The sequence below is a fragment of the Acidovorax sp. FJL06 genome (assembly GCF_003852545.1).
Lineage (GTDB): Bacteria > Pseudomonadota > Gammaproteobacteria > Burkholderiales > Burkholderiaceae_C > Acidovorax.
On sequence record NZ_QAJR01000018.1, the window covers coordinates 1 to 57671 of the forward strand.

The window sequence follows — 57671 nt, forward strand, 5'->3', positions numbered from 1 at the left end:
TTGCATCGGCACCAACACCCAGGGCCACAGCAGCGCGAGTTGCACGGGCTTGAGGAACAGGAAGACTCCCTCGTGGTCGATGGAGAACGAGAAAGGGCCGGTGTTGGCCGAAGGGTTGGAGAGCACGTACCAATCGAGCTTGGCAATGCCCAAATCGAGCTTGACCATGATTCGGGGCCTCTGTGTGGGGTGTGGATGGGGTGTTCTGGGCTGGGGCTGCGGCGGGGCGTTGTGGCCCTGCGTCCAGCTCGCCACGGGTGATGAAAACCGTGCGGGGGTCCTGCCAGGTCAGTAGAAAACCGGCAGCGCGCCAAACGGCCACATAGCCGTCGAAGCACTGAAGCTGGCGGAAGCGCTTGCACCGGCCATCGGGTAGCGTGGCCCTGGCGATCCACCCGCCGCCGTCTGCCTGGTCCACCGCCCTGGCGGACCTGGTTCCCTCCCCCCCCGCATGCACTGGCGTGCAAGCGGGTGCCCCGGTCGGCGCCTTGTGGCGCCACGTCTGGGGAGGGCAGGGGGGCACAGAAGCCCCCTGTTGATCAATGAGGTGGCGCATTGCCGCCGCGCCTCAACCGACCAACGCGTGCAGCACCTCCACCGGCTCAGCGCGGCCCTTGCGGCGCGCCTGAGCCTCTTTGTCGTCGTGCACCGTGGCTCGCTGCACATCGGCCATTGCGGCCTGCAGCAGCTCGCCATGAGTTTTTGCGTCAGCGGCGAGTTTGATCGGGTCGCCATCGGGCACCGCAACGGGGGCACGGCCCAGCAGCTTTGCGAACAGCAGGCCGTTTTCGGCGAGCAGCTTTTGAATGGCGATCTGTTGCGCTTGGGCGGTTGCGTCGATGGAGGTACTGAAAAGAACACCGCGCGAGAGCTTCCGTTCAAGTGCCGCTGTCAGGCTGGTCTCGTTGTCCTCGATGCACTCAAAGATGGCATCGATTTGCTTGTCGCTCAGGCTGGGATCGATGCGGATGTGATGGAGCTTGGATGCGATGGGGCGCGCTGGTTTTCCTTGGTTTTCCGAGGGAGAACCATCAGTTTCGCCAGCGGCGCTGGCCGTTTTACCAACCACGCCTGCGGGGAAAACATCGCCCCGCGCCTTGGCCTTTGCGCCGGGTGCATCGTCATCGTGAAAGTCATAGCCCTCGCCCTCGTAGAACTCGCGCAGGTCATTGAGGAACTGGGCATCGGGCACATAGTTGCCCGATTCGAAGCGCTTGATCTTGTGGGCGGGGAGATTGGACTTCTCGGCGGCCTGTGCTTGGCTTAGGCCGAGAAAGTTACGGGCGGCGCGTGCCTCGTTGGGGGAGAGCGCAAGTGCAGAAAAATCGATGATCATCAGAACTCCTTATGAAAACAGAACAGGCGTAAGTGCCTGATCTGTTTTCAATCATAGGGTGGTTACCAAAACAGGTCAAGCGTTCTGATTTGTTTTCTTTTTACATTTGTCTATGAAGGGCGTGTGGTCGATTCTTCTAAGCTATTTTCCATGCGCTGCCGTGTCGTCGTGACAAGTTTGACGAGTTCTTCCTCTGAAACCTTTATTGCACCGTCTGCAGCAGTCACGCTGTCCAACGCAATCAATGCTTCTTTGGCCGCGCTCATGAGCATCGCTGATGCCCCGGGATTCCGTGCGCGCATGAGCCCTGCCACGATCCGGAGAAGACTCATTACCTCTTCTTCATCCATGAGAGACGCCATCAGTGGCATGCACATGGTGTAGAAAAGACCTGCCAGCTCAGGCCGTGCGCGTACCTTCCGATAGAAGGATGTGAACTCTGAAGGGTTTGCTTCGAATTCGTCGCTGCCAAATAACAGCCGGTTGGGCGATATCTGCAACGCGGCGCAGAGCAGCCGTATTTCACGTGCACCCGGCTTAGTCCGAGCACGCTCGTAGCCGTGAAGTACGGTTTTCGAAATGCCAGTTTGCTTGCTCAAATCCGCAATGGACAGGCCAGCATCCACTCGTGCGCTCTGCAGTTGAAAGGAGATCGAGTCGCTGTCATTCGCCGGGTCGCGTTTGACGCTGTCGTTCTTTTCGGTGGAGGGGTCGGGCGTGTTCACTCTTGCATCTACAAATAGCTGGGGGCTTGAGGATACACGCGGCTTGCCGTGGCACAATCCCGCTCCCCTTTGTAGAGGGCTTTTTCTTGTTGGCCGTTGATCCGCAAGGTTTTTTTGAGAGATTGAAAATCCTTGTGTCGGTGGTTCGATTCCGCCCCAGGCCACCAAACAAAAAGCCCTTGATTTGAAAGAATCAAGGGCTTTTTCAATTTCGCGCGTCGCAACCATGGCGCGGTGGTGGGGGGCCGGTGTCGTCCTCTACCGGGCCGGTGTCGCCTTCGCCGCAGGTGCATCCGGGCGGCTTGCCCTGCTGCACTCCGCGCATTCCTTTCCTGTCTCTCCCGCTTGCTTTCCATGTCCCTTCTGCACGACACCACCCTCGGTATCGACTTTGGTACTTCCAATTCCGCCATGGCCGTGCGCCAGGGGGCGGGCCCTGCGCGGATGATTGCGCTGGAAGGGGTTGCGCACACGCTGCCGACGGCGCTGTTCTTCAACGGTGAAGACCATCGCACGCACTTTGGGCGCGATGCCGTGGGGCAGTACCTGGCGGGGACCGAGGGGCGCCTGATGCGCTCGCTCAAGAGCCTGCTGGGCAGCGCGCTGCTGCAGGACAAGACGGCCGTGCACAACCAGCTGGTGAGCTACCAGGACATCATCAGCCTGTTCCTGCGCATGCTGGCGCAGAAGGCCCGCGAAGAGCTGGGCGGCCTGCCTGCGCGCGTGGTGATGGGGCGGCCCGTGCATTTTGTGGATGGCGATGCTGATCGTGACCAGCAGGCGGAAGACGCGCTGCGGCAGGCCGCGCTGGGGGCGGGGTTTGAGAACGTATCCTTCCAGTTCGAGCCCATTGCGGCCGCGCTGGACTATGAGCAGCGCATCGCGCACGAGTCGCTGGTGCTGGTGGTGGACATTGGCGGGGGCACCTCGGACTTCACCGTGGTGCGTCTGGGGCCCGAGCGCATGGCCCGCGCGGACCGCAGTGCGGACGTGCTGGCCACCACGGGCGTGCACATCGGTGGCACGGACTTCGACCGCCGCCTGAGCCTGGACCTGCTCATGCCCTTGCTGGGTTTTCGCCACGCCGGTCCCACGGGGCGTGAGGTGCCGAGCCGCGTGTTCTTCGACCTCTCGACCTGGCACCTGATCCAGTGGCTGTATGCGCCCCGGGCCTTGCGCGACGCGCAGAACCTGCGCACTGACTATGCCGATGCGCGCCTGCACGGGCGGCTGATGCGCGTGCTCAATGAGCGCCTGGGGCATCGTCTGGCCAACACGGTGGAGCAGGCCAAGATTGCGGCCTCGCAGTCGGACGCCGATGCGCCCATGCCGCTGGACTGGATCGAGCCGGCGCTGGCTGCGGCGGTGACATCGCAGGGGCTGGCGCAGTTCCTTGCACAGCCGCTGGCACAGGTGGTGGCCTGCGCGCAGGACTGCGTGCGCAGCGCAGGGCTGGCGGGGCAGGGCCTGGAGGCGATCTACCTCACCGGGGGCTCATCGGCACTGCGGCCGCTGCGGCAGGCGCTGCAGGCCGCGTTTCCGGACACGCCGCAGGTCGAGGGGGACTTGTTCGGTGGCGTGGCGGCGGGCCTGGCCGTATCGGGTTGATTGTTTGCTATGAAGTATGTAGCTGTTTGCGCTTGACCGGTGGGCGTTGGCGGCCGTTTTCTTCAATTCATGATGGTGAGCGGGTCAGTCAGTCAGTCAGTCAGTCAGCCGCCGCGCCACCACTGTCGCCGTTGCCATCGCCATCGCGCTTCCACGCCAGGGCGGTGTCATACAGCACATTGCGCGACGCGCCGGTGATGTCGGCCGCCAGGCGCACGGCGCTTTTCAGGGGCAGTTCGGCCAGCAGCAGGCGCAGCACCCGCAGGCTATCGCCGTCGTTGCCCACCACGGGCACGGGGTGCAGCAGCACCACGAATTCGCCGCGCGAGCGCTGGGGCGAACCGCCGAGCCAGGCGGTCAGGGCCTGGGCGGGCTGGGTGGTGATTTCTTCAAACTGCTTGGTCAGCTCGCGTGCCAGGGTCACGGGCCGCGTGCCCAGCACGGCCAGGGCCTGAGCCAGTTCGCCGATGCGGTGGGGGGCTTCCAGCAGCACCACGCAGCGCGGCTCGCTGGCCAGCTGCTGCTGGATCACCGTGGCGCGCTCTGCGTTCTTCACGGGCAGAAAACCGGCAAATACAAAACCACCATGCTCGGCGCTGTGGACCACGGCACCGGCCGCACTGAGGGCCGTGGTGATGCTGCTGGCACCGGGCAGGGGCATGGCGCGCAGGCCTGCGGCGTGCACGGCCGCCACCAGGCGGGCGCCGGGGTCGCTCACACCGGGGGTGCCGGCATCGCTCACATACACCACGCGCTGGCCTTGCTGCAGCCGCTGCACCACGGCCTGCGCGGCCTCGGCCTCGTTGTGCTGGTGCACGGCCAAAAGCTGGGCTGCGCCCTTGTCGATGCCATAGGCGCGCAGCAGGGCCTGGGTGTGGCGCGTGTCCTCACAGGCCACGGTGTCGGCCAGCTGCAGCACGTGCAGTGCGCGCAGCGTGATGTCGGCCAGGTTGCCGATGGGCGTGGCCACGATGTACAGGGCGCCCTCTGGATAATGCTGCGCAGCCGCTGCATCGTGTGCGGCGCCCAGGGCTGAAGCGAAAGAGGCGCTCAATGAAATTCCTTGAAAAGAGAAAGCCGGAAGGCGCACCGGGAGTGGCGGCCAAGACCACCACCACCACCACCGCGACAGCGGCAACGACGCGCGAACGTGGCAATGCTGCCGAGGACCGGGCCCTGGCCCATCTGCAGGCGGCGGGCCTGCAACTGGTGGTGCGCAATTATCGGACGCCTGGGCGCGGCGGTGGCGAGATTGACCTGGTGATGCGCGAGCGGGACGGCACGCTGGTGTTTGTGGAAGTGCGCAGCCGAGCCGGCAGTGCATTCGGAGGCGCGGGGGCGAGCATCAGTGCCACCAAGCAGCAGCGCATCATTTTTGCGGCCCGGCACTACCTGCTGCGCCTGCCGTCCCCGCCGCCCTGCCGCTTCGATGTGGTGCTGGTCGAGGCCTCGCTGCAATGGCTCAAGGCGGCCTTCGATGCGCAGTAGCCGCCGCGTTCCGTGTGGGCCATTTGGGCGGCAGCGTAAAGCCAGTGACTACGGTTTGCTACAAAAGCTGTAACACGCGGCGGGTATCATCGGGCCCTCATGCTTGAGCAACGCATCCAACAGCATTTCATCGACAGCGCCGACCTGAAGTACCAGGCCGCGCAAGCCCTCAGCCACCCCATCGCTGCCGCCGTGCAGGCCGTGCTGGCCTGCGTGACCAGCGGCGGCAAGGTGCTGGCCTGCGGCAACGGCCCCTCAGCCGCCGAGGCCCAGCAGTTTGCCGCCTTCTGTGTGGCCGGTTTTGAGCGCGAGCGGCCCGAGCTGGCCGCACTCGCACTGACCGCCGACAGCACCTTGTTGACGGCCGCCGCAGCGGCCAGCCAGGATGCGACCCAGCAGTTTGCCCGCCAGGTGCGGGCGCTGGGCCAGGCGGGCGATGTGCTGCTGGCCTTGTCGGTCACCGGCAATGACGCCAACCTGCTGGCCGCTACCGAGGCCGCCCACGAACGCGACATGACCGTGGTGGTGCTGACCGGCCGCACCGGCGGCAAGCTGGCCGCCCTGCTGCGCGAGACCGATGTGCTGATCAGCGTGCCCCACGACCGCGCGGCGCGCGTGCGTGAAGTCCATGCCCTGGCGCTGCACTGCCTGTGCGACGGCGTGGACGCCCAGTTACTTGGTGAACAGGAGATTCCGTGATGAACAACCCAACCCTGAACCGTACCCACCGTGCCGTGTGCACGGTGCTGGCCGCTGCGGCGCTGGCCGCTGGCCTGTCGGCCTGCGCCCCGCTGATCGTGGGAGGCGCTGTGGTGGGCGGCGTGATGGCCGTGGACCGCCGCACCACCGGCACCCAGATCGAAGACGAGGGCATCGAGCTGCGTGCGGTCAACCGCATCCGCGAAACCCTGGGCGACCGCGCCCATGTCAACGTGACCAGCTACAACCGCCAGGCGCTGCTGACCGGTGAAGTGCCCAATGCGCAAGACCGCCAGGCCGCCGAGCAGATCGTTTCGCAGGTCGAGAACGTGCGCTCGGTCGTCAACGACCTGGCCGTGATGCCCAGCAGCACGCTGGGCCAGCGTTCTACCGACACCTTCATCACCGGCAAGGTGCGCGCCAGCCTGGTGGACGCCCAGGACATCTCGGCCAACTCCTTCAAGGTGGTGACCGAGCGCAACACCGTCTACCTGATGGGCCGCGTGTCGCAGCGCGAAGCCAACCGCGCCACCGACGTGGCCCGGGGTGTGAGCGATGTGCGCAAGGTGGTGCGTGTGTTCGAGATCGTCTCGGAAGAAGAGCTGCGCCGCATCGCGCCCCAGCCCGCGCCGGTGACGACGGACACCCCGCCCGCTGGAGGCTGAGGGCGACAGCCTCTGACCTCTGATGCCAGGGGCCAAGTCCCGAGCCGCGTTGCGTGGCCCGGGACTTTTTTCTTGGGGCTCTGCGCGACGCGCCTCAGGGGGGCTTCCTACTTCAGCCGTTTGATCAGGCTCGACGTGTCCCAGCGGTTGCCGCCCATGTGCTGCACATCGGCATAGAACTGGTCCACCAGCGCCGTCACCGGCACGCGCGAGCCGTTGCGCTTGGCTTCGTCGAGCACCAGGCCCAGGTCCTTGCGCATCCAGTCCACGGCAAAACCAAAGTCGAATTGGCCGTCCACCATGGTCTTGCCCCGGTTGTCCATCTGCCAGCTTTGCGCGGCGCCCTTGCCGATCACCTCCAACACCTGCTTCATGTCCAGCCCGGCGTTCTGACCAAAGGCCACGGCCTCGGACAGGCCCTGCACCAGGCCCGCGATGCAGATCTGGTTGACCATCTTGGCCAACTGGCCCGAGCCGCTCTCGCCCAGCAGCGTGAAGGCGCGCGAAAATGCCATGGCCACGGGCTGGGCGGTGCCGAAGGCGGCGGCATCACCGCCACACATCACCGTGAGCAGGCCGTTCTGCGCGCCGGCCTGGCCGCCGGACACGGGGGCATCCACAAACTGCAGGCCCAGCGCCTTGGCGGCGGCATACAGCTCGCGCGCTACCTCGGCCGACGCCGTGGTGTGGTCCACAAAAATGGCGTCGGGCTGCATGCCCGCAAAAGCGCCATCGGCCCCCAGCGTGACGGAGCGCAGGTCGTTGTCGTTGCCCACGCAGCAGAACACGATGTCGGCACCGGCCACCGCCTCGCGTGGCGTGGCCGCATGCTTTGGCGCCTTGGCGCTTGCGTATTCTGCGCACCACGCTACTGATTTTGTAGCTGTGCGGTTGTACACGGTGACCTCATGCCCCGCCAGCGCGAGGTGGCCGGCCATGGGGTAGCCCATCACCCCGAGGCCCAGGAAGGCGACCTTGCGGGAAGGGGTGGCGTCGTAGTTGCGGGGGTTGGTGCTTGGCATGGCGGTAGGGGGTTAACGGGTTCGTGGAAATGAAAACCCGCCCAAGAGGGCGGGCGAAAAGGGGGGAACAGGGGCGACGGGGCTTGAAAACAGGGACGGGCCCCGGTCAAACAATCGCAAAGTGCTCGGTGCCCTGGGCCAGGTCGGGCGACTTGGCGCGCTGGCTGTTGAGCTTGATCTGCAGGCGCAGGTCGTTGAGCGAGTCGGCGTTGCGCAGCGCATCTTCGTAGCTGATCACATTGGCCTCGTACAGGTCGAACAGCGCCTGGTCGAAGGTCTGCATGCCCAGGTTGCGGCTCTTCTTCATGATCTCCTTGATCTCGGAGACCTCGCCCTTGAAGATCAGGTCGGAGATCAGCGGCGTGTTGAGCATGATCTCCACCGCCGCCGCGCGGCCCTTGCCGTCCTGCTTGGGGATGAGGCGCTGCGACACCATGGCGCGCAGGTTGAGCGACAGGTCCATCAGCAGCTGGGCGCGGCGCTCTTCTGGGAAGAAGTTGATGATCCGGTCCAGCGCCTGGTTGGCGCTGTTGGCGTGCAGCGTGGCCAGGCACAGGTGGCCGGTTTCGGCAAACGCCACGGCGTGTTCCATGGTTTCGCGGTCGCGGATTTCACCCATCAGGATCACGTCGGGCGCCTGGCGCAGCGTGTTCTTCAAGGCCGCTTCCCAGCTGTCGGTGTCCAGGCCCACTTCGCGCTGCGTGACCACGCAGTTCTTGTGCGGGTGCACGAATTCCACCGGGTCTTCCACCGTGATGATGTGGCCGAAGGAGTTCTCGTTGCGCCAGTCCACCATGGCGGCCAGCGTGGTCGACTTGCCCGAGCCCGTGGCACCCACCAGGATGCACAGGCCGCGCTTGGTCATCGTCACTTCCTTGAGCACCTGGGGCACGCCCAGGCCATCGATGGTGGGCAGCGTGAGCGGAATGGTCCGCAGCACCATACCGACCTTGCCCTGCTGGATGAAGGCGTTGACGCGAAAGCGCCCGATGCCGGCGGGCGAGATGGCGAAGTTGCACTCCTTCGTGCGTTCAAAGTCGGCCACCTGCTTGTCGCTCATGATGGCGCGTGCGAGCGTGAGCGTGTGGGTGGGAGTGAGCGGCTGGGGCGACACCTTGGTCACCTTGCCATCGACCTTGATGGCCGGCGGAAACTCTGCCGTGATGAACAAATCGCTGCCATTGCGACTCACCATCAGCTTGAGCAGGTCATTGATGAATTTACTGGCCTGATCGCGTTCCATCAGAATTTCTCCCGGGGGTGGTCGTCGTCTGTCGGACGGTCATGGGTCTTGGTCTTGTACTGCTGCATCACTTCTGGTTGTCGCTCAGGCGTGCGCTCACCACGCGCAGGCGCAGGGACAGCTTGCGCGCCAGCAGTGCAATCAGGCTGGCGGCGAGCTGCGGGTCTTTGGTCATCATGTCGTCCATGCCCTCAGCCGAGAGCACGGCGATCTCGCAGTCAGTGAGCGTGGTGCAGGCCGAAAAGCGGATGCCGCTGTCCAGCAGCGACATCTCGCCCAGGATGTCCCCGGGCCGGGTCTCGGCCAGGCGCAACTGCTCGCCCCAGGGCTGCACGCGGTCCACGGCAATGGTACCCGTGAGCAGCACCACCATGAAGTTGCCGTACTCGTCCTGGCGGATCACGTCGCGGTTGGACGGGATGGCGGCAAATTCAAAAAAGCGCTCCATGCGCTCCACGGCGTCCTTGTCCAGGTGCGCCATGTACTTGTCCTTGGCCCACAGGCCCTGCAGCAGCTTGCCGCCCCGGCTGGTGGGCAGGCGCTTGGCACCCACCTCGACGGCGCGGGCCTCCCAGGGCACCAACATGGATTCGTCCACGCCCTGGCCCGCGAACGCGGTGGAGAACAGCACGGAATCCGTGTGGTCTTCCCCCGCCTTGCCACTGCGGGTTTTCATTTTCAGAAGGCTCAGAATGCCTTTCATATTGCGCTCCAGGTTGCGGCGCCCACGGGGGCCGCCAGGTCATGGGGTGTGCCGTGTCAGCCCGGGAAGTTCTCGGGGATCTTGGCCTTGGCGCGGGCCTCGGCCGGGCTGATGATGTTGCGCCGCACGAGGTCGGTGAGGTTTTGGTCCAGCGTCTGCATGCCCACACTGTTGCTGGTCTGGATGGTGGAGTACATCTGCGCCACCTTGGCCTCGCGGATCAGGTTGCGGATGGCGCTGGTGCCCAGCATGATCTCGTGCGCAGCCACGCGGCCCGAGCCGTCCTTGGTCTTGCACAGCGTCTGCGAAATCACGGCCTGCAGCGATTCGGAGAGCATGGCGCGGACCATTTCCTTTTCTTCGGCGGGGAACACGTCGATGATCCGGTCGATGGTCTTGGCGGCGCTGGAGGTGTGCAGCGTGCCGAACACCAAGTGGCCCGTTTCAGCGGCCGTCATGGCCAGGCGGATGGTCTCCAGGTCGCGCATTTCGCCCACCAGGATCGCGTCCGGGTCTTCGCGCAGTGCGGATTTGAGCGCGGCCGCGAACGACAGCGTCATCGGGCCGACTTCGCGCTGATTGATCAGGCACTTCTTGGATTCATGCACGAACTCGATCGGGTCCTCCACCGTGAGGATGTGGCCGTATTCCGATTCGTTGAGGTAGTTGACCATGGCGGCCAGCGTGGTGGACTTGCCCGAGCCCGTGGGGCCCGTCACCAGCACCAGGCCACGTGGCTTCAGGGCCAGGTCGCCGAAGATCTTGGGCGCGTTGAGCTGTTCCAGCGTGAGGATCTTGCTCGGAATCGTGCGGAACACGGCAGCCGCGCCCCGGTTCTGGTTGAAAGCGTTGACGCGGAAACGCGCCAGGCCTTCGATCTCGAACGAGAAGTCGACCTCCAGGAACTCTTCGTAGGTCTTGCGCTGCGAGTCGCTCATGATGTCGTACACCATGGCGTGCACCGTCTTGTGGTCGAGGGCATCGACGTTGATGCGCCGCACGTCGCCATGGACCCGGATCATGGGCGGCAGACCGGCGGAAAGGTGCAGGTCGGAGGCCTTGTTCTTGACGCTGAACGCGAGCAATTGGGTAATGTCCACGGAGTCCCTCTATCGTTTGGTACGCTTGCCAAACATTATGACCACGATTGCTAACAACCTCCAACAGGTTCTGGGCAGGATGGCGCAGGCGTGCCAGGCCGCTGGACGCGCCCCCGCCAGCGTCGGCCTGCTGGCCGTTTCCAAGACTTTTGGTGCCGATGCCGTGCTGGAGGCCGTGGCCGCCGGCCAGCGCGCCTTTGGTGAAAACTACATCCAGGAAGGCGTGGACAAGATCGCAGCAGTGCGGACTGCCTTGCCCGATGTGGCGCTGCAGTGGCACTGCATCGGTCCCATCCAGAGCAACAAGACCCGCCCCGTGGCCGAGCACTTCGACTGGGTGCACACGGTGGACCGCCTCAAGATCGCCGAACGCCTGTCGGCCCAGCGCCCCGAGCACCTGCCGCCGCTGCACATATGTATCCAGGTCAACATCGACGGCGGCCCCACCAAGTCGGGCGTGGCGCCCGCCGATGCGCTGGCGCTGGCGCGGGCTGTCGCAAAACTGCCACGGCTGGTGGCGCGGGGGCTCATGGCCATCCCCGACCATGCTCCTGAATTTGAAGCGCAGCTGGCAATCCACATAAGCGCCAGAGGGCTTTTTGACCAAATTGCTGCGTTGAAGGAGCCAGGCCTGGCGCAGTTCGACACCTTGTCCTTGGGCATGACGGCCGACCTGGAAGCCGCCATCCAGGCGGGCAGCACGCTGGTGCGTGTGGGCACCGGCATCTTTGGCGGTCGGACCTACCCCACCGCCTGACAGCCTGCGGCGTTTCAGCCCGGCAGTGTGAAGCGTGCCACGCAGTCGAGCGTGGTTTTCACATCGGCTTCGTTGACATCCAGGTGCGCCACCCAGCGCAGCCGGGTGGCGCCGCCATAGAGGCTGCTGGTCACGCGCACGCCGTTCTGCGCCAGCCAGGCCGTGAAGGCCGGGGCCACATCCGCATGCAGATCGGTGAACAGGATGTTGGTCTGCCAGGGCAACACCGTGATGCGGCCCTGCAGCACGGGGTGGCTGCGGTTGGCTTCGCCCAGGCCCTGCGCCAGGCGGTCCAGGTTCGCATGGTCATCGGCCAGGCGGCGCACATGGTGGTCCAGCGCATGGTGGCCCGCAGCGGCCAGCACCCCAGCCTGGCGCATGCCGCCGCCCAGGATCTTGCGGGTGCGGCGGGCCTGCCGGATGAAGTCGCGCGAGCCCAGCACCAGCGAGCCCACAGGTGCGCCCAGGCCCTTGCTCAGGCACAGCGATGCGGAGTCGAAATGGCGGCAGAGCGCACGCGCCTCGTCGTACACATCGGTGCCGTGGCGCGCGGCATTGGCCGTGGCGGCGTTGAACATGCGCGCGCCGTCCAGGTGCATCGCCAGTCCCCGGCTGCGCGCCAGCTGGGCCACCTCGGTGATGTAGGCGGGCGGCAGCACCTGGCCGCCGGTCGTGTTCTCCAGCACCACGAGCCGGGTGCGCGCAAAGTGCGGGTCATCCGGCTTGATGGCGGCGGCAATGTCGGCCACGCGCAGCGTGCCGTCAGGCTGGGTCTCGATGGGTTGCGGCTGGATGGAGCCCAGCACCGCCATGCCCCCCGCCTCCCAGCGGTAGGTGTGCCAGCTCTGGCCCACGATGGCCTCGTCGCCGCGCTGGCAGTGGCCCCACAGCGCAATCAGGTTGGTCTGCGTGCCCGAGGGGGCGAACAACGCCGCCTCAAAACCGAGCAACTCGGCCGCATGCTCCTGCAGCGCGTTCACCGAAGGGTCGTCGGCAAACACATCATCGCCCAGCGGGGCCTTGAACATGGCCTCGCGCATGGCGGGCGTGGGCTGGGTGACGGTGTCGCTGCGAAAGTCAGGCATGGGCGCGGTCCTTGTGGGTCGGGTCAATGAAGGCAATGACCGGCGATGTTAGCGATGGCTGGTGACGGCCGCCGCTGCAGGGGATAGGCGCACCCGGTGGCTTTGTCGTTAGGGCCTCGTCATCTTGCAGTCGGTGCCTTGCGCCAGCTCGTTGCCGGTGTAGGCCGCATCGGTGCGAAAGCCATAGTTCGTGCCTTCCCAGCCCACCTTCACGGCCTTGCCGTCCACCGGCGCGATGGTGTTGACCACCTGGGGCAGCAGCAGCTGGTGGTCTTCGCCGCGCATGCGCACGGGGCCCACCACCGAGTCGAGCGTGAGGTCTTCCAGCGCACGGGCCACCTTCACCGGGTCGGTGGACTGGGCCTTGTTGATGGCCGCCGCCAGAAAGCGCGGCGTCATCTCGATGCGCGGCGCAAGGAAGTCCTTGCCCGTCTTGGCCTGGTAGGTCTTGGCCAGTGCATCCACCTTGGGGGTGTCGGCTTGGCCGGGGTGCCATTCGGCCACCCAGGTCAGCTGGCCCTGCTTGGCCTGCGACACGGCCAGCACCGTGCCCGGGATGGAGCCCGCGCTGTGGTTGAAGTAGCGCAGGTTGTAGCCCGCGTCGCCCGCAGCCTTGAGCAGCAGCGTCATGTCCTGTCCCCAGTTGCCGCTGATGACCGAATCGGCCTCGCTGCTCTTGACCTTGGCGAGATAGGGCGCGAAGTCCTTCACGCGGCCGATGGGGTGCAGCGCCTCGCCCACAAACTGGATGTCGGGCCGCGCCAGGCCCACCATCTCGCGGCCATAGTGCGCCCACTGCTTGCCGTGGGCGTAGTCCTGGTTCAGCAGGTACACCTTCTTGATGTCCGGCTGCTTCTTGATGTAGTTGGCAATCGCCTTCATCTTCATGGCCGTGTTGGCCTCGAACTGGAAGTGCCAGAAGTTGCAGGCCTTGCCCGTGAGCTCAGGGTCGATGGAGGAGTGGTTGAGCACCAGGATCTCTTTGCCCGGGTTGCGCTGGTTGTGGCGTGCCGCCGCCTGCACCAGTGCGGTGACCACCGACGAGCCCGAGCCGCCCGTCACGATGGCCTTGGCCCCCTGGTCGATGGCGGCCTGCAGCGCGCTCTGGCTCTCCTGCGCCGAGAGTTTGCTGTCGAACTGCAGCAGCTGCAGCTTGGTGCCCTTGAGCACGCCGCCCTTGGCGTTGATGTCCTCGATGGCGTACTGCGTGTGCGTGAGCATCAGCTCACCCACGTTGGCAAACGGGCCCGAGAGCGGGTCGATGTAGGCGACCTTGAAGGTCTTCTGCGCGCTGGCGGTCGTGCCGATCAGCAGGGCCGCCGCTGCGGCCAGCGGGGTAAGGAATGCGGTCTTTTTCATGGTGCTCTTGTCTCCTGTGGTGATGGGGCTTGTCCTGTGTTCCGCCGCGCGCCGTTGCGTGTCGTGCAGCGCGCTATGCCGCGCTCCGCTTGCGGGTGCGCCGCAGCCCGAGCACGCGCCAGGCCAGTTGTGCCAGCTCCCGCGCCACCGCGTCCTGCGACAGGCGGCCATCCGGGCGGTACCAGTTGTAGAGAAAGCCGGGCAGGCTGCAGGCGGCCAGCGCGGTGATCTTGGTGTCGTTGAATTCGAACATGCCGTCGTTGCGGCCCTGTTCGAGCAGTGCGCACAGCCGGTCGTAGAAGTGGTTGGCCAAGTCCTTTTGCGCTGCCAGGTATTCAGGCCGGTACACCTGCGGTTCGCGGTACGGGAAGAAGGCCGATGGATGGTGCTCCAGCGTGGCGCGGATCAGCCGCTCGATGCCCTCGGTCACCTTTACATGCGCGGACCGGTCGTCGTCTGCCGCAAAGTCCATCGCGGTAAAGCACGCCACGGCAGGCGCCCAGGACAGGGTCTCGAAGATCTCCTGCTTGTTGCGGAAGTAGTAGTACACAAAGGGCTTGGTCACGCCCAGCTGCTGCACGATCTGCTCGATGGTGGTGTTGGCGTAGCCCTGCGCATCGAACAGCGCCTCGGCTGCACGCAGGATGCGTTCGCGCTTCTCGTCCGACCCGGCCGTGGCGGCCTTCTGGCGGCCGCTGGCCTGCACGGGGGGCTGCTGGTTCATCGGTGTCCTTTGCGCGACGTTGAAGTTATACCCATGGGTAGCATTGTTCTACCGAGCGGTATATATTGGCAAGACGCTGGCGGGTGCGGCCACCCAGAGAAAACCCTGAGTGGCCGCCAAGAACCAGCGATTCCAGACACCTCGGAGACAACGCCATGCCTTCTGCCGCACCGCAGCTGCCGCTGCACGAACACCTGCGCCGCCATGCGCGCGAAACGCCCGACCGCATCGCCTACCTCTGGTACGGCCAGCCCATCACCTGGGCGCAGCTTGATGCGGCCAGTGATGCGTTTGCCGCGCGCCTGCAGGCGCTGGGTGTGGCCAAGGGCGAGCCCGTGGCGCTGTTCATGAACAACTGCCCGCAGTACGTGATGGCGCACTACGGCATCCAGAAGATCGGCGCCATCGTCTGCCCGTGTGGCCCGCTGAACAAGGAGCACGAGCTGGAATACCAGCTCACCGACCTGCAGGCGCGCGTGCTCGTCGCGGCCGACGTGCTGCTGCCGGTGGTGGACAAGGTGCGCGCGAAGACGACGCTGCAGACTGTGTTCGTGGTGCGCTACGCCGAGCTGCTGCCCGAGGGCGCACCCAGCATCGACGTGCCCGCCGAGCTGCTGGCCATGCGCGCCGCCATGGCCCCCGTGCCTGCGGGCTGCGAAGACTTCCTGGCCGCCACCCGCACCGGCGCGCGGCCAGCACCTGTGGCGCTGTCGCTGGATGACGTCTCGCTCATGACCTACACCTCGGGCACCACCGGCCTGCCGAAGGGCGCGATGCTGAGCTACGGCAACGCCAGCTTCAAGACCGCCGCCTCCGCCGACTGCAATGGCATGAGCCAGGGCGAGATACTGCTGGCGGTGGCGCCGCTGTACCATATCGCCGGCATGGTGATGGGCGTGAACCTGCCGGTCTACACCGGCGCCACCGCCGTGCTGCTCTACCGCTTCGACCCGCTGGGCGTGGCCCAGGCGCTCGCGCGCCACCGCGTCACCTGGTGGTACAGCATCGCGCCCATGAACGGCGCGCTCATGCAGGTGCCCGGCGCGCGCGACATGGACTGGAGCGCGCTGCGCCGCAACCCGGTCACCAGCTTTGGCATCACCTTCACCGAAGCGCTGGCCCAGCAGTGGCAGCAGTTTGCGCCGAACTGCATTGCGCACGAGGCGGCCTACGGCCTCTCTGAAACCCACACCGTGGACACCGCCATGCCGGTGGACGCCATCTGCTGGGGCACCCAGGGCAAGCCCGTGCCGGGCAACACCTTGCGCATCGTCGACCCCGACACCGGCGCGCCGCTGGCCGCCGGCGAGGTGGGCGAGATCACCATCCACGGCCCCGGCAACTTCCAGGGCTACTGGAACAAGCCCGAGGCCACGGCCAAGACCCTGCGTGACGGCTGGGTCTACACCGGCGACATGGGCAAGATCGATGCGGACGGCTACCTCACCTTCATCGGCCGTTTCAAGGAAATGATCAAGGTCTCGGGCTACAGCGTGTTCCCCGAAGAGGTCGAGACCCTGCTCATCAAACACCCCGCCGTGGCCCAGGCCGCCGTGATCGGCGTGCCTGATGCCGAGAAGGGCGAGGTGGTGCGTGCCTTCATCGTCGTCAAACCGGGCCAGGTGGTGGACGCCGCCGCACTCGTGGCCTGGTGCCGCGACAACATGGCGCCCTACAAGGCCCCGCGCGAGGTGCGCTTTATCGACGCATTGCCCGCCACGGGCGCAGGCAAGGTGCTGCGCCGCCTGCTAAGGGATATTGCCTGATTGGATAAAAAAATTGCCTGATGAGCAACCTACCTAAGGCGCCTTCTCTTCTCCGCCCGAACGGTTGGGGTGGCATCTGAAGGATGTCGTCAATCAGGAGAAAACGGCTGCTGGCGCTTGATGAATAAGCGCTGGCAGCTATACAAAATATAGCGACTGCCCCATGCCTTCTTCTGTTCTGTTCACCAAAGTGCTGGTTGCCAACCGGGGTGAAATTGCACTGCGCACCGTGCGCGCCCTGCACGACCTGGGCATTGCCAGTGTGGCCGTGTATGCCGACGACGACGCCGCCAGCCCCCATGTGCACGCAGCCAGTGCGGCCGTGGCGCTGGGCGCCACCGGCCCTGCGGCGTATCTGGACGGCGCGCGCCTCATTGCCATTGCCCAGGCGCAGGGCTGCGATGCCGTACACCCAGGCTATGGATTCCTGAGCGAGCGGGCAGACTTTGCCCGCGCCTGTGCCGAGGCCGGGCTGCGCTTCATCGGCCCCACGCCCGCGCAGCTCGCGCTGTTCGGCGACAAGGCGCAGGCCCGTGCGCTGGCGCAGCAGCAGGGCGTGCCGCTGATGCCCGGCACGCAGGCGGCGGTGTCTTTGGAGGAGGCGCAGGCTTTCTTTGCACAGCATGCCCATGCGGGCATCGTGATCAAGGCCATCGGCGGCGGCGGTGGGCGCGGCATGCGCGCGGTGGCGGCGGCCGATGATCTGCCTGCTGCCTACGCGCGCTGCCGCAGCGAGGCGCTGGCCGCCTTTGGCGTGGACGGCGTGTACGTGGAGCGCCTGATGGGCAATGCGCGCCACATCGAGGTGCAGGTGCTGGGCGACGGGCGCGAGGTGATCGCGCTGGGCGAGCGCGAGTGCACGCTGCAGCGGCGCTTTCAGAAGGTGGTGGAGATTGCGCCCAGCCCTTCGTTGCCCGCGCCGCTGCGCGAGCGCATCACCACCGCCGCACTGTCCATGGCGCGCGCCGTGGCCTACGAAGGCCTGGGCACCTTCGAGTTCCTGGTGGACCTGGCCTCCACCGACCTGCCCTTCGTGTTCATCGAGTGCAACCCGCGCCTGCAGGTGGAGCACACCATCACTGAAGAAGTCACGGGCGTGGACCTGGTGCAGGCGCAGATTGCGCTGGCCGCGGGCCGCACGCTGCAGGACATCGGCCTGGACCCGGCCGCACCGCCGGCGGTGCAGGGTTTTGCGGTGCAGTGGCGCATCAACGCCGAAACGCTGGATGCGCAGGGCGGCGCCGTGCCGGGCAGCGGCACGCTCACCCGCTTTGACCTGCCCGCTGGTCCCGGCGTGCGCGTGGACACTCACGGCGTGGCCGGCGCCGCGCCCTCGCCGCACTACGACACGCTGCTGGCCAAGCTCATCGTGCACTCGCGCAGCCCGCGTTTCGCCGACGCGCTGCGCCGCTCGCAGCGCGCGCTGGCCGAGTGCCGCATCGACGGGGTGGCCACCAACCTTGCGCTGCTGCAGGCGCTGGCCGCCCGGCCCGAGATGCAAGCCCAGCAGGTGCACACGCGCTGGCTCGAATCGGTGTTGCCGGCACTGCTGGATGCTTCAAAAACAATAGCTGCCAGCGCTTTTCCAGTAAGCGCTGAAGGCCAAAAAGACCCAAATAACCAGCAGCAGGCCGCCCCCGAGGGCGCCGTGCTCGCGCCCATGCCCGCGCGGCTGGTGCAGCTCAGCGTGGCCGAGGGCGACGTGGTCGCCGCCGGTGCCGAGCTGGCCGTGCTCGAAGCCATGAAGATGGAGCATGTGCTGCTGGCCCCGCATGCGGGCCGGGTGGGCGCGCTGCTGGCCGTGGCCGGGGACTACCTCGCGCAAGGGCAGCCGATCCTGGTGCTGCAGGCCGCCGAAGGCGCGGCCGAGGCCGAGGTGCCGGGTAGCGCCGCACAGGACCCCGGCCACATCCGTGCGGACTTGCAGCGTGCGCTCGACCGCCACGCGTTCACGCTCGACGCCGCGCGGCCCGACGCCGTGGCCAAGCGCCACGCGCAAGGCGGACGCACTGCACGCGAGAACATCGCCGATCTGTGCGACGGCGACAGCTTCATCGAATACGGCGCGCTCGCCATCGCCGCGCAGACGCGCCGCCGCAGCCTAGACTACCTGATTGCCAACACACCCGCTGACGGCATGGTCACGGGCATTGGCGGCATCAACGGCGCGCTCTTCGGGCCTGAGCAATCCCGCGCGGTGGTCATGTCGTATGACGCCACCGTGCTCGCGGGCACCCAGGGCGCGCGCAACCATGCCAAGACCGACCGCATGCTGGGCATCGCCCTGGCGCAGAAGCTGCCCGTGGTGCTGTTCGCCGAAGGCGGCGGTGGCCGCCCGGGTGATACCGACATGCCCGTGGTGGCGGGGCTGCATGTGCACACCTTCGCCAGCTACGCCGCGCTGTCGGGCCAGGTGCCGGTGATCGGCATCGCGGCGGGGCGCTGCTTTGCGGGCAATGCGGCGCTGCTGGGTTGCAGCGACGTGATCATCGCCACACGCGGCAGCAACATCGGCATGGGCGGCCCGGCCATGATCGAAGGCGGCGGTCTGGGCGTCTTCAAGCCCGAGCAAATCGGCCCGAGCCGCGTGCAGCATGCCAACGGTGTGATCGACGTACTGGTCGATGACGAGGCCGGGGCGGTGCAGGCCGCGCGTCACTACCTGTCGTTCTTCCAGGGCCGTACATCGCAGTGGTCCGCGCCCGACCCGCGCCTGCTGCGCGCCGTGGTGCCCGAGAACCGCCTGCGCGTGTACGACACCCGCACGGCGATGGCCGGCCTGGTGGACGAGGGCAGCCTGCTGCAGCTGCGCACCGGCTTCGGCGCCGGCATCCACACCGCATTGGCGCGCATCGAAGGCCGCCCCGTGGGCCTGCTGGCCAACAACCCGCAACACCTGGGCGGCGCCATCGATGCCGATGCGGCCGACAAGGGCGCGCGTTTCATGCAGCTGTGCAACGCACACGGCCTGCCCATCGTGAGCCTGGTGGACACGCCCGGCTTCATGGTCGGCCCCGAGGTGGAGGCCACGGCCCAGGTGCGCCACGTGAGCCGCCTGTTCGTCACCGCCGCCAGCCTGCGCGTGCCGACTTTCAGCGTGGTGCTGCGCAAGGGTTACGGCCTGGGCGCCATGGGCATGACGGCCGGGGGCTTTCATGCGCCCGTGTTCACCGTGGCGTGGCCCACGGGCGAGTTCGGTGCCATGGGGCTCGAAGGCGCCGTGCGCCTGGGCTTTCGCAAGGAGCTGGAGGCCCTGCCCGAGGGCGCAGAGCGCGACGCGCTGTTTGCCAAGCTGCTGGCCAAGTCCTACGCCAACGGCGAGGCGCTGCACATGGCGGCCACGTTGGAGATCGACGCGGTGATCGACCCGGCGGACACGCGGGCGTGGCTGGCGCGCGGGCTGGCGTCGGCGCAGGTGGCGCCGCCGGGGCACCGGTTCGTCGATACGTGGTGATAAGCTGGCCCACCGATTTGTTCAACGGAGAGATTGCCCATGCCCGGCCTTTTGCCCGATATCGACCCTGATGGCCTGCTCGAATTTTCGGTGGTCTACACCGACCGCGCGCTCAACCACATGTCCAAGCGCTTCACCGGCGTGGTGCAGGACATTCTGGGCACGCTGAAAGAGGTCTACCACGCCCACACCGCCGTGCTGGTGCCCGGCAGTGGCACCTTCGGCATGGAGGCCGTGGCGCGCCAGTTCGCCAACAAGGAAAAGGTGCTCATCGTGCGAAACGGCTGGTTCAGCTACCGCTGGACGCAGATCTTCGACGCCGACAAGGGCCTGGGCGGCGGCTCGGTCGTGTGCAAGGCGCGCCCGCAGGGCAGCGGCCCGCAGGCGCCCTGGGCGCCATGCCCGGCCGACGAAGTCGCGGCCACCATCCGCGCTGAAAAGCCCAAGGTGGTGTTCGCCCCCCATGTGGAGACAGCCAGCGGCATCATCCTGTCCGACGACTACATCCGCACCGTGACGGCGGCGGCCCACGAGGTGGGCGCGCTGTTTGTGCTGGACTGCGTGGCGTCTGGCGCCATGTGGGTGGACATGCAGGCCACGGGCGTGGACGTGCTGATCTCTGCCCCGCAAAAGGGCTGGAGCGGCTCGCCCTGCTGCGCCATGGTGATGTTGAGCGAACGTGCGCGCCAGGCCATTGATGGCACTACGAGCAGCAGCTTCTCGTGCGACTTGAAGAAGTGGATGCAGATCGCCGAAGGTTACGAAAAAGGCCAGCACGCGTACCACACCACCATGCCCACCGATGCGCTGGTGCGCCTGTCCGAGGTGATGGCCGAGACGCGCGCCTATGGCTTTGCCAAGGTGCGCGATGAGCAGATCGAGTTGGGCGCCAAGGTGCGCGCGCTGCTCGAATCGCGCGGCTTCCCCAGCGTGGCGGCCGAGGGCTTCAAGGCCCCCGGTGTGGTCGTGAGCTACACCACCGACCCTGGCATCCAGAACGGCAAGAAGTTCATGGAAGTGGGCTTGCAGACCGCTGCGGGCGTGCCGCTGCAGTGCGACGAGGGGCCGGACTTCAAAACCTTCCGGATTGGCCTGTTCGGCCTGGAAAAGTGGCACAACGTGGACCGCACCGTGGGCCATTTGTCGAAGGCTCTGGACCAGATTGCGGCGGCTGCCTGACGGCTTGCCGTCGAAGTCGGCGGGCCAGGCCGAATGAACGCCGAAGCTGATAGCCCAATCCTCGCCTTGCGGCGTGCCAAGCGGCAGGCGCTGGGGTTGTTGTTGCTGGTGACGGCCGTGTTCATCGCCACCAGCGTGGTCGAACGCGGCCTGTGGCTCCACGGCGTGAAGGCCATGGCCGAGGCCGCCATGGTGGGCGCGCTGGCCGACTGGTTCGCGGTGGTGGCGCTGTTCCGCCGCCCGCTGGGCCTGCCCATTCCGCACACCGCCGTCATCGCGCGCAACCAGGCGTGCATCGGCCGCAACCTGGCGGTCTTCGTGCGCGACAAGTTCCTGGATGTGCCCTCGCTGGTGGCGCTGATCCGCCGGCACGACCCCGCCGAGCGGCTGGCGCAGTGGCTCACGGCGCCCGGCAACGCCGCGCTGCTGGGGCACCAGGCGACGCGTCTGGCGTCTGCCGCGCTGGAGACGGTGCAGGACGCGCAGGTGGAGCGCTTTATTCAGAAGGCGGCGCGCGCATTGATCGGGCAGGTGGACCTCTCGCGCGCGCTGGCGGCGGTGCTGGACACACTGACCCACAACGGCCGCCACCAGGCGCTGCTGGACGACGTGCTGGCCAAGCTCATCGAGCTGCTGCAGAACGAGCCAACCCGCGCCTGGGTGGCGCAGACCATCGTGGCCTGGCTCAAGAAGGACCACCCGCGCACCGAGAAGTTATTGCCCAGCGACTGGCTGGGCGACAAGGGATCGGCCCTGCTGGCCCGCGCGCTCGAGAGCGTGATGGCCGACGTGGCCGCCAACCCGCAGCACGCCTTGCGCGCGCAGTTCGATGCGGCGGTGCAGCGTTTTATCGAGCGCCTGCGCAGCGACCCCGACTGGGCGCGCAAGGGCGAGGAGATTCGCACCTGGCTGCAGACCGATGCCACGGTGGGTGGCTATGTGCAGGCGCTGTGGCAGGACCTGCGCGGGGCGTTGCAGCGCGATCTGGCCGACGCGGATTCTGTCGTGGCGCGGCAGGTGCGCAACCTGGGTCAGTGGCTGGGCCAGTCGCTCGCGGGCGATGCCGCGCTGCGGCAGTCGCTGAACGACCGGCTGGAGCATTGGGTGCAGGGCCTGGCGCCCGACGTGTCGCAGTTCGTGGCGCAGCACATCGAGGACACGGTGCGGCGGTGGGATACCGAAGCAATGACACAGCTGATCGAGCTGAACATCGGCAAGGATTTGCAGTACATCCGAATCAATGGCACGTTGGTGGGTGGGCTGATAGGGCTGGTGCTGTTTGCGGTGTCGCACGTGGGGGAGATTGGGCGGGCGGTGGTGGGTGGCTGAGTCTGACGAAGTCTGAGTACCACCTCCACCCGTTCGGGCTGAGTTTGTCGAAGCCTTGGCGTGCTGGTTTGGAAAGCATGCTCGTGTTGAGGGCGGAGGCCGGGAGTCGCCCGGCATGCGAGTAACTTTCTTTTGGGTCGCCAAAAGAAAGTCACCAAAGAAAAGGCGACCCCCAGTCTGCGACCCCTGCGCTTCGCTACGGGGCAAACCTGCGGCGGGGCGGTTGCGGGGTGCGCCGTGGAACTCGCTTTGCTGCTGCGCAGCGCCGCTCGGACAACCACGGCGAGTCAGTTCACGAAGCACGCGCGCTCCGACGCGCGTGCCACCCCACAACCGCCCCGCCGCAGGCGCAGCCAGCAGGGGTGGGGAGCCGAACAGCCACTCGGGCCATCGCGTTGCTCGGCCGCGCCCGAGCGGCGTCGGTTAGCGTGCCGCTTGATCAGCCGCCATGTTGGCCGCGTGTTCTTCCTGCAGGTGCTGCGCAATCTGCGCCCACGCCTGCTTGGCCTCGGCGTCCTGCGCCCAGGCGTAGCAACTGGCAATGTGCATGGCCGTCACCGCATGGTGCGGGTCGAGCGCAAAGGCCACCTCGCACTGCTGCGCCGCCTGTCGCCACATGGCCGTCGCATCCTCTGATCCTTCTTTCTGCAGCGCATGGGCTTCTGCCACCCACGCCTGCCCCAGGCGAAACGCAGCAGCATGTTGAGTGGGGTCGGCTTCGTGCGCTCGTTGAAACAACACCCCCGCCTGCCGCCACAACGCGCGTGCTGCTGCAAAGTCTTGCGTGGCTACGGCCTGTGCTTGTGCGGCGAGAGCGTTGGCGGATTGGAGGAGGACGGAGGGAGCGTCGCTGAGCATGGTGCGAAATGGAAGACGATGGAGCTTCGGATTGTCGGAGGTCCTACTGCAGCTACCGGCCAGAGGCCAGCCAGTGACAGTTAGAGAAGGCGGGCGCTCAACGTTGGATTTGACTGGCACGCAACGCCAAGTCGCTAGAACCTATAGACCGAAGAACATCCTACGTTCTTCACTCTTGTGCAGGTCGTGTTTGGCGATGTGATACAGCTTAGGTCCGACAGCGTTAGACCACAGTCGGAAAGGCAGGCCATCGATGCAAATTTCCGCCATTACAGCGGAGAAGTCTTTCTCGTAACAGTCCCGTAGGATCTTCAAGTTAGTTGACGGAAAGCTGTCTTTGAACTCTTTGTTGAAGTCGGGGTAGAAGTATCTGATCAGGGCGGCCTCGTAGAGCGAGATACGTTCTTCCTCCGTCGTATTAAAGAGTTTGTCCAGCCCTTGTCGAATTCTCGTTCCGCTTTCATCCTTGTTCTTCGCTCGAGGATTGATCACGGTTACTAGCTGATTGTTTGGTTCAATCGCCAACAGAAGCAAGGTGATTTGATAGCCGTCTGGCGCTGTCTTCAAGGCAATTTTCTGAAGCGTCTCGTGCTTGAGGAGGCGATCTATGGCATTTCTGGATCCGCCTTGTCCGTAGGCCTGCCCAACATACTTAACCTCGAACTTGACTGCGCCTGTGGCGGCTAGCCTAGTCTGCATGTCCATTTCGTTTGGCCAGAACCTCTTTCCGGAGCTGTCGCCGACGTAGAAGAGATCGCCTTCAGTCCCGAGCGAGGCGCCTTCGGGCAGTACGTACTCGACCACATGATTTTCCGAGAGAACCTTGAACGACAGCAGAAGATTTCGATCCTTCTGTTCGGCCCCGACAAAGTCAATCCTTGGGGTGTAGCCGATCATGTATATGTGGCAGGTGTCAAGGACACTCGCATACTGTGCTAGCGCCTCTTTGTCGTAGAGACCCGCAGCGGGGATTGTGCAAAAACTGAGTGCATACATGCTAAGTGCATGCTCAATGTCAAAGGCGGCGTTCCCAAAAACATCATCTCTCGTCAGTTTTTCAGATTTCTTCACGCTGATTTTCCTTAGATATTTTGGCCACTGACCTCTTCTGAATTTGCCGAGGGCTACATTACTCAAAACCTCGGCAAATCCGGATGCTTGATTTGCCCCCCGCGCACCAGCATCTTTCCGTACTCCGCACACCGGTTCAGCGTAGGAATCACCTTACCCGGGTTCAACAGCCCCGCCGGGTCGAACGCATGCTTGAGCCCGAACATCTGCGCGTTTTCCTCGGCCGAGAACTGCACGCACATGCTGTTGAGCTTTTCCACGCCCACGCCATGTTCGCCCGTCACCGTGCCGCCCATCGCCACGCTGGTCTCCAGGATGTCTGCACCAAACAGCTCGCAGCGGTGCAGCTGGTCGGCATCGTTCGCATCGAACAGGATCAGCGGATGCAGGTTGCCGTCGCCCGCATGGAACACGTTGGCGCAGCGCAGCTGGTATTTCTTTTCCATCTCCTGGATGGCCAGCAGGATGTCGGCCAGGCGCTTGCGCGGGATGGTCGAGTCCATGCACATGTAGTCGGGGCTGATGCGGCCGCTGGCGGGGAAGGCGTTCTTGCGGCCGCTCCAGAAGCGCAGGCGTTCGGCCTCGTCCTGGCTGACCGAGATGGCGGTGGCGCCCGCAGCGCGCAGCACCTCGCTCATGCGGCCGATTTCTTCTTCCACTTCTTCGGGCGTGCCGTCGCTCTCGCACAGCAGGATGGCTTCGGCGGTGAGGTCGTAGCCCGCGTGCACAAAATCCTCGACGGCGGCGGTCATGGGCTTGTCCATCATCTCCAGGCCGGCAGGGATGATGCCTGCGGCGATCACGGCGGCCACGGCGTCGCCCGCTTTGCGCACGTCGTCGAAGCTGGCCATGATGCAGCGCGCGAGCTGGGGCTTGGGGATGAGCTTGACCGTCACTTCGGTGGTCACGGCCAGCATGCCTTCGCTGCCGATCACGGCGGCCAGCAGGTCGTAGCCAGGGGCGTCGAGTGCCTCGCTGCCGAATTCCACCGGCTCGCCTTCCACCGTGAAGCCCTTCACCTTGAGCACGTTGTGCACCGTGAGGCCATATTTGAGGCAGTGCACGCCGCCCGAGTTCTCGGCCACGTTGCCGCCGATGGTGCAGGCGATCTGGCTGCTGGGGTCGGGGGCGTAGTACAGGCCGTAGGGCGCAGCCGCCTCGCTGATGGCCAGGTTGCGCACGCCACACTGCACCACGGCCGTGCGGCTTTCGGGGTTGATGCTCAGGATGCGGTTGAACTTGGCCAGCGACATCGTCACGCCCATCGCATGGGGCATGGCGCCGCCCGACAGGCCTGTCCCCGCGCCGCGCGCCACCACGGGCACCTGCAGCCGGTGGCAGACCTGCAGCACGGCCTGCACCTCGTCATAGGTTTCGGGCAGGCACACCACCAATGGGCGCTGGCGGTAGGCGGTGAGGCCGTCGCATTCGTAGGGCGTGGTGTCTTCGGTGTGCCAGAGCAGCGCGTGCGCCGGCACGGCCTGGCCCAGGGCCTGGACAACTTCGGCCTGGCGCGCGGCGCGCTCGGCCGGGGTGGGGGGCGCAATGGGAGAAGAAGCGGTGTTCATGGCCGCCACTGTAGGGGATGGGTGCGGGCAGGGTGTGAGGTTTTCTGCAGGCGTTTGTGAAAAACACTTGTTTGCTCACAGGCGGGTAGCTGCCGGCGCAAACGGATAGGGCGCCAGAGGCCAATTGGGCTTGCCTTGGAGCCCAAGTTGACGCATTTTTTGTGTGCCGTGGGCCATCAAAAATGACGTGGCCCAGGCCAGCAGACGCCGAAGCGGCTCAGGAGGACGAACCTGAACTACGCCATGGTTTTGCGCAGCCACTCGGCAAACGCGGCGCATTCCCACCGGTCCATCGTGCCGGTGCGCCAGCACAGGTAGTGCGCGTGGGGGCTGGCGGTGTCGGTGGCAAACAGGCGCACCAGGGTGCCGTTTTCCAGCCAGGGCGCGCCGAGCTTGAGCCGCACCAGGGCCACGCCCATGCCGGCAGCGGCGGCATCGCACATCAGGCCGATGTCGTTGAACTGCGAGCCCTCGCTGGGTTCGGCCCAGGAAAGGCCCGTGGCGGCGAACCAGGTACGCCAGGGCTCCAGGGGGCTGCGCAGCAGTTGCACGCCCTCCAGGTCTTCGGGGCGGTCAAACGGGCCGTGCTCGCGCACGAACGCGGGCGAGGCCAGGGGCGTGACCACGTCGCGCGCCAGCTCCACATGCTCCACATCGGCATAGTGGCCGGGGCCAAAGCGCACCATCAGGTCGGCGTCTTCGGCCACCACGTCCAGCAGCGGGATGGAGACCTGCAGCGCGAGGTCGATCTCGGGGTAGGCCTCGGTGAACTGGCGCAGGCGCGGGATGAGGATGGTGCGTGCGAACGTGGGGGTGACGGCCAGCTTGAGTCGCCGGCGACCGGGCGCTGCCGCCTGGCCCGGAAAGCGCTGCAGCGCGGTGAGCCCCTCGCGCACCTGGGCCAGGTAGGCGCTGCCTTCGGTGGTCAGTGAAAAGTCGGCCCGGCCGAACAGCCGCGCGCCCAGGATCTGTTCGAGCTGCTTGACGCGGTGGCTCACGGCGCTGGGCGTGACGCACAGTTCGTCGGCCGTCTGCGTCACGCTGCGCAGGCGGGCCAGCGCCTCGAAGGTCAGCAGGCACTGGATGGGCGGGATGCGCCGCGCCGCGCTGCCGAGGAAGGACGACGGGGCTGCCGTGGCCATGGGGCAGGCAGGGCGGGCTAGCGGAAGATCACGGTCTTGTGGCCGTTCAGAATCACGCGGTGCTCGCTGTGCCACTTCACGGCGCGGGCCAGCACTTGGCTTTCGGTGTCGCGGCCCCGGGCGGTGAGGTCTTCCACGGTGTCGGTGTGGTCGGCGCGGGCCACGTCCTGCTCGATGATGGGGCCTTCGTCCAGGTCGGCCGTCACGTAGTGGGCGGTGGCGCCGATGAGCTTCACGCCCCGGTCATGCGCCTGGTAATAGGGCTTGGCACCCTTGAAGCTGGGCAGGAAGCTGTGGTGGATGTTGATGGCCCGTCCGGCCAACTTTTGACATAGATCAAGTGAAAGTATCTGCATGTAACGGGCCAGCACCACCAGTTCGGCCCCTTCGGCCTCGATAATCTCCAACTGTTTTGCCTCGGCCTGGGCTTTGGTCGTCCCGGTGAGCGGGATGTGGTGGAACGGCACGTTGTAGCTGGCCGCGAGTTGGTAGAAGTCGCGGTGGTTGCTGATGATGGCGCGGATGTCGATGGGCAGCAGGCCACTTTTCCAGCGGAACAGCAGGTCGTTGAGGCAATGGCCCTCTTTGCTGACCATGAGCACGGTTTTCATGGGCGCGGCGGTGGCGTGCAGCGTCCAGCGCATCTGGTGGGGCTCGGCAAAGGCGGTCAGGCGGGCCTTGAGGGTGGCGTGGTCGTGCTGGTCGCAGGCAAACTGCACCCGCATGAAGAACAGGCCCGTGGCGTGGTCGTTGTACTGCGCGGCTTCTTCGATGTTGCCGCCGTGCTCCAGCAGAAAACCGGAGACAGCGTGCACCAGCCCCAGGCGGTCGGGGCAGGACAGGGTAAGGATGTAGGCGTTGGTCGTCATAGCTGCAACATTGTCGCAGCAAGGGCCGCACGCCGTGGAACCGTGTGACACGAGGAGTTCAATGGGCGAAGAGGGGCATGCCCCACCACTGGTCCCCTGGCGGGGCATGCTGCTGTACCTGGTGCTGGGTGTGGCCTGGGTGTTCGCGGGCGACATGTTGCTGGCCCACTGGGTTACCGACCCGGATCTGCTGACCCGCTTTCAGACCTGGAAGGGCTGGGGCTATGTGCTGCTGACCAGCGGCCTGGCCTGGTGGCTGCTGCGGCGCATGCGCCGTGCCGAGAAGGTGCGCATGGCCATGGCGCACGAGCTGACGCAGATCGTGCGCCATGCCCCCGCTGGCATCGCACGCGTGGCGCCGGACGGGCGCTTTCTGTGGGCCAACCACCGCCTGATCAACATGTTGGGGGGCACGCTGGCGCAGGTGCTCACCCTCAACTTCCGCGAAGTGATGATTGCGCAGGACCGCGACTGGGCCGCGCGCCAGTTCGAGCGCCTGATGGCGGGCGAGATCGACCACTATGTGGGCGAACGCCATTGCCTGCGCCTGGACGACGGCCGCCAGGTGTCGGTGCTGTGCACCGTGACCCTCGCGCCCGAGGGGAACGATGGGCCGGCGCACCTGGTGTGTGTGGTGCAGGACCTGGACGAGATCAAGGCTGCACGCGCCGCCCTGCAGCGCAGCGAGGCCCGCCAGCGGCTGGCGGCCACCGTGGTGGACAACACCATGGAGGGCGTGGTGGTGACCGATGCCCACAGCCGCATCCTGTCGGTGAACGCGGCGTTCACGCGGCTGCTGGGCTACACCGAGGACGAGCTGCTGGGCAAGACCCCGCGCGTCTTCAAGTCGGGCCGCCATGACCAGGCGTTCTACGAGGCCATGTGGTCGGCGCTGATCGAAACCGGCCACTGGCAGGGCGAAATCTGGAACCGCCGCAAGAACGGCGAGATCTTCCCCGAGCACATGTCGCTGTCGGCCGTGCGCGATCCGGCGGGCGAGATCACGCACTACGTGTGCATGTTCACCGACATCTCCGAAGAAAAGGCCCAGCAGCGGCGCCTGGAGTTCCTGGCCCACAACGATGCGCTCACGGGCCTGTCCAACCGCACCTGGTTCGGGCACCAGCTGGAGCTGGCCGTGCAGGAGGCGCGCGCGAGCGGCGAGAACATCGCCGTGCTGCTGCTCAACCTGGACCGCTTCAAGGACGTGAACGACAGCTACGGCCACGCCACAGGCGACGAGGTGCTCAAGCACATTGCGCGGCAGGTGCAGTCGGCCCTGCGCCCGGGGGATGTGCTGGGGCGCATGGCGGGCGATGAATTGGCCGTGGTGGCGCGCAACCTGCGCCATGCCGATGGCGCGGCGGCCATGGCGCGCCACCTGATCCAGGCCGTGGCCGAGCCCTGGCGCTCGCCCGACGGGCTGGAGGTGGTGGCCGGGGTGAGCGTGGGCATCTGCATGTTCCCCGAGCACGCCAGCACCACCGAGCTGCTGCTGCAGGGCGCCCACGCGGCGGTCTATGGCGCCAAGGCGCGGGGCCGGGGCGCCTGGTGCTTTTTCAACGAGGCCATGACCCAGGCCGCCCGCGAGCGGCTGGAACTGGAGTCGCGCCTGCGCCTGGCGCTGATGCAGGGCCACCTGCGGATGCACTACCAGCCCCAGGTCGAGATTGCCACGGGCCGCATCCTGGGCGCCGAGGCGCTGGTGCGCTGGTACGACCCGCAGGAGGGGCTGATCTCTCCCGCGCGCTTCATCCCCGTGGCCGAGACCTCTGGCGTGATCGGCCCGCTGGGCGAATGGGTGGTGCGCGAGGTCTGCCGCCAGGGCCAGGCGTGGCGCGATGCCGGCCTGCCCGAGGTGATGCTGGCGGTGAACGTGTCGCCACGCCAGTTCCACCTCACGGACCTGGCCGGCTGCGCCTCGGCCGCGCTGGCCGAATCGGGCTTCCCGGCCCGGCTGCTGGAGATGGAGATCACCGAAAGCGCGCTGGCCGAGCGCACCGAAGAGGCCCGCCTGGTGCTGGTGCGCCTGCGCGAGCTGGGGCTGCGCATCGCGGTGGACGACTTCGGCACGGGCTATTCGTCGCTGGCGCAGCTCAAGCGCTTTCCCATCGACGTGCTCAAGATCGACCAGGGTTTCATCCGCGACATCCCGCAAAGCGAGGACGACATGGCCATCAGTGCCGCCATCATCGCCATGGGGCACAGCATGGGGCTGTCGGTGCTGGCCGAAGGGGTGGAGACCGAGGGCCAGCTGGCCTTTTTGCGCGGGCGCGGCTGCGACACCTACCAGGGCTACCTGTGCAGCCGGCCGGTGCCGGCCGACGAGTTTGCGGCGCTGTTGCGGGCGCAGGCCGTGCGCGCAGCAGCGCCATAGCGCTTCAAGGCGGGGTGGCGGCGGGGCGCCACTGGGTGCGCAGTTCGGCGCAGGCATCGCGGGGTGGCAGGGCCGGGGTGCCGATCACGGAGTCCGTATCGGCATCCGCAGTCGGCGCCATGTTTGCATCGTTTTTGATAGCTGCTTGCGCTTGTCCTGCTTGCGCCAGAACCACTTTGGAAACCAGGCCGTCCGGCCAGTGCGTGGGCACGCCCAGGCTGCGCAGCACATGGCCGCCGCCCGCCACCAGCAACACCGTCCGGCCGGGCTGCAGGGCCTGCTGTGCGGTCTGGGCCATGCGCGCGTCGCGGGCGATCTGGATGCGCGCCATGGGGGCGATCTGCGTTTCGGGCAGCAGGCCGCAGTGGCCCTGGCGCAGGGCTTCGTGCTGGCGCTGCAGCGCCGGGGCGGGCAGGTGCCGGTCCCAGGCGGTGTCGGCCATGGCGGCGCGCATCTGGGCGCGCGGCAGGTTGCCGCCCAGCACGGGCACGCCCGCCGCCACGGCGGTCATGACCACGGGGCCATAGGCCTTCCAGGGCCAGGCGGCATCGTTCCACTGCAGGGCGGCCTGGGCCTGGGCGTCGCTGGCGCCCTGCGGCAGCGACCGGGTGCTGTGCCCGCTTTCGGCCATCTCCAGAACCACGGCCGCCAGCTGCCCCCGCGCCGCGAGCCACTGCACGGCCTCGCGCTGCAGGCGCTGGTGGTCGGCGGCGTCGTGCTGCTCGCCCAGCAGCAGCACATCGGCGGGCAGCAGGGCCTGCAGGTGGCCGGGCCAGGGGTGGGCCGGCGGCGCGCTGGGGGCGCTGGGGCCCGTGGCGGCGCAGCCCGCCAGCGTTGCCGCCAGGGCGCCGGCCAGCAGCAGGCTCTGGCGCAGGGACGCTCTGGCGGATCGGGGGGCTGAACTGCGGGTGTCGGGAAATCGTTGCATGGCGCGATGCTACGCGCGCCCGGCTTGACGCAGGTCAAGGTTGAGGGCGGGCGTGCTGCCTACACTGCCTGGCATGCTGGCCCACACCAAACCCACGCTGACCACCAAGCTCCTGGCCATGGGCGCAGGATTTCTGCTGGTCGCGCTGGTGTCCATCGGCCTCACGCTGTGGGTGACCTGGAAGCTCGAAGGGGGCGCTGCCGCCGTCAACGAGGCGGGCCGCCTGCGCATGAACATGCTGCGCATGGTGCTGGTGCTGCAGGCCGAGCCGCAGCAGGCGGTGCAGGAGCGCGCACGCCAGTTCGACGCCAGCCTGGAGCTGCTGCGCACGGGCGACCCGTCGCGGCCCCTGTTTGTGCCCTGGAGCGAGGAGACGCGCACGCGGTTCGACGGCATCCGTGTGCAGTGGGCCGTGGCGCGCACCGGCTGGGTCAGCGCCTCGCCGCCCGACCGCGCGCAGACCCTGGCGCAGGCCGACGCCTTTGTGCAGCAGGTGGACGGTTTTGTGGATGCGATCGAGGTCCAGATTGCGGGCTGGACGGCCGCGTTGCACCTGTTCCAGCTGTTCATGATGGCGTTGGCCATCGTGGCCGCCGTGACCTTCATGGCCGTGAGCTACCTGCTCGTCATCAACCCCGTGGCGCGCCTGCAGCAGGCCCAGGCCCGGCTGCGCCAGGGCGAGCTGGGCACGCGCCTGCCGGTCGAGACGGATGACGAGTTCGGCCAGCTGTCGGCCGGCTTCAACCTCATGGCCCATGCGCTGCAGACCTCGCACGACGACCTGGAGCACAAGGTGCGCGAGAAGACCGCCAGCGTTGCCGTGCAGAACCAGCGCCTGGCCGCGTTGTACGAGGTGAGCGCACTGGCCTCCACCGCCGGCAGCCTGGAGCTACTGGCCCAGGGCTTTGTGCAGCAGATCCGCCGCGTGGCCGGTGCCGATGCCGCCGCCGTGCGCTGGTCCAACGAGGCCAACGAGCGCTACGTGCTGCTGGCGGGCGACGGCCTGCCGCGCGCCATGTCTGACGGTGAACACTGCCTGCACACGGGCAGTTGCCTGTGCGGCCAGCCCCAGGCCCAGGCGCGCACGCGCGTCATCCCCATCACGCCGTCCACCCAGGTCGCGTTGCCCCACTGCCGCGACGCGGGTTTTGAAACCATGGTCACCATCCCCGTGCAGATGCAGCAACGCCTGCTGGGTGAGGTGGACCTGTTCTTCCGCACGCAGGTCGAACTCACCGATGAGCTGCGCGACCTGCTGGAAGCCATGACGCGCCACCTGGCCAGCGCCATGGAAGGCCTGCGCGCCTCCGCGCTGGAGCGCGAGGCCGCCGTGGCCGAGGAGCGCAGCCTGCTGGCGCGCGAATTGCACGACTCCATTGCGCAGTCGCTGGCTTTTCTCAAGATCCAGACACAGCTGCTGCGCGACGCCGTGGCGCGCGGCGACGAGGCCAAGCGCGACCGCAGCATGGGCGAGCTGGATGTGGGCGTGCGCGAGTGCTATGCCGATGTGCGCGAGCTGCTGGTGCACTTTCGCACCCGCACCAGCGAGGAGGACATCGAGTCCGCGTTGCGCGCCACGCTGTCCAAGTTCGAGCACCAGACGGGTGTGGCCACCACGCTGGGCATGGTGGGCCATGGCCTGCCGCTGCCGTCCGATCTGCAGATCCAGGTGCTGCACATGGTGCAGGAGGCACTCTCCAACGTGCGCAAGCACTCGGGTGCCACGCGCGTGGACCTGCTGGTGCACCGCCATCCGCGCTGGCGCTTTGAAGTGCAGGACAACGGCAAGGGCTTCGAGGTGGCCAGCGTGCCGCCCGACTCGCTGCATGTGGGCCTGGGCATCATGCGCGAGCGGGCCCAGCGCATCGGGGCGGTGGTCCAGGTCGAATCGGCGCCAGGGCAGGGCACCCGCGTGTGCATCGAGCTGCCCACGGTGGCGCCGGAACCCGTTGCCCGGTCTTCTTCTCCCGCCCCCGTGCCGGCCGCTGCCGCCGCAGCCCCGGGCCGGGAGCCCCGTCCCGCCTTGCAGGAAGCGCACACCCCATGACGACCCCGTTGTTCCCCTCGACGCAGCCCCAGGTGCTGGAGCCTGCGGCGCCGCCCGTCACGCTGCTGGTGGTGGACGACCACACGCTGTTCCGGCGTGGGCTGATTGCGCTGCTGGGCCAGGACGATGGTCTGCAGGTGGTGGGCGAGGCGGGTGACGCAGCCGAAGCCCTGCGGCTGGCGCCCCGGCTGCAGCCCCAGGTGATCCTGCTCGACAACCACCTGCCGGGCGTGATGGGCGTGGACGCCATTCAGGGCCTGCGCGAGGTGGCGCCCGCGTCGCGGGTGCTCATGCTCACCGTGAGCGAAGACGCGCAGGACCTGGCCACCGCGCTGCGCAATGGCGCGCAGGGCTACCTGCTCAAGACCATCGAAGGCGACCTGTTGGCCGAGGCCATCCGCCGTGCGGCGCGCGGCGAGCCCGTGGTCAGCCCCGAACTGATGGGCAAGCTGGTGGCGGCCTTCCAGTCCCAGGGTGCGCCCGAGGCCCCGCCGCCACCGCCGGCCGATGCTGCGGCCGCCAGCGGCCTCACGCCGCTGTCGCCGCGCGAGGAAGACGTGCTGCGCGAAATTGCGCGCGGCGCCAGCAACAAGGAAATCGCGCGCACGCTCGACATCGCCGAGACCACGGTGAAGATCCACGTGCAGCACATCCTGCGCAAGCTGGGCCTGAGTTCGCGCGTGCAGGCGGCGGTCTACGCGTCGGACCGCCAGCGCACCGAGTAGCCGCAAGCCGCCCAGGCGCCCAGGCGCCCAGGCGCCTGCTGCGGCGCTGTCCGCAGCATCCCTTTCCTGTTTTTGATATTTTGAATTTGCTACTGAAATGGTAGCTGTTTACGCTTGTCCATCAAGCGCTAGCGGCTGATTTCTCTTGCATCTCGATCGGGGCGGCGGGGCACACCGGCCCCTGGGCTGCGTGCGTCCCCGGCGGCTGGCCCTGCCGCGGCAGTTGTCCATAGTTCTTTCGGAGGATGCGCCGCCGCGGCGGACTACTCCTTCTGCCGCGGCGCGGGTGTGCTTGCGAAGGATGTGCAAAACCGCCCATCGGCGCGAATATTCCTCTCATGCAAAAAGAGAGGACTAGCGCAATGGCACACACCACCTTGCCCCCGGGCGACAGCCCCCAGCGCACCCGCCAGGCCTGGTCGGTGCTCATCGTGAGCACCTTCGCCTTCACCGTCTGCTTCATGGTCTGGATGATGTTCGGCGTCATCGGCATTCCCATCAAGAAGATGCTCAACCTGAACTCCACGCAGTTCGGTTTGCTCATGTCCATGCCCGTGCTCACGGGTTCGCTGGTGCGGGTGCCACTTGGTATCTGGACCGACAAGTTCGGCGGCCGCATCGTGATGGCCGCCGTCATGGCCACCACCGTCCCCGCCATCTGGCTCATGAGCTATGCCACCGAATACTGGCACTTCCTCACCATCGGTCTGTTCGTGGGGCTGGCGGGCGGCTCGTTCTCGGTGGGCACGCCCTATGTGGCGCGCTGGTTCCCCAAGCACCGCCAGGGCACGGCCATGGGCGTGTATGGCGCGGGCAATTCGGGCGCGGCGGTCAACAAGTTCGTGGCCCCGGTGTTGCTGGTGGCCTTCGGCTGGACCATGGTGCCGCAGGTGTACGCGGCCATCATGCTGGGCACGCTGGTGCTGTTCCTGCTGTTCAGCCACAGCGACCCGGCCCACCTGGTGCCCAGCAACGTCAAGTTCACCGACCAGCTCAAGGCCCTGAAGGACCCCAAGGTGCTCAAGTACTGCCAGTACTACAGCATCGTGTTCGGCGGCTACGTGGCGCTGTCGCTGTGGATGGTGCAGTACTACGTGGGCGAGTTCGGCCTGGACATCCGCGTGGCCGCGCTGCTCGCAGCCTGCTTCTCGCTGCCTGGCGGCGTGCTGCGCGCCATCGGCGGCATGCTGTCTGACAAGTACGGTGCCCACAGCGTGACCTGGTGGGTGATGTGGGTGAGCTGGATCTGCCTGTTCCTGCTGTCGTACCCACAGACCGATTTCACCATCCTCACCGTCAACGGCGCCAAGACCTTCCACCTGGGCCTGAACGTGTATGTCTTCACCGGCCTCATGTTCCTGCTGGGCATTTGCTGGGCCTTCGGCAAGGCCAGCGTCTTCAAGTACATCAGCGACGACTACCCCAAGAACATCGGCGCCATCAGCGGCATCGTGGGCCTGGCCGGTGGCATGGGCGGCTTCATTCTGCCCATCCTGTTTGGTGCCCTCATGGACCTCACGGGCATCCGCTCCAGCGCCTTCATGCTGATGTACGGCGTGGTCTGGGTCTCGCTCATCTGGATGTACTTCACCGAAGTGCGCAACACCCGTCTCATGGGCGCGCAGGACGCTGTCGCACAGCCTGCCACCCGCTGATTCTTCAAGGAAACCTCACCATGTCTGCCACCACCAAAAGCGGGCGCCAGGGGCGTCTGCTTACCCTCTGGGCCCCGGAGGATAAGTCGTTCTGGGAGCGCGAAGGCGAAGCCGTCGCCAAGCTCAACCTGTGGATCTCGGTGCCCGCGCTGTTCCTGGCCTTTGCCATCTGGCAGGTCTGGAGCGTGGTCGCCGTGAGCCTGCCGGGCCTCGGCTTCAAGTACTCGACCAACCAGCTGTTCTGGCTGGCCGCAGCGCCCGCGCTCTCGGGCGCCACGCTGCGCATCTTCTACTCGTTCATGGTGCCGCTGGTGGGTGGCCGCCGCTGGACGGCGATCTCCACCGCCTCGCTGCTGATCCCTGCGATCGGCATCGGCTTTGCGGTGCAGGACAACAGCACCGCCTACCCCACCATGCTCATCCTGGCGCTGCTGTGCGGCCTGGGCGGGGGCAACTTCAGCTCCAGCATGGCCAACATCAGCTTCTTCTTTCCGAAGGAGCGCAAGGGCTCGGCGCTGGGCGTGAATGCAGGCCTGGGTAACCTCGGTGTGTCGGTGGTGCAGTTTCTGAGCCCGCTGGTCGTCACGGCCGGCATCTTCGGCATCTTTGGTGGCGAAGGCCAGACCATCGTGAAGAACGGCCAGACCGTGCAGGTGTGGACGCAGAACGCCGCCTTCATCTGGGTGCCATGGATCGCCATCACCGCACTGGCCGCCTGGTTCGGCATGAACGACATTGCCGACGCCCGCGCCTCGTTCGCTGCGCAGGCCGCCATCTTCAAGCGCAAGCACAACTGGCTGATGTGCGTGCTGTACCTGGGCACCTTCGGTTCGTTCATCGGCTATGCCGCAGGCTTCCCGCTGCTCATCAAGAGCCAGTTTCCCAACATCAACCCTCTGGCCTATGCCTGGCTGGGCCCGCTGGTGGGCGCGGTGATCCGCCCCTTTGGCGGTTGGCTGGCCGACAAGCTCGGCGGCGCGCGCGTCACGCTGTGGAACTTCGTCGTCATGGCCATTGCCGTGGTGGGCGTCACGGTGTTCCTGCCCTCGGGCGGCAACGAGGGGCAGTTCTCGGGCTTCTTCGTGTGCTTCCTGGTGCTGTTCCTCACCACCGGCATCGGCAACGGTTCCACCTTCCGCATGATCCCCGTGATCTTCCTCACCGAAGCCATGCGCGGTGTGGACAAGCACGATGCCGCCGCCGTGGCCAACGCCAACAAGGAAGGCAACACCCTGGGCGCCGCCACGCTGGGCTTCACGGCCGCCATGGCCGCCTACGGCGGGTTCTTCATCCCCAAGAGCTATGGCAGCTCGATTGCCCTCACTGGCAGCCCCCACGCTGCGCTGTGGACGTTCTTCGCGTTCTACCTCGTCTGCATCGTGATCACCTGGTGGTACTACGGCCGCAAGAACGCCGAGATGCCTTGCTGAGCTGCCCCACAGAACCGCACAGAAAAGACAAGAAAAGGAGTCCCCGATGAGCCATTTCCTCGATCGCCTCACCTATTTCTCGCAACCGCGCGAGACCTTTGCCCAAGGCCACGGCGAAACCAACGGTGAAGACCGCACCTGGGAAGACGCCTACCGCGACCGCTGGGCGCACGACAAGATCGTGCGCTCCACCCACGGCGTGAACTGCACGGGCTCCTGCTCGTGGAAGATTTACGTCAAGGGCGGCATCGTGACCTGGGAAACCCAGCAGACGGACTACCCCCGCACCCGTCCCGACCTGCCCAACCACGAGCCCCGTGGCTGCGCACGCGGCGCCAGCTACAGCTGGTACCTGTACAGCGCCAACCGCGTGAAGTACCCCATGGTGCGCGGGCGCCTGCTCAAGCACTGGCGCGCCGCCATTGCCCTGGCCAAGAGCCCCGTGGACGCCTGGGCCAGCATTGTCGAAAACAATGCCGCCAAAAGCGAATGGCAAAAGCAGCGCGGCCTGGGCGGCTTTGTGCGCAGCACCTGGGACGAAGTCAACCAGATGATCGCTGCGGCCAATGTCTACACGATCAAGAAGCACGGCCCGGACCGCATCATCGGCTTCTCGCCCATCCCGGCGATGTCGATGATTTCGTACGCCGCAGGCTCACGCTACCTGAGCCTGATCGGTGGCGTGTGCATGAGTTTCTACGACTGGTACTGCGACCTGCCTCCCTCCAGCCCGCAGGTGTGGGGCGAGCAGACCGACGTGCCCGAGTCGGCCGACTGGTACAACAGCTCGTACATCATTGCCTGGGGTTCCAACGTGCCCCAGACACGCACGCCCGATGCCCACTTCTTGACCGAGGTGCGCTACAAGGGCACCAAGGTCGTGTCCATCACGCCCGACTATTCCGAAGTGGCCAAGCTGGGTGATCTGTGGATGCACCCCAAGCAGGGCACCGACGCTGCCGTGGCCATGGCCATGGGCCACGTGATCCTGAAAGAGTTTTACTTCAAGGACGGCGGCAAGGGCCGCAGCACCTACTTCGACGACTACGCACGCCGCTACACCGACCTGCCGCTCTTGGTGGTGCTCAAGGAAAAGACGCTGCCCGATGGCAGCAAGGCCATGGTGCCCGACCGCTATGTGCGTGCCAGCGACTTCCCTGGCCAGCTTGACCAGTCGAACAACCCCGACTGGAAGACCGTGGGCTACGACGAACTGGGCCAGGTCACGCTGCCCAACGGCTCCATTGGTTTCCGCTGGGGCGCCGATGGCCGCGCCGACCAGGGCCTGTGGAACCTGGAGAACAAGGAAGCCCGCACGGGCAACACCGTCAAGCTCAAGCTGTCGGTGATCGAAGACGGCGCACAGGCCCATGAAGTGGCCAAGGTGGCCTTCCCCTACTTCGGCGGCGTGCAGTCGCCCAACTTCACGGCCAACGAACAAGGCAGCGACGTGATGGTGCGCCCCGTGCCCGTGACGCACCTGGAGCTGTCCGGCCACGAAGCCCAAGGCCGCGTGATGGTCGCCACGGTGTTCGACCTGCTGGCCGCCAACTACGGCATCGACCGGGGCCTGCCCGGTGAAGAGCCCGGCGGCAGCTACGACGCCGACCGCCCCTACACCCCTGCCTGGCAGGAAAAGATCACGGGCGTGCCGCGCGACCAGATCATCACCGTGGCGCGCCAGTTCGCCGACAACGCCGACAAGACGCATGGCAAGTCCATGGTCATCATCGGCGCGGCGATGAACCACTGGTACCACTGCGACATGAACTACCGCGGCATCATCAACATGCTGATGCTGTGCGGCTGTATTGGCCAGAGCGGCGGCGGCTGGGCCCACTATGTAGGCCAGGAAAAGCTGCGGCCCCAGACCGGCTGGACGGCACTGGCCTTTGCGCTGGACTGGATCCGCCCCCCCCGCCAGATGAACAGCACGAGCTTCTTCTACGCCCACACCGACCAGTGGCGCTACGAGAAGCTGGGCATGGAAGAAATCCTCTCGCCCCTGGCCGATGCCAGCGCCTACCACGGCGCCCAGATCGACTACAACGTGCGCGCCGAGCGCATGGGCTGGCTGCCTTCGGCGCCCCAGCTCAAGACCAACCCGATGCAGGTGGCCAAGGATGCTGCGGCGAAGGGCATGGACGCCAAGGACTACGTGGTGCAGTCGCTCAAGAACGGCAGCCTCACGATGAGCTGCGAGGACCCGGACCATCCCGACAACTGGCCGCGCAACATGTTCGTGTGGCGCTCCAACATCCTGGGCTCGTCGGGCAAGGGGCATGAATACTTCCTCAAGCACCTGCTGGGCACCACCCACGGCGTGCAGGGCAAGGACCTGGGCCAGGACGAAGCCAAGCCCGAGGAAGTGCAGTGGCACGCCAATGCGCCCGAAGGCAAGCTGGACCTGCTGGTCACGCTCGACTTCCGTATGAGCACCACCTGCCTGTACTCCGACATCGTGCTGCCCACGGCCACCTGGTATGAGAAGAACGACCTCAACACCAGCGACATGCACCCCTTCATCCACCCGCTGTCCACAGCGGTGGACCCTGCCTGGCAGGCCAAGAGCGACTGGGAGATCTACAAGGGTTTTGCCAAGGCCGTGAGCGAGGTCAGCGTGGGCCATCTGGGTGTCGAGAAGGACGTGGTGCTCACGCCCATCATGCACGACACCCCCGGTGAAATGGCCCAGCCCTATGGCGTGCGCGACTGGAAGAAGGGCGAGTGCGAACTCATCCCCGGCAAGACCGCGCCCCAGGTCACGGTGGTCGAGCGCGACTACCCCAACCTGTACAAGCGCTTCACCGCCCTGGGCCCCTTGATGGACAAGGCCGGCAACGGCGGCAAGGGCATCGGCTGGAACACGCAGACCGAAGTCGGCCAGCTCGGTGACCTGAACGGCCGCGTGAAGGAAGAGGGCGTGACGCAGGGCATGCCCCGCATCGTGACCGACATCGACGCCACCGAAGTGGTGATGATGCTGGCGCCTGAGACCAACGGCCATGTGGCCTGCAAGGCCTGGGAGGCCCTGGGCAAGCAGACCGGGCGCGACCACGTGCACCTGGCGCTGCACCGCGAGGACGAGAAGATCCGCTTCCGCGACATCCAGGCGCAGCCGCGCAAGATCATCAGCTCGCCCACCTGGTCGGGCCTGGAAAGCGAGAAGGTCAGCTACAACGCGGGCTACACCAATGTGCACGAGTACATCCCATGGCGCACCCTCACGGGCCGCCAGCAGTTCTACCAGGACCACCCGTGGATGCGTGACTTCGGCGAAGGCTTTGTGAGTTACCGCCCACCGGTGCACCTGAAGACGCTGCACGAAGTCGAAGGCAAGAAGCCCAACGGCAACAAAGAGATCCAGCTGAACTTCATCACGCCGCACCAGAAGTGGGGCATCCACAGCACGTACAGCGACAACCTGATGATGCTCACGCTGAACCGGGGCGGCTCGGTGGTGTGGCTGAGCGAAGACGACGCCAAGGTCGCCGGCATCGTGGACAACGACTGGGTCGAACTCTTCAACGCCAACGGCGCCATTGCGGCCCGCGCGGTGGTGAGCCAGCGTGTGAACCCCGGCATGGTGATGATGTACCACTCGCAAGAGAAGATCATCAACACCCCCGGCTCCGAGATCACCGGCACCCGTGGCGGTATCCACAACTCGGTCACCCGCATCGTGCTCAAGCCCACCCACATGATCGGCGGCTACGCACAGTACAGCTACGGCTTCAACTACTACGGAACCATCGGCACCAACCGCGACGAGTTTGTGCTGGTGCGCAAGATGGACCGCGTGGACTGGCTTGACGACGAAGCCCCCGCATCGGCCCACCACGCCTGAAGCCGAAGACAAGGAGAAACACGATGAAAATTCGCGCACAAATCGGCATGGTGCTGAACCTGGACAAGTGCATTGGTTGCCACACCTGTTCCGTCACCTGCAAGAACGTCTGGACCAGCCGCCCCGGGGTGGAATACGCCTGGTTCAACAACGTCGAAACCAAGCCCGGCATCGGCTACCCCAAGGAATGGGAAAACCAGGACCGCTGGAACGGTGGCTGGGTGCGCAGCCCCGACGGCTCCATCGCGCCCCGCCAGGGCGGCAAGTGGAAGCTGCTCATGCGCATCTTCGCCAACCCCAACCTGCCGCAGATCGACGACTACTACGAGCCCTTCACGTTCGACTACGACCACCTGCAGTCGGCGCCTGAAAGCAAGGCCGCACCCACGGCCCGCCCGCGCAGCCTGATCACCGGCAAGCGCATGGAGAAGATCGAATGGGGCCCGAACTGGGAGGAAATCCTGGGCGGTGAATTCAGCCGCCGCAGCAAGGACAAGAACTTCGACGATGTGCAAAAGGACATCTACGGCCAGTTCGAAAACACCTTCATGATGTACCTGCCGCGCCTGTGCGAGCACTGCCTGAACCCGGCGTGCGTGGCCTCGTGCCCTTCGGGCTCGATCTACAAGCGCGAGGAAGACGGCATCGTGCTGATCGACCAGGACAAGTGCCGTGGCTGGCGCATGTGCGTCTCGGGCTGCCCCTACAAGAAGATCTACTACAACTGGCAGTCGGGCAAGGCCGAGAAGTGCATCTTCTGCTATCCCCGCATCGAGGCCGGCCAGCCCACCGTGTGCTCGGAAACCTGCGTGGGCCGCATCCGTTACCTGGGTGTGCTGCTGTATGACGCAGACCGCATCCAGGAAGCCGCCAGCGTGGAGCGCGACCGCGACCTGTACCAGGCCCAGCTCGACATCTTCCTGGACCCGAACGACCCGGACGTGATCAAACAGGCCCGCATCGACGGCATCCCGGACAGCTGGATGGACGCCGCGCGCAACAGCCCCGTCTACAAGATGGCCGTGCAATGGAAGGTGGCCCTGCCGCTGCACCCCGAGTACCGCACGCTGCCCATGGTTTGGTATGTGCCACCGCTCTCGCCCATCACGGCCGCCGCCAACGCGGGCCATGTGGGTGTGAACGGCGAGATTCCGGATGTATCGCAACTGCGCATCCCCGTGCAGTACCTGGCCAACCTGCTCACCGCAGGCGACACCGGCCCCGTGGTGCGGGCGCTGGAGCGCATGCTGGCCATGCGCACCTACCAGCGCGACAAGCATGTGGAGCAGCGCCAGAACCTGTCCGTGCTCAAGCAAGCGGGCCTGTCGATGGCCGAGGTGGAGGAGATGTACCACGTGATGGCGATTGCCAATTACGAGGACCGCTTCGTGATCCCGTCGGCCCACCGCGAATACGCCGAGAACGCGTTCGACATCCGGGGTGGCTGCGGCTTCTCGTTTGGCAACGGCTGCTCGGATGGCGCGACGGAAGTCAGCATGTTCGGCGGCAAGAAGCCCCGCACCATTCCGATCAAGGCCACGGTCTGATCGCACACAGGAAGGAATCACCATGTTCAAGAAGAACCCGACCTCTGTGCGCCTGACCCTGCGCGCCCTGGGCTACCTGCTGAGCTACCCCGATGCGCAGCTGCGCAGCGTGATGCCGCAGCTCATCGACGCGCTGCAGCTGGAGCAGGCCTTGAGCCACGAGCGTGTGGCCGAGTTGACAGGCGTGTGCCAGCACCTCGCGGCGCTGGACCCGCTGGAAGCCGAAGCCCGCTATGTGGACAACTTCGACCGGGGCCGCCAGACCTCGCTGCACCTGTTCGAGCATGTGCACGGCGACTCGCGCGACCGCGGCCCGGCGCTCATCGACCTGATGCAGACCTACGAAAAAGCCGGCCTGCAATTCGAGGCCGACGAGCTGCCCGACCACCTGCCAGTGGTGCTGGAGTTCGCCTCCACCCAGCCGCCCGAAGTGGCCAAGGAGTTCCTGGGCGAAATGGCCCACATCCTCAACGCGCTGTTCAGCGCGCTGGTGGCAAGAAACAGCCCCTACGCCAGCGTGATTGCGGCCGTGCTCGAAGTGTCGGGCCAGCGTGTGCAGTCGGTGGCGCTCACCCCAGAGCCGCCCATGGACGAGGTCTGGGCCGAGCCCGAAGCGTTTGGGGGCTGCAGCACCCAGGGCCAGGCCAAGCCTGACCAGCCGCAGCCCATGCATTTTGTTCGTACCCCCCGCGCCGAGCGGGCACCAGAAGGAGTCTCAGCATGACCACCTGGCTCGATACCCTGTTGTTTGGCATCTATCCCTATATTTGCCTGGCCGTTTTCTTCATTGGCAGCTGGGCGCGGTTCGACCGCGACCAGTACACCTGGAAGAGCGATTCCTCTCAACTGCTGCGCACCGGCAGCCTGCGCTGGGGCAGCAACCTGTTCCACATCGGCGTTCTGTTCCTGTTCTTCGGCCACACCGTGGGCATGCTCACGCCGCACTTTCTGTATGAGCATTTCATGAGTGCGGGCGCCAAGCAGCTCATGGCCATGGTGTCGGGCGGCATTGCGGGTACGCTGGGCTTCATCGGCCTGTCCATCCTGCTGCACCGCCGCCTGTCGGATGAGCGCATCCGCGCCACGTCCAAGGCCAGCGACATCCTGATCCTGGTGCTGCTGTGGCTGCAACTGGCGCTGGGCCTGGCGACCATTCCGCTGTCGGCCCAGCATCTGGACGGCTCCATGATGATGAAGCTGGCCGAGTGGGGCCAACGCGTGGTGACCTTCCGCAGTGGGGGGGTGGAGCTGCTGGCCGAAGCCGGCTGGATCTTCAAGGCCCACATGTTCCTGGGCATGAGCATCTTCCTGGTCTTCCCGTTCACCCGCCTGGTGCACGTGTGGAGCGGCTTTGGCACGCTGGCCTATGTGCTGCGCCCCTACCAGGTGGTGCGTGCGCGCCGCCTGAACCTGCCCGCAGGCCACATGCAGTCGCAAGACCGCCGCGCCTGAACCCCACCCATCCAAGGAGCACACCATGAGCGGATGTGGAACCGGGGGCTGCGGCTGCAGCTCCACCGAGAACAGCGCTGCGGCCACGGCCAGCACGCTGACCCCCACGCAGACAGCGGCCTACGAGGCCCTGGTAGCAACAATGGCCGACGCGCCCCCGCAGGCCACGCTGGCACCGCAGGTTGGCGTCACGGGGGCCGTGGTGGCCGAGGTGGCGCGCATCAATGGCGTGGCCCTCAATGCCCCGCACGAGTTGCTGGACGAAGAGGCCCTGCGCCAGCGCGCCTGCACCGAGCTGCTGCGCCAGGCGGCGCAGCAGGCCGGGCTGCTGCCTGCGGGCGATGTGCCGGGTGTCGAAGGCGCGATCAGCGTGGACGCGTCGAATGCCATCGAGCAGCTGCTGGAGCGCGAGCTGCAGGTCCCTGACCCCTCGGAAGAAGCCTGCCGCCGCTACCACGAGGCCCACCCTGCGGCACATGCCCAGGGCGAGCGCGCACAGCTGCGCCATGTGCTGTTTGCCGTGACGCCGGGCGTCGATGTGAAGCAGCTGCGCCTGCGGGCCGAGGCCTTGCTGATCGAACTGCGCTGCGCCGACGATGGTGGTGCCCAGTTTGCCAAGGCGGCGGCCCAGTGGTCCAACTGCCCCAGCGGCCAACAGGGCGGTGACCTGGGCTGGCTCACCCGTGCCGACTGCGCCCCCGAGTTCGCCCGCGAGGTGTTTGGCGGGGGCTCCGAGATCGGTGTGCTGGCGCGCCTGGTGCACAGCCGCTTTGGCCTGCATGTGGTGGAGGTGGTGGCGCGCGAAGCCGGGCATCAGCCCGCTTTTGAAGAGGTGCGCCAGGCCATTGCGCTCACCCTGCGCCAGCAGGCCTGGGTGAACGCGCTGCGCCAGTACCTGCAGCTGCTGGCTGGCGCGGCCGTGGTCGAAGGGGTGGCGCTCGATGCGGCCGAATCGCCGCTGGTGCAGTAGCCGCATGCGCTGTTTTCGGCTGCACAACCATGCCTGACGAACTGCTGGACCGCCTGCGCCGCTTTCACGACGACGCCTTTCCCCAGTACCGCGAGCAGTTCCAGACGCTGGTGGACGAGGGGCAGCACCCCACGACCTTGTTCATCGGCTGCTCCGACTCGCGCCTGGTGCCCTACCTGCTGACCGGGGCGGGGCCGGGCGAGCTGTTCCTGGTGCGCAACGTGGGCGCGTTCATTCCGCCCTATGACGGATCGCATGGCCACCATGGCACCACGGCGGCCATCGAATTCGCGGTGCTCAACCTGCAGGTGCGCCGCATCGTGGTGTGCGGCCACAGCCACTGTGGGGCTATCAAGGCGATGTATGGTGAGGTCTCGCCCGAGGCCCCCAACCTGAACCACTGGCTGGACCTGGGGCGCGAGGCCCTGCTGCCCATGTCGCCGGGCCCCGAGGTGCTGCGCCGCACCGAGCAGCGCGCCGTGGTGCTGCAGCTCGAGCGCCTCATGGAGTACCCCATGGTGCGCAGCCGGGTGCAGGCGGGCCAGATCAGCCTGCATGGCTGGCACTACGTGATCGAGGAGGGCGAGGTCCATGTGTTCGATGTCAGCACCGGCGGCTTTGTGCCCGCATCGCGCGCGGACAACAGTGGCACGGGCCCCTACCAGCCTTATGTGGAGCACGACGGTCAGGTGCTGGTGGACGAGTGACCGGCCACCGGCTTGCCACGGGGCGGCATTCGGAGTGGAATGAGTGCTCCTTGACGGAACGCAACCCCGTTTCAGTGTGAAACCCAAATCATCGGCCCCCATGAAACGCGAACCCCAGCGCCCCCTCGGCCCCACGTCCTCCCTGCAGCCCATCAGCCTGGATGTGCTGCGCGAAAAATACCTGAAACCGGGCGAGACCACGGCTGAAGAGCTGTACCAGCGCGTGGCGCGCGCCCTGGCGTCGGTCGAAAAGCCGGAGCTGCGCCAAAAGTACGAAGCCCTGTTCCTGTCCAACCTCCAGGCCGGAGCCATCGGCGCGGGCCGCATCATGAGCGCGGCGGGCACCGACATCCAGGCCACGCTGATCAACTGCTTTGTGCAGCCCGTGGGCGACTGCATCCAGGGCGTGGACGACGAGGGCTTCCCGGGCATCTACGAAGCGCTGCGCGAAGCGGCCGAGACCATGCGGCGCGGTGGTGGCGTGGGCTACGACTTCTCGCGCATCCGGCCCAAGGGCGCACACGTGAAGGGCACGGCCTCCATGGCCTCGGGGCCCTGCAGCTACATGAACGTGTTCGACCAGTCCTGCTCCACGGTCGAGAGCGCGGGCGCGCGGCGCGGTGCACAGATGGGCGTGCTGCGCATCGACCACCCCGACGTGCAGGAGTTCATCACCGCCAAGCGCACACCGGGCCGCTGGAACAACTTCAATGTGTCCGTGGGTGTGTCGGACGCCTTCATCGAGGCCGTGCAGAACGACGCACCGTGGGAGCTGGTCCACAAGGCAGCCCCGGGCGCCGCGCTGCAGGCGCAGGGTGCGCACCAGCGAACCGACGGGCAGTGGGTCTATGCCTCTGTGCAGGCGCGGCAGCTGTGGGACACGATCATGAAGTCCGCCTACGACTTTGCCGAGCCGGGCATCCTGTTCCTGGGGCGCATCAACGAAGACAACAACCTGCATTACTGCGAGGACATCGCGGCGACCAACCCCTGCGGCGAGCAGCCACTTCCGTCGTATGGCTGCTGCGACCTCGGCCCCGTCATCCTCACGCGTTTTGTGCGCCACCCCTTCGGGTTTGGCGGCGTGGCGGCCTTCGATTTCGATGCGTTCAGCGCGGCAGTGGCGCTGCAGGTGCGGGCGCTCGACAACGTGCTGGACGTGACGTTCTGGCCGCTGCCGCAGCAGCGGGACGAGGCCATGGCCAAGCGGCGCATCGGTGTGGGCTTTACGGGCATGGGCAACACGCTGGCCATGCTGTGCCTGCGCTATGACCTGCCCGAAGGGCGCACCATGGCCGCCCGCATCGCCGAATGCATGCGCGATGCGGCCTATGCGGCGTCGGTTGCGCTGGCGCGCGAGAAAGGGGCGTTCCCGAAATTCGATGCCCGGGGCTACCTGGCAGAGGGCACTTTTGCGAGCCGCTTGCCCGAATCGCTCAAGGCGTTGATCCGCGAGCATGGCATCCGCAACAGCCACCTGCTGTCCATCGCGCCCACGGGCACGGTGAGCCTGGCCTTTGCCGACAACGCCTCCAACGGCATCGAGCCGCCGTTCTCGTGGATGTACAAGCGCAAGAAGCGTGAGTCCGATGGCAGCACCACCGAATACGCGGTGGAAGACCACGCCTGGCGCCTGTACCGCGATCTGGGCGGCGATGTGAATGCGCTGCCCGATTACTTCGTCTCGGCGCTGGCGATGTCCGCGCAGGACCACATCGCGATGATGGAGGCCGTGCAGCCCTTTGTGGACACGGCCATCTCCAAGACCGTGAACATCCCGGCGGACTACCCGTACGAGGGCTTCAAGGACCTGTACCTGCAGGCCTGGCGTGCGCGGCTCAAGGGCCTGGCCACCTACCGGCCCAACAGCATCCTGGGCTCGGTGCTCGAAACCCATGCCGAGCCCGCGCCAGAGCCCGCTGCCGTCGCCAAGCCGGCACCCGCCGCGCCACCCGTGGACCCCATGCGCACGGTGATCGAAAGCCGCCCGCAAGGGGGCCTCTCGGCCGTGGCCGAAAAGCTCGAATACTGGACGCAGGAGGGGCACAAGACGCTGTACCTCATCGTCTCCTTCCTGCCCGTGCCCACGGGCGTGGGCTCATCGGGCAAGGGTGGCACGGTGGACCGCGCCATCGAGTTCTTCATGCCCGTGGGCCAGAGCGGCGAGTCGCAGCAGTGGATCACCTCCAGCATGCGCATGTTGTCGCTGGCCGCGCGTGGCGGCTTCCTGGAGCGGGCCCTTAGCGACATGCGCAAGGTGGCCTGGGACCGGGGCCCGGTGCGCCTGGGCACGCACCGCAAGGACGACGGCACGCTGGTGCCGATGTGGCACGACTCCGAGGTGGCGGCCATGGCCTATGCCATCCAGAACATCCTGGCGCGCCGCGTGGCCGACCCGGTGCAGCAGCAGCTGCCGCTGGACGAACCCGCCCCGCCACCTGTGGCCGTGCCGCAGGCCATGGCGGGCAAGAAGTGCAGCGAATGCGGCGCCCATGCGGTGATCCGCAAGGACGGCTGCGACTACTGCACGCAGTGCGGCCACCTGGGGAGCTGCGGGTGACGCCCTCTCGCCCCACCATTCCCTTGGGGGTTGTCTCGGGCAAGCCCTCGGCCGAGGCGCTGGCGCAGATGGACAAGCGTTGGCGCTGGCGCCATGTGATGCTGGCGCCCCACCGGCTCGGTTTTTTGCTGGCCATGGTGGTGCTGGTGGCCTCAGGGGCCTGGTGGGCGCTGGTGCAGGTGGACCGCTCCACCGGATGGCTGGGCCTGGCCTGGGTGCTGCCGCCCACGCTGGTGCACGCAGCGGTGATGGCGTTTGGGTTCATTCCGCTGTTTTTCTCGGGCTTCCTGTTCACGGCCGGTCCCAAGTGGCTGGGGGTGGATCCGCTGCCGCCGCAGGCGCTGCGCAACCCTTTGCTGGCGCAGGCGGCGGGCTGGCTGCTGTGGCTGGCCGGGGCGCATCTGAATTCGGTGATCGCGCTGGCCGGGCTGGCGCTGGCCTGGGGCGGGCTGGTGGCGATGACCTTGCAGTTCTGGGGCCGCGTACGGCGGAGCCAGGCGCAGGATCAGCTCCACGCCCGGGTGATTGCGGGGGCCTGTGCGTTCGGGGGCCTCTGCGTGGCCGGGGTCTGGCTCAGCCTGGCGCTGGGCGCGCCAGCCCTGGCGCGGGTCTGGGTACTGTCCGGCCTGTGGGGCTTTGTGGTGGTGGTCTACGTCACGGTGGCGCACCGCATGATTCCGTTTTTCACCTCCAGCGCCCTGCCCATGGTGCAGGCCTGGCGGCCGTTCTGGGTGCTGTGGCTGATGCTGGGCGCTGCGTTGCTGCAGGTGCTGGCGGTGTGGCTGGACTGGGCCGGCGTGCCCGCCGGCTCTGCAGGCCCTGCCTGGGGCCTGGTGTGGGGCGCGCTGCAGCTGGTGGTGGGTGGTGTGCTGGTCTGGCTGGCCTGGGTGTGGGGGCTGGTGCAAAGCCTTAAGAACCGGCTGCTGGCCATGTTGCACATCGGGTTCTTGTGGCTGGGCCTGGCCTTTTTGCTCGGGGGCACGTCGCAGTGGCTGGCCTGGGGGCTGGGCCTGGGCGGTTTGGGCCTGGGGGCGTTGCACGCGCTCACCATGGGCTGCCTCGCGTCGCTGATGCTGGCCATGGTCACGCGGGTGTCTTGCGGCCACAGCGGCCGTGCACTGGTGGCCGACCGCATTGCCTGGACGCTGTTCTGGCTGCTGCAGGCGGCCACGCTGCTGCGCATTGCGGCGGCCGTGCCGGGTGTTCCGGGGGCGGTGGTGCCCTGGCTCCTGCTGTTGGCAGCGGGGCTGTGGGCTGGCACCATGGGGGCCTGGGGCGCGCGCCTGGGCCGTTGGTATGGCTGCCTGCGGGCCGATGGCCGCCCGGGCTGAGCAAGAAGGTGCAATGCGCCCTTTCAAGGATTGTTTGTCATGGCTGTCATCCCCTGGCCTCTGAGCCCTTCTTCCAAATCTGCATCTGCTGCCGCGCGTGCGCCCGTGTCCGACGACGTGGCGGGCATGGCGGCGGCGCTGATCCAGTCGCGCCAGACCATCCTGCCCAAGCGCCTGGGCACGCCGGGGCCGAATGCGGCCGAGCTGGCCCAGATCCTGAGCGCCGCCGCCCATGCGCCCGACCATGGCCAGCTGGTGCCCTGGCGCTTTGTGCTGGTGCCCGAGGCGTCGCGCAAGCCGCTGGCCGACGTGTTTGCCCAGGCCCTGCAGGAGCGCGACCCCGCCGCCACGCCCGAGCAGGCCGAGCAGGCGCGCGAGAAGGCCTACCGCTCGCCCGTGCTGCTGCTGGCCGTGGTGGATGCCGCGCGTGGCGATGCCGAGGTCGACCTGGCCGAGCGCACCGTCTCGGCCGGTTGCGCGGTGCAGAACATGCTGCTCATGGCGACGGCCCAGGGCTACGGCTCGGCGCTGACCAGCGGCAAGGCGCTCAAGGCCGACAGCCTGCGTGCGCTGTTCCAGCTGGCTCCGTCCGAGCAGGCACTGTGCTTTGTCAGCATTGGCACCGTACAGTCGCGCAAGGCCGTGCGCACGCGACCCCTGGCCAGTGCGTATGTGAGCACGCTGGATGCAGACCGGGGCGTGGTGCCTGGTTTTTAATTGCATCCCCCCCTCTTGATGCGCTGCGCGCTTCCCCCCGCCTTGGGCGTGCAGCGCGACAGGCCACTGATTGACCCTCTGACTTTGATTGCGAGACTTTGTGATGGAAATTGCCAGCTTCGACGACCTGCTGCAGGCTGCCCGCCTGCAGCCCGAACCCCAGCGCCTGCTGTTCGTTTTTGCCGCCGCCGAGTTGCCCGACGACGCCACCCCCGCGCAGCGCGCGCGCTTTGAGGCCGGGCAGGGCGGGGCCCTGGTGCCGTTGATGTGCGTGGACAAGACGCCGCAGGAGCTGGCCTCGTTCAGCGCCCTGGTGGAAGAGGCTCGCCAGTTCACGGCCCCCGGCCACGACTGGGCCATGGTGTTTGCGGCCGCGCTGTCCGGCACCTTGAACCAAGCCCCCACCAGCGCCGATGCCGAGGCGCCGCTACAGCGCATGGTGGACGCGATCAAGGGCGGCGCCCATGGGGCCTACATCCCGTTCGACCGCCAGGGCCAGCCTGTGCGCCTGGGCTGAGCGGGGCCATGGCGCCGGTTCCCCCCACGGGCGCTGCCCGCCACCTGCCGGGTTTCAGTGCCCCGGCGGTGGGGTTTGAGCAGCCCTTTGCCATGCTCGAAGCCTGCCACGAGCGCGTGCAGCGCACCCTGGCCCTGCTGGAGCGGCTGCGTGCCTATGTGTCCCAGCATGGGGCCGACGAGGAGGCGCGCCAGGCCGCGCGCGACGTGCTGCGCTACTTCGACATCGCCGCGCCGCTGCACCACCAGGACGAGGAGATGCATGTCTTTCCCCTGCTGCTGGCCCAGGGCTCGCCCGACCTGGTGGCGCTGGTGCAGCGCCTGCAGCACGACCACGCCTGCATGTCGGCCGACTGGGCGGCAGCCCGCGCCCCCCTGGAGGCCCTGGCGCACGCGGCCGCCACCGCCTTCACCCCCGAGGACGGCCGCGCATTCGACCGGTTTGCCCAGCGCTATGGCGACCACATCGCCGCCGAAGAGGGGCATGCCTACCCTGCGGCGGTGGCCAGGCTCGCCCCCACCGATCTGGAAGCGATGGGGCGCGAGATGGCCGAACGTCGGGGGGCGGGCTGGGCGCGCGGCAGTTGAGCTAAATGCTATTAAAAATATAGCTTATCCCGCTTGATGGACAAGCGCTGCAGCCCTTTTTGCTTCCATGCGTTGGTGGGCCAGCCGGTGTGTGCTGCCTTTGTGCCGCCAGGGCCGGTCTGGCACGGGGCGCACAACACCGTGGCAAAAGGGCGGTAGACAGCGTTTTGCCCCGCAGGCATCCTGGCCGCTGGCACCCACCGGGGAGGGCGACCGTGCGTCAGGCGGCAATCCGCAAAAAGCGAAAGCGACCGGGTTTCACGTGGCTGGAACTGGTGGTGAGCGCGGCCATCCTGGTAGCGCTGGTGCGCTTCATCGGCGGGCCATCCAACACCCGGGTGGTACCCCGCCCCGCAGGGCCGGACCCGCTGCGGCGGCAGATCGAGCGGGTGTTGATGTAAACCGGCGTGCCACCCCGCTGCGCGGCGGCCGCGATGGCTGCCGCAGCGGATCGCGTGGGCCTTGGGGGGCCGGGCCGGGGGCGGGCCGGTGGCCCGCGCCTAGAATTTCAGCACCCCGAGAGCCTCATTTTTAGCCCCAGCGAGGATGCGTGCGCGTCGGGGCGCTCTACTTTCTGCCCTTTCCCTTCTGCCTTCGGCTGCCTGTGGCCCCTTTCACCATGCCTTTTACTGCCCCGGCCGCGTGGTCGTTTCCCGTTCGTGTGGGCCTGACGCTGGCGCTTGCCTGGGCCGCCGCCGCCGCTTGCGCGGCCCTGCGCACCCCGTTGCCCTGGATGATCGGCCCGCTGCTGGCCACCTCGCTGGTATCGATCGCGGGCGGGCCCACCGAAAGCTGGGGCCCGCTGCGCAATGCCGGGCAGTGGACCATCGGTGCGGCGCTGGGCCTGTATTTCACGCCGCAGGTGGTGGCGCTGATCGGTGGCCTGTGGTGGGCCATCGTGCTGGGCATTGTGTGGGCGCTGTTCCTGGGCTGGTTGTTTGGCGCCTGGCTGTACCGGGTGCATGCGCCGCGCATGCATGGCGTGCCCGCGCCCATGCTGCGCGCCACCAGCTACTTTGCGGGGGCCATCGGCGCAGCGTCCGAGATGACGCTCATCGCCGAGCGCGAGAACGCGCGCACCGACCTCGTGGCCGCCAGCCACAGCCTGCGCCTGCTCATCGTCACGGTGGCGATTCCGTTTGCGCTGCAGTGGAGCGGCCTGCACGGCCTGGACATCCTGCCGCCCACGCTGCGGGTGGTGAGCGGGCCCGGGTTGGCGCTGATGGCCTTGATGACCGGGGCCGGCGCCCTGGTGATGGACCGGTTGGGCCGCGCCAACCCCTGGTTCATGGGGGCGATGCTGGTGTCCATGGGGCTCACCATGGCCGGCCTGGGCCTGTCGGCCGTGCCACAGGGCCTGATCAATGCGGCGCAGCTGGTGATCGGCGTGAGCCTGGGCGTGCGCTTTCGCCGGGAGTTCTTGCACACGGCGCCGCGCTGGCTGGCCACGGTGGCCGTGGGCACGCTGGGGCTGATGGCGGTGTGCGCCGTGTTCGCCGGCGCGCTGGCCTGGGCCACGGGGTTGCCCTGGGTCACGCTGCTGCTGGGCACCTCGCCCGGCGGCATCACCGAAATGGCCATCACGGCCAAGGTGTTGCAGCTGGGCGTGCCGGTGGTCACGGCGTTCCAGGTGTGTCGGCTGATTGCGGTGCTGATGCTGGTGGAGCCGATGTACCAGCGGATTTATCCCAAGGACGAACACCAGGCACTAAAGGTTTGAAAAGAAGAACTGCACGACAAAACTGGCGCGCCCCAGGGCCAGGGATGCCAAGCAAGGGCCGCCCCGCAGCGAGGGCATCGTCCCCCTGCCCGCGAAGCGAAGCGTAGCGAGAGCGGGGGGAAGCCGCGCAGCGGCTCAGGGGGGTGTCTTAGTGCACCACCACCGGGTTCTGCGCCAGCCCGGCATAGCGGTCCAGGGCGTCTTCCACTTCTTCCTGCGTGGGGGTGTCGCGCTGCCAGGCCAGGATCTGCTCCTGGAACATTTCGGCCCAGGAGCCGTCCAGGTACACCTCTTTGCCGGAACGCTTGTCCACGATTTCAAAACCGTGGCGTGCGAGCTGGGGAGCGGCGGGGGCGGTATCGTTGAGCGCCGGGCCGGTGCTTTTCTCCACGGCATCGGGCAGCATGTGGACCACCACGAAGGATTCTGAGTCGTAGAGCATGTGCATCGTGTTCCCCTTGTCGATATGAATATGAGATGACAGCGGGTTGGCAGAGTTCAAGCCCTGGCGGAGCTTCCAGGAAGCGCTGGCAAGCTTGTAACGTCCTGCCCTGCACATCGGTTATCAAGGGAAGCCCGCTGGGGATTGCGCCTTTGCTGCGTTCCAGTATTTCATGAAAAGCGGGGGCGGCCGGGCTCGTGGGGGTTTTTTACCGGTCTGGAGTGCGTGTGGCGTTCGGGCGCAACACTTTGGCATTCGGCGGTACCGTCACGGTGCACCGCTGCTGCGCAGCAGCAGGTCCGCAAAGTCGCCATTGGCCTGGGTGAGCTTGATGCGCACCGGCAGGTAGTGCAGGGCCGGCGACACCCACAGCTCGGCTTTCTGGTCGTAGTCCTTGCGGGGCAGGCGCAGCAGTTTCAGGGCCGGGGTGGGGCCCGCAGGCAGGTCCAGGGTTTCGGGGCCTTCGACGGTGAAGGTCCAACGGTCGGCGGTGCGGGCGCTCACGGTGGTGATCGTGACCTGCGTGCCGGGCACAAAGCGGCCGGGGTCGGCGGCCAGCAGGGCGCCCAGCTGGAGGAACAGGCTCAGGCGGTCCTGTGCGCCGGGGCCCACGGCGGCGTCGGGTGTGTTGGCACTGAAGGTCACCCGGCCCTTGGCGTGGTCGAAATGCGCGGCCTGCTCGCTGCGGGACTTGTCGGAAAACTTCTCGGGCAACAGGCCCTGGGCCGTGATCGCGCCCACGCTGCGCTGCGTGCGGGTGCCCACCAGAAACGCGCTGACCTCCTGGCGCGCCTCGTAGCGGCTGCCATCGTGCTGCCAGAGCAACTCGGCACGGGCGTTGTAGGCGAATTTCTTGGCCTGCCCGCTCACGTCGAAAGACAGCCGGGTGGGGGCCGGGATGCGCACGGGCGGTGGTGGAGCGCCGGTGCTGCTGCCGGCGCCGGGTGGTGCAATGTCGATCCCGGCCGCCGTGGAGGGCTCTTGCGCGGGGGGCGCGGCCGAAGCCGGCGGCACCGGCGGTTCGGCCTGGGAGGCCGAGGCGGGGGCTGCGGGGGCTGGCGCCGCGGTGTCTGCGGCAGGCGCCATGCTGGCCTCTGCGCCTGCTACTTGCACGGGGGGCTCTGGGGCTGCAACGGGCGCAGCATCTGCCGCCGCCGCCGGTGCGGCGGGGGGCGGTGCGGGCTTCTTGCGCACCACGGGCCGGGGGGGCGTAGCCGGCGCGGGGGCGGGGGCTGCGGCCCGGGCGGGTTCTGGTACAGGCTGTGGCGCAAGAGGTGGCGCGGCCACGCTGCGGGTGCTGAAAATGGGGCCTGTCCGCTCCGAGGGGGGCGGCTGGGCGCCGTCCCAGGCCAGGGGCACGCCGCTCAGCACCAACCAGTGCAGGGCCACCACCAGGGCGGTGATCAGGGCCAGGGCGCGGCGGGGCATCCGGTGTGGGCGCGGCGCGGGGTCAGGCGCTGCCCGCGCCCAGGTCGCGCGAGAGCTGGGCGGCGGCCGCGCGCAGCGGGGCGTCGATGGCGCCGCCCCATTCGGGGTCGAAGGTGGCGATCGAGCCCAGCGTGGTGATGCCCAGTTCCAGGTGGCCGTCGGCGTCGAACACCGGCGCGCAGAACGCGACGATGCCGGGCAGCAGGGTGTCCACCACCCGGGCGGCGCCGCGTTCGCGCACCTCGGCCAGCAGGGCATTGGCTTCGGCCAGGGTGGCGGGCAGGTCGGCGCGGCGCATCTTGGCGGCGCGGGCCAGTTCATCCTTGAGCAGCGGCGCCACCACGTCGGGCGCCATGTGCGCCGCAAAGCAGCGGCCGGTGGCCGACGACAGCAGGGGCATCACATCGCCCAGGCGCAGGTTGGCCGTGACGGCCTGGGGCGACTCCTCCCAGTGCACGATGGTCGGGCCGTGGTTGCCCCACACGGCCAGCGCCAGCGTGTGGCCGATGGTTTCCATCAGCGCGGGCATGCGTTCTCGGGCCAGGCGCACGGCATCCAGCCGGGCCAGCGACGCCAGCCCCAGCTTGAGGGCGGCGGGGCCCAGGTCGTAGCGCGCGGTGCGCGGGTCTTGCGTGACCAGGCCCAGGCGCTGGAAGCTCACGAGGTACCGGTGCGCCTTGGCCGCGCTCATGCCGGCCGAGGCCGCCACGTCCTTGAGCATCAGCGGCCCGCGCGAGCGTGTCAGCCCCTCCAGCAGGGCAAACCCGACCTCGACCGATTGAATTCCTGCACGTTCTTTGTCCATGTGCACTAAAATTTGCGAGTTTTGTTTAGTTAAATCAATTTACCCAAGCGTAATTTTCGCTAGCGGTGCCCATCAACCCTTCTGAGACAAAGGTCCTGCCACCATGAAACTCGCTACCTACAAAGACGGCTCGCGCGACGGCCAACTGGTTGTCGTCTCCCGCGACCTGGGCACAGCCCATTATGCGACCGGCATCGCCAGCAAGCTGCAGCAGGCGCTGGACGACTGGGGCTTCCTCTCGCCCCAGCTGCAGGACCTGTACGACCAGCTCAACAGCGGCCGCGCGCGCCACGCCTTTCCGTTCGACCCCGCCCAGTGCATGGCCCCGCTGCCGCGCGCCTACCAGTGGGCGGATGGTTCTGCCTACATCAACCATGTGGAGCTGGTGCGCAAGGCGCGCAACTCCGAGGTGCCCGAGAGCTTCTACACCGACCCGCTCATGTACCAGGGCGGCAGCGACGACTTCATCGGCCCCTGCGACGATGTGGTGGTGCCCAGCGAAGCCATGGGCATCGACTTCGAGGCTGAGATCGCCGTCATCACCGGCGACGTGAAGATGAGCACCAATGCCGACCAGGCGCTGGACGGCATCCGCCTGGTGATGATTGCCAACGACGTGAGCCTGCGCAACCTGATCCCGGCCGAGCTGGCCAAGGGCTTCGGTTTCTTCCAGAGCAAGCCCGCCACCGCCTTTGGCCCCGTGGCCGTGACGCTGGACGAGCTGGGCGACGCCTGGGACCACGGCCGCGTGAACCTCACCGTGCAATCCACTTGGAACGGCCGCAAGGTCGGCATGTGCGACGCCGGCCCCGAGATGACCTTCCACTTCGGCCAGCTGATTGCCCACGTGGCCAAGACGCGCAACCTGCGCGCGGGCTCCATCATCGGCAGCGGCACCGTGAGCAACAAGGGCGTGACCGACGCCAACGGCCGCACCGAATGGCCCAAGGGCTACAGCTGCATCGCCGAAAAGCGCTGCATCGAAACCATCCAGGACGGCAAGCCCAGCACCGAGTTCATGAAGTTCGGCGACACGATTCGCATCGAGGTCAAGGGCAAGGACGGCGCGAGCATCTTCGGCGCGATTGACCAGGCGATTGCCGCCCCGGCTGCCTGAGCACCTAGCCGGTAGAAAATTTGAATAAAAAAGCTGTTTGCGCTCTATGGATGAGCGCAAGCAGCTATCAAATTAATAGTATCAAGGAGACAGCCCCATGCAACGCAGAACCCTCTTGTCCGCCCTGGCCGCCGCAGGCGCCACCACCGCCGCCCCCTGGGCCGCCGCCCAGCAAGCCGCCTGGCCCGACCAACCCCTGCGCTGGGTCGTGCCCTACCCGGCCGGCGGTGGCACCGACGTGCTGGCGCGCACCGTGGCCGAGGCCATGCGCCAGACGCTGGGCCAGCAGATCATCGTGGACAACCGCCCCGGCGCGTCCACCAACATCGGCGCGCAGATGGTGACCACGGCCAAGGCCGACGGCAACACCTTCATGTCGGCCGACAACGCCGTGCTGGCCTACAACGAGCACCTGTTCACCAAGCTGCCGTTCAACCCCGAGAAGGACTTCACCTACGTGGGCGGCATCAGCCGCTTTCCGCTGGCGCTGGTGGTGCACCCGGCGTTCGAGGCCAAGACGGTGAAGGAATTCCTCGCCTACGCCCGCGCCAACCCCGGCAAGCTCAACTACGCATCGCCCGGCAACGGCTCGCCGCACCACCTGGCGATGGAGATGTTCAAGAACCGCACCAAGACCTTCCTCACGCACATCCCTTACCGGGGCGCGGCCCCTGCGCTGCAGGACGTGATGGGTGGCCAGGTGCCCTGCATGTTCCTGGACCTGGCGGCCGGCCTGCCCGTGATCCAGTCGGGCAAGGTGCGCGCGCTGGCCATCGGCTCGGCCAAGCGCGTGGCCGCATTGCCCGATGTGCCCACGCTGGCCGAAGCCGGTGTGCCCAACACCGAGGTGTTTGCCTTCCAGGGCATCCTGGCGCCTGCCGGCTTGCCCGCCGCCATCACGGCCCGCCTGAACGGCGACCTGAACAAGGCCCTGCAGAGCCCCGCCGTGGTCAAGCGCATGGCCGACTTCGGCATGGAAGCCCTGCCCGGCACGCCCGAGCAGTTCCGCGCC

48 protein-coding genes (1 of these 48 running past the window's edge) are annotated in these 57671 nt (G+C 66.9%); 29 read left to right on the forward strand and 19 right to left on the reverse strand.

Features of this window, described 5'->3' with window-relative positions; all coding sequences use genetic code 11:
• Nucleotides 1-568 precede the first annotated feature (568 nt).
• Complete coding sequence (locus DBV10_RS11295) at nucleotides 569-1336, reverse strand: helix-turn-helix transcriptional regulator (protein WP_124513638.1); 768 nt, start codon at nucleotides 1334-1336, stop codon at nucleotides 569-571.
• A gap of 110 nt (nucleotides 1337-1446) precedes the next feature.
• Nucleotides 1447-2289 (reverse strand): helix-turn-helix domain-containing protein, encoded by an 843-nt coding sequence (locus tag DBV10_RS11300; protein ID WP_124513640.1) that lies wholly within the window; start codon nucleotides 2287-2289, stop codon nucleotides 1447-1449.
• Between the two features lie 126 nt (nucleotides 2290-2415).
• Between DBV10_RS11300 and DBV10_RS11305 the strand changes: the two genes are divergently transcribed.
• On the forward strand, nucleotides 2416-3669 hold the full coding sequence (locus DBV10_RS11305; protein WP_124513642.1) for an Hsp70 family protein: 1254 nt from the start codon (nucleotides 2416-2418) through the stop codon (nucleotides 3667-3669).
• 100 nt (nucleotides 3670-3769) lie between these two features.
• On the opposite strand, the gene rsmI is transcribed toward DBV10_RS11305, so the two are convergent.
• Nucleotides 3770-4723 carry a 16S rRNA (cytidine(1402)-2'-O)-methyltransferase gene (gene rsmI / locus DBV10_RS11310; protein ID WP_124513644.1) on the reverse strand — a complete coding sequence of 318 codons (954 nt, stop codon included), beginning with the start codon at nucleotides 4721-4723 and terminating at the stop codon, nucleotides 3770-3772.
• Here rsmI and DBV10_RS11315 point away from each other — a divergent pair.
• The 3 genes from DBV10_RS11315 (at nucleotide 4723) to DBV10_RS11325 (ending at nucleotide 6521) form a co-directional block, all read left to right on the forward strand.
• Nucleotides 4723-5157, forward strand: a complete 435-nt coding sequence (locus DBV10_RS11315) for a YraN family protein (RefSeq protein ID WP_233589894.1) — start codon at nucleotides 4723-4725, stop codon at nucleotides 5155-5157. The genes rsmI and DBV10_RS11315 overlap by 1 nt on opposite strands.
• A gap of 99 nt (nucleotides 5158-5256) precedes the next feature.
• Nucleotides 5257-5856 (forward strand): SIS domain-containing protein, encoded by a 600-nt coding sequence (locus DBV10_RS11320; RefSeq protein WP_124513646.1) that lies wholly within the window; start codon nucleotides 5257-5259, stop codon nucleotides 5854-5856.
• Nucleotides 5856-6521 (forward strand): BON domain-containing protein, encoded by a 666-nt coding sequence (locus DBV10_RS11325; RefSeq protein ID WP_124513648.1) that lies wholly within the window; start codon nucleotides 5856-5858, stop codon nucleotides 6519-6521. Before DBV10_RS11320 ends, DBV10_RS11325 begins: the two co-directional genes overlap by 1 nt.
• 107 nt (nucleotides 6522-6628) lie before the next feature.
• On the opposite strand, the gene DBV10_RS11330 is transcribed toward DBV10_RS11325, so the two are convergent.
• From DBV10_RS11330 to DBV10_RS11345, 4 genes are all read right to left on the reverse strand, one after another.
• Nucleotides 6629-7543, reverse strand: coding sequence for an NAD(P)-dependent oxidoreductase (locus DBV10_RS11330; protein WP_124513650.1), 915 nt, complete (start codon nucleotides 7541-7543; stop codon nucleotides 6629-6631).
• A 106-nt stretch (nucleotides 7544-7649) separates the two neighbouring features.
• Nucleotides 7650-8786, reverse strand: a complete 1137-nt coding sequence (locus tag DBV10_RS11335) for a PilT/PilU family type 4a pilus ATPase (protein WP_124513652.1) — start codon at nucleotides 8784-8786, stop codon at nucleotides 7650-7652.
• A 67-nt stretch (nucleotides 8787-8853) separates the two neighbouring features.
• On the reverse strand, nucleotides 8854-9489 hold the full coding sequence (locus DBV10_RS11340; RefSeq protein WP_124513654.1) for a cyclic nucleotide-binding domain-containing protein: 636 nt from the start codon (nucleotides 9487-9489) through the stop codon (nucleotides 8854-8856).
• A gap of 56 nt (nucleotides 9490-9545) precedes the next feature.
• Nucleotides 9546-10589 carry a type IV pilus twitching motility protein PilT gene (locus DBV10_RS11345; RefSeq protein WP_094289314.1) on the reverse strand — a complete coding sequence of 348 codons (1044 nt, stop codon included), beginning with the start codon at nucleotides 10587-10589 and terminating at the stop codon, nucleotides 9546-9548.
• Between the two features lie 37 nt (nucleotides 10590-10626).
• Between DBV10_RS11345 and DBV10_RS11350 the strand changes: the two genes are divergently transcribed.
• Nucleotides 10627-11346 (forward strand): YggS family pyridoxal phosphate-dependent enzyme, encoded by a 720-nt coding sequence (locus tag DBV10_RS11350; RefSeq protein WP_124513656.1) that lies wholly within the window; start codon nucleotides 10627-10629, stop codon nucleotides 11344-11346.
• Nucleotides 11347-11360: 14 nt separating this feature from the next.
• Here DBV10_RS11350 and ltaE read toward each other — a convergent pair whose 3' ends face one another.
• From ltaE to DBV10_RS11365, 3 genes are all read right to left on the reverse strand, one after another.
• On the reverse strand, nucleotides 11361-12431 hold the full coding sequence (gene ltaE, locus DBV10_RS11355; RefSeq protein WP_124513658.1) for a low-specificity L-threonine aldolase: 1071 nt from the start codon (nucleotides 12429-12431) through the stop codon (nucleotides 11361-11363).
• A gap of 108 nt (nucleotides 12432-12539) precedes the next feature.
• Nucleotides 12540-13790, reverse strand: coding sequence for a branched-chain amino acid ABC transporter substrate-binding protein (locus DBV10_RS11360; RefSeq protein ID WP_124513660.1), 1251 nt, complete (start codon nucleotides 13788-13790; stop codon nucleotides 12540-12542).
• Nucleotides 13791-13863: 73 nt separating this feature from the next.
• Entirely contained in the window at nucleotides 13864-14514 is a 651-nt protein-coding gene (locus DBV10_RS11365; protein ID WP_124513662.1) for a TetR/AcrR family transcriptional regulator, read from the reverse strand.
• A gap of 155 nt (nucleotides 14515-14669) precedes the next feature.
• On the opposite strand from DBV10_RS11365, the gene DBV10_RS11370 reads away from it, so the two are divergent.
• The 4 genes from DBV10_RS11370 to DBV10_RS11385 all read left to right on the forward strand — a co-directional run bounded on the left by DBV10_RS11370 (nucleotide 14670) and on the right by DBV10_RS11385 (nucleotide 22242).
• Nucleotides 14670-16280, forward strand: coding sequence for an AMP-binding protein (locus DBV10_RS11370; RefSeq protein ID WP_124513664.1), 1611 nt, complete (start codon nucleotides 14670-14672; stop codon nucleotides 16278-16280).
• Between the two features lie 178 nt (nucleotides 16281-16458).
• Complete coding sequence (locus DBV10_RS11375) at nucleotides 16459-19734, forward strand: carboxyl transferase domain-containing protein (RefSeq protein ID WP_124513880.1); 3276 nt, start codon at nucleotides 16459-16461, stop codon at nucleotides 19732-19734.
• Nucleotides 19735-19773: 39 nt separating this feature from the next.
• Complete coding sequence (locus DBV10_RS11380) at nucleotides 19774-20913, forward strand: aminotransferase class V-fold PLP-dependent enzyme (protein WP_124513666.1); 1140 nt, start codon at nucleotides 19774-19776, stop codon at nucleotides 20911-20913.
• 33 nt (nucleotides 20914-20946) lie between these two features.
• On the forward strand, nucleotides 20947-22242 hold the full coding sequence (locus DBV10_RS11385; RefSeq protein WP_124513668.1) for a DUF445 domain-containing protein: 1296 nt from the start codon (nucleotides 20947-20949) through the stop codon (nucleotides 22240-22242).
• Nucleotides 22243-22665: 423 nt separating this feature from the next.
• Here the strand turns inward: DBV10_RS11385 and DBV10_RS23090 are convergent, their stop codons facing one another.
• The 5 genes from DBV10_RS23090 to purU all read right to left on the reverse strand — a co-directional run bounded on the left by DBV10_RS23090 (nucleotide 22666) and on the right by purU (nucleotide 27750).
• The gene (locus DBV10_RS23090; protein ID WP_233589895.1) at nucleotides 22666-22860 is read right to left on the reverse strand and encodes a hypothetical protein; all 195 of its coding nucleotides are present in this window, start codon (nucleotides 22858-22860) and stop codon (nucleotides 22666-22668) included.
• Between the two features lie 381 nt (nucleotides 22861-23241).
• Nucleotides 23242-24171: a hypothetical protein gene (locus DBV10_RS11395; protein ID WP_124513672.1), complete on the reverse strand. Its 930-nt coding sequence runs from the start codon at nucleotides 24169-24171 to the stop codon at nucleotides 23242-23244.
• A 62-nt stretch (nucleotides 24172-24233) separates the two neighbouring features.
• Entirely contained in the window at nucleotides 24234-25739 is a 1506-nt protein-coding gene (locus DBV10_RS11400) for an FAD-linked oxidase C-terminal domain-containing protein (protein WP_124513674.1), read from the reverse strand.
• 236 nt (nucleotides 25740-25975) lie between these two features.
• Nucleotides 25976-26881: a LysR substrate-binding domain-containing protein gene (locus DBV10_RS11405; protein ID WP_124513676.1), complete on the reverse strand. Its 906-nt coding sequence runs from the start codon at nucleotides 26879-26881 to the stop codon at nucleotides 25976-25978.
• A 17-nt stretch (nucleotides 26882-26898) separates the two neighbouring features.
• On the reverse strand, nucleotides 26899-27750 hold the full coding sequence (gene purU / locus DBV10_RS11410; protein WP_124513678.1) for a formyltetrahydrofolate deformylase: 852 nt from the start codon (nucleotides 27748-27750) through the stop codon (nucleotides 26899-26901).
• Nucleotides 27751-27811: 61 nt separating this feature from the next.
• On the opposite strand from purU, the gene DBV10_RS11415 reads away from it, so the two are divergent.
• The gene (locus DBV10_RS11415; RefSeq protein ID WP_199740092.1) at nucleotides 27812-30127 is read left to right on the forward strand and encodes a bifunctional diguanylate cyclase/phosphodiesterase; all 2316 of its coding nucleotides are present in this window, start codon (nucleotides 27812-27814) and stop codon (nucleotides 30125-30127) included.
• 4 nt (nucleotides 30128-30131) lie between these two features.
• Here the strand turns inward: DBV10_RS11415 and DBV10_RS11420 are convergent, their stop codons facing one another.
• On the reverse strand, nucleotides 30132-31055 hold the full coding sequence (locus DBV10_RS11420) for a ChaN family lipoprotein (protein WP_124513680.1): 924 nt from the start codon (nucleotides 31053-31055) through the stop codon (nucleotides 30132-30134).
• A gap of 73 nt (nucleotides 31056-31128) precedes the next feature.
• Between DBV10_RS11420 and DBV10_RS11425 the strand changes: the two genes are divergently transcribed.
• From DBV10_RS11425 to DBV10_RS11500, 17 genes are all read left to right on the forward strand, one after another.
• Nucleotides 31129-33102, forward strand: a complete 1974-nt coding sequence (locus DBV10_RS11425; RefSeq protein WP_124513682.1) for a type IV pili methyl-accepting chemotaxis transducer N-terminal domain-containing protein — start codon at nucleotides 31129-31131, stop codon at nucleotides 33100-33102.
• On the forward strand, nucleotides 33099-33827 hold the full coding sequence (locus tag DBV10_RS11430; RefSeq protein ID WP_124513684.1) for a response regulator: 729 nt from the start codon (nucleotides 33099-33101) through the stop codon (nucleotides 33825-33827). The genes DBV10_RS11425 and DBV10_RS11430 overlap by 4 nt, the downstream gene beginning before the upstream one ends.
• Before the next feature lie 362 nt (nucleotides 33828-34189).
• Complete coding sequence (locus DBV10_RS11435; RefSeq protein WP_124513687.1) at nucleotides 34190-35482, forward strand: nitrate/nitrite transporter; 1293 nt, start codon at nucleotides 34190-34192, stop codon at nucleotides 35480-35482.
• Nucleotides 35483-35502: 20 nt separating this feature from the next.
• Nucleotides 35503-36912 (forward strand): NarK family nitrate/nitrite MFS transporter, encoded by a 1410-nt coding sequence (locus tag DBV10_RS11440; RefSeq protein WP_124513689.1) that lies wholly within the window; start codon nucleotides 35503-35505, stop codon nucleotides 36910-36912.
• 46 nt (nucleotides 36913-36958) lie between these two features.
• A complete protein-coding gene (locus DBV10_RS11445) occupies nucleotides 36959-40759 on the forward strand; it encodes a nitrate reductase subunit alpha (protein WP_124513691.1) in 3801 nt (1266 codons plus the stop codon).
• 23 nt (nucleotides 40760-40782) lie between these two features.
• The gene (gene narH / locus DBV10_RS11450) at nucleotides 40783-42306 is read left to right on the forward strand and encodes a nitrate reductase subunit beta (protein WP_124513693.1); all 1524 of its coding nucleotides are present in this window, start codon (nucleotides 40783-40785) and stop codon (nucleotides 42304-42306) included.
• A 22-nt stretch (nucleotides 42307-42328) separates the two neighbouring features.
• Nucleotides 42329-43030, forward strand: coding sequence for a nitrate reductase molybdenum cofactor assembly chaperone (gene narJ / locus DBV10_RS11455; RefSeq protein WP_124513695.1), 702 nt, complete (start codon nucleotides 42329-42331; stop codon nucleotides 43028-43030).
• A complete protein-coding gene (gene narI / locus DBV10_RS11460) occupies nucleotides 43027-43758 on the forward strand; it encodes a respiratory nitrate reductase subunit gamma (protein ID WP_124513697.1) in 732 nt (243 codons plus the stop codon). Before narJ ends, narI begins: the two co-directional genes overlap by 4 nt.
• A gap of 142 nt (nucleotides 43759-43900) precedes the next feature.
• Complete coding sequence (locus DBV10_RS11465) at nucleotides 43901-44728, forward strand: peptidylprolyl isomerase (protein WP_370451161.1); 828 nt, start codon at nucleotides 43901-43903, stop codon at nucleotides 44726-44728.
• Between the two features lie 29 nt (nucleotides 44729-44757).
• A complete protein-coding gene (locus DBV10_RS11470; protein WP_124513701.1) occupies nucleotides 44758-45435 on the forward strand; it encodes a carbonic anhydrase in 678 nt (225 codons plus the stop codon).
• A 100-nt stretch (nucleotides 45436-45535) separates the two neighbouring features.
• Nucleotides 45536-47995, forward strand: coding sequence for an adenosylcobalamin-dependent ribonucleoside-diphosphate reductase (locus DBV10_RS11475; protein WP_124513703.1), 2460 nt, complete (start codon nucleotides 45536-45538; stop codon nucleotides 47993-47995).
• Nucleotides 47992-49326, forward strand: coding sequence for an NnrS family protein (locus DBV10_RS11480; RefSeq protein WP_233589896.1), 1335 nt, complete (start codon nucleotides 47992-47994; stop codon nucleotides 49324-49326). Before DBV10_RS11475 ends, DBV10_RS11480 begins: the two co-directional genes overlap by 4 nt.
• Nucleotides 49327-49365: 39 nt before the next feature.
• The gene (locus tag DBV10_RS11485) at nucleotides 49366-50043 is read left to right on the forward strand and encodes a nitroreductase (RefSeq protein ID WP_124513707.1); all 678 of its coding nucleotides are present in this window, start codon (nucleotides 49366-49368) and stop codon (nucleotides 50041-50043) included.
• Nucleotides 50044-50146: 103 nt separating this feature from the next.
• A complete protein-coding gene (locus tag DBV10_RS11490; protein WP_124513709.1) occupies nucleotides 50147-50560 on the forward strand; it encodes a ribonucleotide reductase subunit alpha in 414 nt (137 codons plus the stop codon).
• A gap of 8 nt (nucleotides 50561-50568) precedes the next feature.
• A complete protein-coding gene (locus DBV10_RS11495; protein WP_233589897.1) occupies nucleotides 50569-51147 on the forward strand; it encodes a hemerythrin domain-containing protein in 579 nt (192 codons plus the stop codon).
• A gap of 278 nt (nucleotides 51148-51425) precedes the next feature.
• Complete coding sequence (locus DBV10_RS23310; RefSeq protein WP_255424838.1) at nucleotides 51426-51548, forward strand: hypothetical protein; 123 nt, start codon at nucleotides 51426-51428, stop codon at nucleotides 51546-51548.
• A 218-nt stretch (nucleotides 51549-51766) separates the two neighbouring features.
• Nucleotides 51767-52867 carry an AbrB family transcriptional regulator gene (locus tag DBV10_RS11500; RefSeq protein ID WP_124513711.1) on the forward strand — a complete coding sequence of 367 codons (1101 nt, stop codon included), beginning with the start codon at nucleotides 51767-51769 and terminating at the stop codon, nucleotides 52865-52867.
• A 148-nt stretch (nucleotides 52868-53015) separates the two neighbouring features.
• On the opposite strand, the gene DBV10_RS11505 is transcribed toward DBV10_RS11500, so the two are convergent.
• From DBV10_RS11505 to DBV10_RS11515, 3 genes are all read right to left on the reverse strand, one after another.
• Nucleotides 53016-53315, reverse strand: coding sequence for a DUF3567 domain-containing protein (locus DBV10_RS11505; RefSeq protein WP_124513713.1), 300 nt, complete (start codon nucleotides 53313-53315; stop codon nucleotides 53016-53018).
• A gap of 261 nt (nucleotides 53316-53576) precedes the next feature.
• Nucleotides 53577-54737, reverse strand: coding sequence for a DUF3108 domain-containing protein (locus DBV10_RS11510; RefSeq protein WP_124513715.1), 1161 nt, complete (start codon nucleotides 54735-54737; stop codon nucleotides 53577-53579).
• 22 nt (nucleotides 54738-54759) lie between these two features.
• The gene (locus DBV10_RS11515) at nucleotides 54760-55542 is read right to left on the reverse strand and encodes an IclR family transcriptional regulator (RefSeq protein WP_124513717.1); all 783 of its coding nucleotides are present in this window, start codon (nucleotides 55540-55542) and stop codon (nucleotides 54760-54762) included.
• Nucleotides 55543-55645: 103 nt separating this feature from the next.
• Between DBV10_RS11515 and DBV10_RS11520 the strand changes: the two genes are divergently transcribed.
• A complete protein-coding gene (locus DBV10_RS11520; protein WP_124513719.1) occupies nucleotides 55646-56659 on the forward strand; it encodes a fumarylacetoacetate hydrolase family protein in 1014 nt (337 codons plus the stop codon).
• A gap of 97 nt (nucleotides 56660-56756) precedes the next feature.
• Nucleotides 56757-57671: the 5' portion of a tripartite tricarboxylate transporter substrate binding protein gene (locus tag DBV10_RS11525; RefSeq protein WP_124513721.1), read on the forward strand. Its footprint extends 66 nt past the window's final position; 915 of the gene's 981 nt are visible here — the first part of the coding sequence; it begins with the start codon at nucleotides 56757-56759; its stop codon lies off the right edge, out of view.

Coding starts and splice junctions, on each gene's coding strand:
- DBV10_RS11295 (WP_124513638.1), bottom strand. CDS start 1,336: ATGATCATCGATTTTTCTGCACTTGCGCTCTCCCCCAACGAGGCACGC.
- DBV10_RS11300 (WP_124513640.1), bottom strand. CDS start 2,289: ATGGTTGCGACGCGCGAAATTGAAAAAGCCCTTGATTCTTTCAAATCA.
- DBV10_RS11305 (WP_124513642.1), top strand. CDS start 2,416: ATGTCCCTTCTGCACGACACCACCCTCGGTATCGACTTTGGTACTTCC.
- DBV10_RS11315 (WP_233589894.1), top strand. CDS start 4,723: ATGAAATTCCTTGAAAAGAGAAAGCCGGAAGGCGCACCGGGAGTGGCG.
- DBV10_RS11320 (WP_124513646.1), top strand. CDS start 5,257: ATGCTTGAGCAACGCATCCAACAGCATTTCATCGACAGCGCCGACCTG.
- DBV10_RS11325 (WP_124513648.1), top strand. CDS start 5,856: ATGAACAACCCAACCCTGAACCGTACCCACCGTGCCGTGTGCACGGTG.
- DBV10_RS11330 (WP_124513650.1), bottom strand. CDS start 7,543: ATGCCAAGCACCAACCCCCGCAACTACGACGCCACCCCTTCCCGCAAG.
- DBV10_RS11335 (WP_124513652.1), bottom strand. CDS start 8,786: ATGGAACGCGATCAGGCCAGTAAATTCATCAATGACCTGCTCAAGCTG.
- DBV10_RS11340 (WP_124513654.1), bottom strand. CDS start 9,489: ATGAAAGGCATTCTGAGCCTTCTGAAAATGAAAACCCGCAGTGGCAAG.
- DBV10_RS11350 (WP_124513656.1), top strand. CDS start 10,627: ATGACCACGATTGCTAACAACCTCCAACAGGTTCTGGGCAGGATGGCG.
- ltaE (WP_124513658.1), bottom strand. CDS start 12,431: ATGCCTGACTTTCGCAGCGACACCGTCACCCAGCCCACGCCCGCCATG.
- DBV10_RS11360 (WP_124513660.1), bottom strand. CDS start 13,790: ATGAAAAAGACCGCATTCCTTACCCCGCTGGCCGCAGCGGCGGCCCTG.
- DBV10_RS11365 (WP_124513662.1), bottom strand. CDS start 14,514: ATGAACCAGCAGCCCCCCGTGCAGGCCAGCGGCCGCCAGAAGGCCGCC.
- DBV10_RS11370 (WP_124513664.1), top strand. CDS start 14,670: ATGCCTTCTGCCGCACCGCAGCTGCCGCTGCACGAACACCTGCGCCGC.
- DBV10_RS11380 (WP_124513666.1), top strand. CDS start 19,774: ATGCCCGGCCTTTTGCCCGATATCGACCCTGATGGCCTGCTCGAATTT.
- DBV10_RS11385 (WP_124513668.1), top strand. CDS start 20,947: ATGAACGCCGAAGCTGATAGCCCAATCCTCGCCTTGCGGCGTGCCAAG.
- DBV10_RS23090 (WP_233589895.1), bottom strand. CDS start 22,860: ATGTGGCGACAGGCGGCGCAGCAGTGCGAGGTGGCCTTTGCGCTCGAC.
- DBV10_RS11400 (WP_124513674.1), bottom strand. CDS start 25,739: ATGAACACCGCTTCTTCTCCCATTGCGCCCCCCACCCCGGCCGAGCGC.
- DBV10_RS11405 (WP_124513676.1), bottom strand. CDS start 26,881: ATGGCCACGGCAGCCCCGTCGTCCTTCCTCGGCAGCGCGGCGCGGCGC.
- purU (WP_124513678.1), bottom strand. CDS start 27,750: ATGACGACCAACGCCTACATCCTTACCCTGTCCTGCCCCGACCGCCTG.
- DBV10_RS11415 (WP_199740092.1), top strand. CDS start 27,812: ATGGGCGAAGAGGGGCATGCCCCACCACTGGTCCCCTGGCGGGGCATG.
- DBV10_RS11420 (WP_124513680.1), bottom strand. CDS start 31,055: ATGCAACGATTTCCCGACACCCGCAGTTCAGCCCCCCGATCCGCCAGA.
- DBV10_RS11425 (WP_124513682.1), top strand. CDS start 31,129: ATGCTGGCCCACACCAAACCCACGCTGACCACCAAGCTCCTGGCCATG.
- DBV10_RS11430 (WP_124513684.1), top strand. CDS start 33,099: ATGACGACCCCGTTGTTCCCCTCGACGCAGCCCCAGGTGCTGGAGCCT.
- DBV10_RS11435 (WP_124513687.1), top strand. CDS start 34,190: ATGGCACACACCACCTTGCCCCCGGGCGACAGCCCCCAGCGCACCCGC.
- DBV10_RS11440 (WP_124513689.1), top strand. CDS start 35,503: ATGTCTGCCACCACCAAAAGCGGGCGCCAGGGGCGTCTGCTTACCCTC.
- DBV10_RS11445 (WP_124513691.1), top strand. CDS start 36,959: ATGAGCCATTTCCTCGATCGCCTCACCTATTTCTCGCAACCGCGCGAG.
- narH (WP_124513693.1), top strand. CDS start 40,783: ATGAAAATTCGCGCACAAATCGGCATGGTGCTGAACCTGGACAAGTGC.
- narJ (WP_124513695.1), top strand. CDS start 42,329: ATGTTCAAGAAGAACCCGACCTCTGTGCGCCTGACCCTGCGCGCCCTG.
- narI (WP_124513697.1), top strand. CDS start 43,027: ATGACCACCTGGCTCGATACCCTGTTGTTTGGCATCTATCCCTATATT.
- DBV10_RS11465 (WP_370451161.1), top strand. CDS start 43,901: ATGGCCGACGCGCCCCCGCAGGCCACGCTGGCACCGCAGGTTGGCGTC.
- DBV10_RS11470 (WP_124513701.1), top strand. CDS start 44,758: ATGCCTGACGAACTGCTGGACCGCCTGCGCCGCTTTCACGACGACGCC.
- DBV10_RS11475 (WP_124513703.1), top strand. CDS start 45,536: ATGAAACGCGAACCCCAGCGCCCCCTCGGCCCCACGTCCTCCCTGCAG.
- DBV10_RS11485 (WP_124513707.1), top strand. CDS start 49,366: ATGGCTGTCATCCCCTGGCCTCTGAGCCCTTCTTCCAAATCTGCATCT.
- DBV10_RS11490 (WP_124513709.1), top strand. CDS start 50,147: ATGGAAATTGCCAGCTTCGACGACCTGCTGCAGGCTGCCCGCCTGCAG.
- DBV10_RS11495 (WP_233589897.1), top strand. CDS start 50,569: ATGGCGCCGGTTCCCCCCACGGGCGCTGCCCGCCACCTGCCGGGTTTC.
- DBV10_RS11500 (WP_124513711.1), top strand. CDS start 51,767: ATGCCTTTTACTGCCCCGGCCGCGTGGTCGTTTCCCGTTCGTGTGGGC.
- DBV10_RS11505 (WP_124513713.1), bottom strand. CDS start 53,315: ATGCACATGCTCTACGACTCAGAATCCTTCGTGGTGGTCCACATGCTG.
- DBV10_RS11510 (WP_124513715.1), bottom strand. CDS start 54,737: ATGCCCCGCCGCGCCCTGGCCCTGATCACCGCCCTGGTGGTGGCCCTG.
- DBV10_RS11515 (WP_124513717.1), bottom strand. CDS start 55,542: ATGGACAAAGAACGTGCAGGAATTCAATCGGTCGAGGTCGGGTTTGCC.
- DBV10_RS11520 (WP_124513719.1), top strand. CDS start 55,646: ATGAAACTCGCTACCTACAAAGACGGCTCGCGCGACGGCCAACTGGTT.